48 protein-coding genes and 1 pseudogene (1 of these 49 cut by a window edge) are annotated in these 57671 nt (G+C 52.1%); 19 read left to right on the plus strand and 30 right to left on the minus strand.

The annotated features are described in order from the left end of the window. Nucleotides 1-200 precede the first annotated feature (200 nt). The 4 genes and pseudogenes from M0R47_RS00565 to mfd all read right to left on the minus strand — a co-directional run. Nucleotides 201-1187: pseudogene (locus M0R47_RS00565) on the minus strand (methyl-accepting chemotaxis protein); the annotation flags it as partial. A gap of 754 nt (nucleotides 1188-1941) precedes the next feature. Further along, a complete protein-coding gene (locus M0R47_RS00570) occupies nucleotides 1942-2472 on the minus strand; it encodes a PAS domain-containing protein (protein WP_292548917.1) in 531 nt (176 codons plus the stop codon). A 312-nt stretch (nucleotides 2473-2784) separates the two neighbouring features. Then, nucleotides 2785-3312 carry a CsiV family protein gene (locus tag M0R47_RS00575; RefSeq protein WP_292548919.1) on the minus strand — a complete coding sequence of 176 codons (528 nt, stop codon included), beginning with the start codon at nucleotides 3310-3312 and terminating at the stop codon, nucleotides 2785-2787. Then, nucleotides 3299-6781, minus strand: coding sequence for a transcription-repair coupling factor (gene mfd, locus M0R47_RS00580; protein WP_292548921.1), 3483 nt, complete (start codon nucleotides 6779-6781; stop codon nucleotides 3299-3301). The genes M0R47_RS00575 and mfd overlap by 14 nt, the downstream gene beginning before the upstream one ends. A 293-nt stretch (nucleotides 6782-7074) precedes the next feature. Between mfd and M0R47_RS00585 the strand changes: the two genes are divergently transcribed. The 3 genes from M0R47_RS00585 to M0R47_RS00595 all read left to right on the plus strand — a co-directional run bounded on the left by M0R47_RS00585 (nucleotide 7075) and on the right by M0R47_RS00595 (nucleotide 10584). Continuing rightward, the gene (locus M0R47_RS00585; RefSeq protein ID WP_292548923.1) at nucleotides 7075-7470 is read left to right on the plus strand and encodes a hypothetical protein; all 396 of its coding nucleotides are present in this window, start codon (nucleotides 7075-7077) and stop codon (nucleotides 7468-7470) included. A 289-nt stretch (nucleotides 7471-7759) separates the two neighbouring features. Beyond that, on the plus strand, nucleotides 7760-9118 hold the full coding sequence (locus M0R47_RS00590; RefSeq protein ID WP_292548925.1) for a POT family MFS transporter: 1359 nt from the start codon (nucleotides 7760-7762) through the stop codon (nucleotides 9116-9118). A gap of 131 nt (nucleotides 9119-9249) precedes the next feature. Further along, complete coding sequence (locus M0R47_RS00595) at nucleotides 9250-10584, plus strand: hemolysin family protein (protein ID WP_292548927.1); 1335 nt, start codon at nucleotides 9250-9252, stop codon at nucleotides 10582-10584. An 82-nt stretch (nucleotides 10585-10666) separates the two neighbouring features. Here the strand turns inward: M0R47_RS00595 and M0R47_RS00600 are convergent, their stop codons facing one another. Both M0R47_RS00600 and M0R47_RS00605 read right to left on the minus strand, forming a co-directional pair. Further along, nucleotides 10667-10978 (minus strand): hypothetical protein, encoded by a 312-nt coding sequence (locus M0R47_RS00600; protein ID WP_292548929.1) that lies wholly within the window; start codon nucleotides 10976-10978, stop codon nucleotides 10667-10669. Nucleotides 10979-11140: 162 nt separating this feature from the next. After that, nucleotides 11141-12277 carry a GNAT family N-acetyltransferase gene (locus M0R47_RS00605; protein ID WP_292548931.1) on the minus strand — a complete coding sequence of 379 codons (1137 nt, stop codon included), beginning with the start codon at nucleotides 12275-12277 and terminating at the stop codon, nucleotides 11141-11143. A gap of 52 nt (nucleotides 12278-12329) precedes the next feature. Between M0R47_RS00605 and M0R47_RS00610 the strand changes: the two genes are divergently transcribed. Next, on the plus strand, nucleotides 12330-12926 hold the full coding sequence (locus M0R47_RS00610; protein WP_292548932.1) for a DUF938 domain-containing protein: 597 nt from the start codon (nucleotides 12330-12332) through the stop codon (nucleotides 12924-12926). Nucleotides 12927-13013: 87 nt separating this feature from the next. Here M0R47_RS00610 and M0R47_RS00615 read toward each other — a convergent pair whose 3' ends face one another. The 16 genes from M0R47_RS00615 to M0R47_RS00690 form a co-directional block, all read right to left on the minus strand. Continuing rightward, nucleotides 13014-13313 carry a hypothetical protein gene (locus M0R47_RS00615; protein ID WP_292548934.1) on the minus strand — a complete coding sequence of 100 codons (300 nt, stop codon included), beginning with the start codon at nucleotides 13311-13313 and terminating at the stop codon, nucleotides 13014-13016. Nucleotides 13314-13403: 90 nt separating this feature from the next. Beyond that, nucleotides 13404-14246: a hypothetical protein gene (locus M0R47_RS00620; protein WP_292548936.1), complete on the minus strand. Its 843-nt coding sequence runs from the start codon at nucleotides 14244-14246 to the stop codon at nucleotides 13404-13406. 129 nt (nucleotides 14247-14375) lie between these two features. Next, nucleotides 14376-14906 (minus strand): GNAT family N-acetyltransferase, encoded by a 531-nt coding sequence (locus M0R47_RS00625; RefSeq protein ID WP_292549024.1) that lies wholly within the window; start codon nucleotides 14904-14906, stop codon nucleotides 14376-14378. Beyond that, nucleotides 14906-15754 (minus strand): aldo/keto reductase, encoded by an 849-nt coding sequence (locus tag M0R47_RS00630; RefSeq protein ID WP_292548939.1) that lies wholly within the window; start codon nucleotides 15752-15754, stop codon nucleotides 14906-14908. The genes M0R47_RS00625 and M0R47_RS00630 overlap by 1 nt, the downstream gene beginning before the upstream one ends. 512 nt (nucleotides 15755-16266) lie before the next feature. After that, nucleotides 16267-16425: a hypothetical protein gene (locus M0R47_RS00635; protein ID WP_292548941.1), complete on the minus strand. Its 159-nt coding sequence runs from the start codon at nucleotides 16423-16425 to the stop codon at nucleotides 16267-16269. Between the two features lie 113 nt (nucleotides 16426-16538). After that, nucleotides 16539-17531: a UDP-glucose 4-epimerase GalE gene (galE, locus tag M0R47_RS00640; RefSeq protein WP_292548943.1), complete on the minus strand. Its 993-nt coding sequence runs from the start codon at nucleotides 17529-17531 to the stop codon at nucleotides 16539-16541. Nucleotides 17532-17934: 403 nt separating this feature from the next. After that, nucleotides 17935-18858, minus strand: a complete 924-nt coding sequence (locus M0R47_RS00645; protein ID WP_292548945.1) for a glycosyltransferase — start codon at nucleotides 18856-18858, stop codon at nucleotides 17935-17937. Continuing rightward, nucleotides 18855-20054, minus strand: coding sequence for a glycosyltransferase family 4 protein (locus M0R47_RS00650; RefSeq protein WP_292548947.1), 1200 nt, complete (start codon nucleotides 20052-20054; stop codon nucleotides 18855-18857). The genes M0R47_RS00645 and M0R47_RS00650 overlap by 4 nt, the downstream gene beginning before the upstream one ends. Nucleotides 20055-20413: 359 nt before the next feature. Then, nucleotides 20414-21268, minus strand: coding sequence for a glycosyltransferase family A protein (locus tag M0R47_RS00655; protein WP_292548949.1), 855 nt, complete (start codon nucleotides 21266-21268; stop codon nucleotides 20414-20416). Nucleotides 21269-21273: 5 nt separating this feature from the next. Beyond that, the gene (locus M0R47_RS00660; protein WP_292548952.1) at nucleotides 21274-22056 is read right to left on the minus strand and encodes a glycosyltransferase family 2 protein; all 783 of its coding nucleotides are present in this window, start codon (nucleotides 22054-22056) and stop codon (nucleotides 21274-21276) included. Nucleotides 22057-22162: 106 nt separating this feature from the next. Continuing rightward, nucleotides 22163-23107 carry a class I SAM-dependent methyltransferase gene (locus tag M0R47_RS00665; protein WP_292548954.1) on the minus strand — a complete coding sequence of 315 codons (945 nt, stop codon included), beginning with the start codon at nucleotides 23105-23107 and terminating at the stop codon, nucleotides 22163-22165. Nucleotides 23108-23182: 75 nt separating this feature from the next. Further along, nucleotides 23183-24502 carry a lipopolysaccharide biosynthesis protein gene (locus M0R47_RS00670; RefSeq protein ID WP_292548956.1) on the minus strand — a complete coding sequence of 440 codons (1320 nt, stop codon included), beginning with the start codon at nucleotides 24500-24502 and terminating at the stop codon, nucleotides 23183-23185. Between the two features lie 57 nt (nucleotides 24503-24559). Next, nucleotides 24560-25798, minus strand: a complete 1239-nt coding sequence (locus M0R47_RS00675; RefSeq protein WP_292548958.1) for an O-antigen ligase family protein — start codon at nucleotides 25796-25798, stop codon at nucleotides 24560-24562. 1 nt (nucleotide 25799) lies between these two features. Continuing rightward, the gene (locus M0R47_RS00680; protein WP_292548960.1) at nucleotides 25800-28193 is read right to left on the minus strand and encodes a polysaccharide biosynthesis tyrosine autokinase; all 2394 of its coding nucleotides are present in this window, start codon (nucleotides 28191-28193) and stop codon (nucleotides 25800-25802) included. A gap of 52 nt (nucleotides 28194-28245) precedes the next feature. Next, on the minus strand, nucleotides 28246-29358 hold the full coding sequence (locus M0R47_RS00685) for a polysaccharide biosynthesis/export family protein (RefSeq protein WP_292548962.1): 1113 nt from the start codon (nucleotides 29356-29358) through the stop codon (nucleotides 28246-28248). Between the two features lie 121 nt (nucleotides 29359-29479). Next, a complete protein-coding gene (locus M0R47_RS00690; RefSeq protein WP_292548964.1) occupies nucleotides 29480-30901 on the minus strand; it encodes an undecaprenyl-phosphate glucose phosphotransferase in 1422 nt (473 codons plus the stop codon). Nucleotides 30902-31286: 385 nt separating this feature from the next. Here M0R47_RS00690 and M0R47_RS00695 point away from each other — a divergent pair, with 385 nt between their 5' ends. The 3 genes from M0R47_RS00695 (at nucleotide 31287) to M0R47_RS00705 (ending at nucleotide 33224) form a co-directional block, all read left to right on the plus strand. Further along, a complete protein-coding gene (locus M0R47_RS00695; RefSeq protein WP_292548966.1) occupies nucleotides 31287-31508 on the plus strand; it encodes a hypothetical protein in 222 nt (73 codons plus the stop codon). Between the two features lie 89 nt (nucleotides 31509-31597). Beyond that, nucleotides 31598-31999, plus strand: coding sequence for an ankyrin repeat domain-containing protein (locus tag M0R47_RS00700; protein WP_292548968.1), 402 nt, complete (start codon nucleotides 31598-31600; stop codon nucleotides 31997-31999). Nucleotides 32000-32342: 343 nt separating this feature from the next. Further along, nucleotides 32343-33224 (plus strand): Gfo/Idh/MocA family oxidoreductase, encoded by an 882-nt coding sequence (locus tag M0R47_RS00705; RefSeq protein ID WP_292548970.1) that lies wholly within the window; start codon nucleotides 32343-32345, stop codon nucleotides 33222-33224. Between the two features lie 470 nt (nucleotides 33225-33694). Here the strand turns inward: M0R47_RS00705 and M0R47_RS00710 are convergent, their stop codons facing one another. The 3 genes from M0R47_RS00710 to M0R47_RS00720 form a co-directional block, all read right to left on the minus strand. Continuing rightward, nucleotides 33695-33958, minus strand: coding sequence for a Rho-binding antiterminator (locus M0R47_RS00710; RefSeq protein WP_292548972.1), 264 nt, complete (start codon nucleotides 33956-33958; stop codon nucleotides 33695-33697). Nucleotides 33959-34184: 226 nt separating this feature from the next. Beyond that, nucleotides 34185-35288 (minus strand): AI-2E family transporter, encoded by a 1104-nt coding sequence (locus tag M0R47_RS00715; protein WP_292548974.1) that lies wholly within the window; start codon nucleotides 35286-35288, stop codon nucleotides 34185-34187. Between the two features lie 21 nt (nucleotides 35289-35309). Further along, a complete protein-coding gene (locus M0R47_RS00720; protein ID WP_292548976.1) occupies nucleotides 35310-35666 on the minus strand; it encodes a BON domain-containing protein in 357 nt (118 codons plus the stop codon). An 828-nt stretch (nucleotides 35667-36494) separates the two neighbouring features. On the opposite strand from M0R47_RS00720, the gene M0R47_RS00725 reads away from it, so the two are divergent. From M0R47_RS00725 to M0R47_RS00760, 8 genes are all read left to right on the plus strand, one after another. After that, nucleotides 36495-39140, plus strand: coding sequence for an FAD-dependent oxidoreductase (locus M0R47_RS00725; RefSeq protein WP_292548978.1), 2646 nt, complete (start codon nucleotides 36495-36497; stop codon nucleotides 39138-39140). Between the two features lie 5 nt (nucleotides 39141-39145). After that, on the plus strand, nucleotides 39146-40927 hold the full coding sequence (locus M0R47_RS00730) for a sugar-binding domain-containing protein (protein ID WP_292548980.1): 1782 nt from the start codon (nucleotides 39146-39148) through the stop codon (nucleotides 40925-40927). Further along, nucleotides 40914-41993: a galactose-1-phosphate uridylyltransferase gene (gene galT, locus M0R47_RS00735; protein ID WP_292548982.1), complete on the plus strand. Its 1080-nt coding sequence runs from the start codon at nucleotides 40914-40916 to the stop codon at nucleotides 41991-41993. The genes M0R47_RS00730 and galT overlap by 14 nt, the downstream gene beginning before the upstream one ends. Beyond that, a complete protein-coding gene (galK, locus tag M0R47_RS00740; protein ID WP_292548984.1) occupies nucleotides 41990-43108 on the plus strand; it encodes a galactokinase in 1119 nt (372 codons plus the stop codon). The genes galT and galK overlap by 4 nt, the downstream gene beginning before the upstream one ends. Further along, the gene (locus tag M0R47_RS00745; RefSeq protein WP_292548986.1) at nucleotides 43109-43579 is read left to right on the plus strand and encodes an SRPBCC family protein; all 471 of its coding nucleotides are present in this window, start codon (nucleotides 43109-43111) and stop codon (nucleotides 43577-43579) included. It abuts the gene before it with no gap. A gap of 24 nt (nucleotides 43580-43603) precedes the next feature. Next, entirely contained in the window at nucleotides 43604-44788 is a 1185-nt protein-coding gene (locus M0R47_RS00750; RefSeq protein ID WP_292548988.1) for a hypothetical protein, read from the plus strand. A 361-nt stretch (nucleotides 44789-45149) separates the two neighbouring features. Next, entirely contained in the window at nucleotides 45150-45581 is a 432-nt protein-coding gene (locus M0R47_RS00755; RefSeq protein ID WP_292548990.1) for a DUF4383 domain-containing protein, read from the plus strand. Nucleotides 45582-45789: 208 nt separating this feature from the next. Next, the gene (locus tag M0R47_RS00760) at nucleotides 45790-46815 is read left to right on the plus strand and encodes an aldose epimerase family protein (protein ID WP_292548992.1); all 1026 of its coding nucleotides are present in this window, start codon (nucleotides 45790-45792) and stop codon (nucleotides 46813-46815) included. A gap of 105 nt (nucleotides 46816-46920) precedes the next feature. Here the strand turns inward: M0R47_RS00760 and M0R47_RS00765 are convergent, their stop codons facing one another. Together M0R47_RS00765 and M0R47_RS00770 are read right to left on the minus strand one after the other, a co-directional pair. Then, on the minus strand, nucleotides 46921-47094 hold the full coding sequence (locus tag M0R47_RS00765) for a hypothetical protein (RefSeq protein ID WP_292548993.1): 174 nt from the start codon (nucleotides 47092-47094) through the stop codon (nucleotides 46921-46923). A gap of 123 nt (nucleotides 47095-47217) precedes the next feature. Then, the gene (locus M0R47_RS00770) at nucleotides 47218-50871 is read right to left on the minus strand and encodes a hypothetical protein (protein WP_292548995.1); all 3654 of its coding nucleotides are present in this window, start codon (nucleotides 50869-50871) and stop codon (nucleotides 47218-47220) included. Nucleotides 50872-51070: 199 nt separating this feature from the next. Between M0R47_RS00770 and M0R47_RS00775 the strand changes: the two genes are divergently transcribed. From M0R47_RS00775 to M0R47_RS00790, 4 genes are read left to right on the plus strand one after another with little or no spacing between them, the layout of a single operon-like run. Beyond that, a complete protein-coding gene (locus M0R47_RS00775) occupies nucleotides 51071-52663 on the plus strand; it encodes a HAMP domain-containing sensor histidine kinase (RefSeq protein ID WP_292548997.1) in 1593 nt (530 codons plus the stop codon). Nucleotides 52664-52683: 20 nt separating this feature from the next. Next, entirely contained in the window at nucleotides 52684-53274 is a 591-nt protein-coding gene (locus M0R47_RS00780; RefSeq protein WP_292548999.1) for a hypothetical protein, read from the plus strand. A gap of 5 nt (nucleotides 53275-53279) precedes the next feature. After that, a complete protein-coding gene (locus M0R47_RS00785; RefSeq protein ID WP_292549001.1) occupies nucleotides 53280-54896 on the plus strand; it encodes an ATP-binding protein in 1617 nt (538 codons plus the stop codon). Between the two features lie 18 nt (nucleotides 54897-54914). After that, on the plus strand, nucleotides 54915-55610 hold the full coding sequence (locus M0R47_RS00790) for a response regulator transcription factor (protein ID WP_292549003.1): 696 nt from the start codon (nucleotides 54915-54917) through the stop codon (nucleotides 55608-55610). Nucleotides 55611-55747: 137 nt separating this feature from the next. Here the strand turns inward: M0R47_RS00790 and M0R47_RS00795 are convergent, their stop codons facing one another. The 3 genes from M0R47_RS00795 to M0R47_RS00805 all read right to left on the minus strand — a co-directional run. Next, nucleotides 55748-56125: a hypothetical protein gene (locus M0R47_RS00795; protein WP_292549005.1), complete on the minus strand. Its 378-nt coding sequence runs from the start codon at nucleotides 56123-56125 to the stop codon at nucleotides 55748-55750. A gap of 378 nt (nucleotides 56126-56503) precedes the next feature. Beyond that, nucleotides 56504-57637: a DUF1207 domain-containing protein gene (locus M0R47_RS00800; protein ID WP_292549007.1), complete on the minus strand. Its 1134-nt coding sequence runs from the start codon at nucleotides 57635-57637 to the stop codon at nucleotides 56504-56506. A 3-nt stretch (nucleotides 57638-57640) separates the two neighbouring features. Then, nucleotides 57641-57671 carry part of the coding region annotated (locus M0R47_RS00805) for a BON domain-containing protein (protein WP_292549009.1) on the minus strand (this coding region is incomplete at its 5' end). 150 nt of the annotated region lie beyond the right edge of the window, so 31 of the 181 annotated nt are shown.

A 57671-nucleotide genomic window follows, 5' to 3' on the forward strand; every position in this document is an offset into this window, starting at 1 on the left:
CATACAGCAACGAAAAAAGCCCTGGACAATCGACCAAGGCTTAGTAAATTAATGGCTATTATAACCCGAAGAGTGTTTAAACAAAAAGTGTAGGCGCGGAACTGCGCTTGCAACTTGCTGCGCAGTGTACCGGAACCCCCTGTTTTCGACTGTGCGACAGCAACGTTGTTCCGACTGCCCATCAACCGCTGGCAGCTTACTTAAAACTCCTCCCATTCTTCGCTAACGGCTGGCTGTAACTGAGGTTTTGCCGGGGCCTGTCGTGGACTTTTGTTGATCGATGGCGTTACTTGACGAGTACTTGGAGAACTATATGCGCCAGTATCAACAGTAAAACGCCCGACTGTAACCGACAAATTTTGCGCCTGATCTTCCAGTGATTCGGCCGCTGCGGCAGCCTGCTCGACCAACGCGGCATTTTGCTGAGTCACTTCATCCATTTGTCCAATAGCCTGGTTGACCTGCTCGATACCGGACGTTTGTTCAACAGTGGCGGTTCTGATCTCGGACATAATGATCGTAACGCCGCGAATCGCGCTGACAATTTCTTCCATGGTTTTCCCGGCCTGGGCAACCAGCTTGGTGCCGTCTTCAACCTTTTCTACCGAATCGCCAATCAGGTTTTTTATTTCTCCGGCGGCAGCGGCAGCGCGCTGGGCAAGATTACGCACTTCTCCAGCCACCACGGCAAAACCTCGCCCTTGTTCGCCGGCGCGAGCCGCTTCCACGGCGGCGTTAAGGGCCAGAATATTGGTTTGAAAGGCAATACTGTCAATCACCGAGATAATGTCCACGATCTTGCGCGAGGATTCATTAATACCCTCCATCGTTTCCACAACCTGATCAACGACTGTAACCCCTTTGCCCGCAATATCCGATGCACCGACCGCAAGCTGATTAGCCTGCTGGGCATTTTTAGCATTATGTTGCACGGTGGACGTCAATTCTTCCATACTGGCGGCAGTTTGCTCCAAACTCGCGGCCTGTTCTTCGGTGCGATGCGATAGGTCATTATTGCCCGCGGCGATTTCTTTGGCTGCGGTGTTGATGTTTATAGTGGAGTCCTTGATTTCCCCTACCAGTCCCCTGAGGTTTTCCACAGTACCGTTCATGCTGGAAATCACTGCGCCAAAGGTGCCGGGATAGTGCTTGTCAATCGTTTTGGTCAGATCACCTTCGGACAATGCGCCCGCAATCAGTGATATGTCATCCAGGCTACTCAGGGCGTCGAGTGAAAGGTTAATATCGTCTTTTAATTTGCGCAGATCCCCGTGTCCTTCAGCTTGAACACGCTGGCTGATGTCGCCTTGAGCAACGCTGCCCATAACCTTGCCGACATCCCCCAACATAGTTTGCATGGTCTGCATGGCTTGCATGGCCTTGCCTACCGCAAGCCTGTATTCGCCCTCGACATTAACCTCAACTTTTTCGTTAAACCGGCCTTCAGCCATTGCGTTCATCAGCTTGGTAATGGCGGTTGTAGTGAGGGCCAGCGTTTTTGCGACCGCATTAAGCTGTTTCAGAGCCGTCGCGAAGCCGCCATGCAATCCTTGCGGATAGCTCTTTCGAGTAAAATCGCCATAGATAACATAGGCCATCGAATAGTGCATATCGATCTGCGCAGTTTCCACTTGGTCCATCAAATCATTCAGCGACCAGGCAAGCTGTTGAAGCTGCCGCTCTTTGCCACCAATATGGGTAAGCCGCACGTCTACCGACCCCTTCCTCCATTCCTGGCTTACACTAAGCAATTTTTCCAGCAGTTGTTGGTCGGCTGATTTTGATTTGCGCCACCAAGCGATGGATAAACCTGCCCCAGCCGTTAGCAAAGAGGGCGCAATAAATCCATCATTAACCCCGCTCAGAAAAGGCATCCACCCGAAAATCAGCGACCCCAGCCATGCAATAGCAATAGCCGCTAATGCGAATTTCTCATTATTCTTAAAGCGACTGTAATACATTGATAAGCTCCTCGTAAGTGACGCCTTTGTCTTTTAATACACTAGCCAATACTGCTCCTGAAGCCGCTATGGCATCTTTCGGCCCAGCGTTTTGCTCGGCTTCCAGCATCGCGCGATACACACCCGCCACAATCGGAATGGCCTTGGGATTAGGCATGCGCCGGACAGAAGTGTAGCCGACCTTTTGTTTGTTTTTGTCTTTCATGGGAGCTACATGAGTAAACACCCAATAGAATCCGCCATCCTTTGACATGTTTTTAACAAAGGCAAAGATTTCCTTGTCTTCCGCCAGATAATCCCACAGCAACTTAAACACCGCTCGCGGCATATCGGGATGACGGATGATATTGTGCTGGCTTCCCAGAAGCTCATGCTCTTCGTATCCGGAAAACTCGATAAATATCTCGTTTCCATAGGTAATCCGGCCGGTTAGGTCAGTCTTGGAAACGATAAAGTCATTTTCCCGCATCACCCGTTCCTTACTCGTCGGGACTATCTCTTTTCTTTTCATTATTCTTCCTCAGTTGATTATCCCAGCTAACAATGTATTTGCGATCCCTGTAGCAAACTTATTACCCCGTTTATTTTTACCAAACCCCAGATACATATTAAAAAGTCCTGATTGATATGGGCCGATATCAATCAGGACAAACCTGAGCCATGCCAATATTTGGACAGACCAGGCTGGACTAACGAAAGCCCCCTAATCCCGCTGCTATTTGTTAACGTCCAGGTTAATCTCTTTTAATAACATAAAAAATCGCTTAGCACTATTTTTAGCACGCGTCCCTGGATAAAAATGCCCGCGCTTGGGCTATAAATCTTATAGAGGGCTGACTTTGACGACAACGCCAAACTTTGGATGATCCAGATAATAGACGTCGTTCAGTTTAATGGCGCGCTTTTCATTTAACCGGTAAATTACCGAGCCATCACCCGAACTAGCGGTAAGTTCCAGATCAACGGCCAACTGTAATCCTTGGCCCTGTTGAATTTGGAGATAACCATTCAACTTTCCGTCGGGGTCCTGAATATGAACAGGAGCGCTCAGCTCCCCTGCCGCTTTCGGCTGAACCCAGGCAACATGCATGATAGGCCTGTAAGCCGAATCCTTGGCTATTGCCGCATAGCTGTTGTCCAATGTGGCGGCATCCGGTTTGTTATAAGCGGACAGTTCAGTCAAGCCAGACGGCCAGCTGATTTCGCTGGTTGTTTGCTCAAAAACTTCGGTAGTGGGCATGGCCTGCGAAAAGACCATAAGCTCTATCTGATAAGCGCTGTTTTCCGCTAAAGCAGGGCTGCAAAACAGCATAGCCGCCAGACTGTAAGCCATTATTTTAAGCATCGTCATTTTTTACCGCCGGTTTGATGGTTAATTTGTCCAGCAACTCGGTTATAAACTCAAGCTTCTGCTCGGTCGCTTCAAACGGCTTGATAAACCTTAACTTGTCCGCACCGTCGAATTTATAAACCTGCGCCTGGGTTTGTATCAGGGATATCAACTGATCGGTATTAATGTTCGGCGTCGCCGAAAAAATAATGCGCCCGCCGCCGGCGTTGGCCTCTATTTTCTTGACGCCCAGTTTTTCGGCCTGCTGCTTGAGTTCAGCGACGCTGAACAATGTTTTCACGGGCTCCGGAAATAAGCCGAAACGATCGATCATTTCGACCTGCAACTCGCGCAAATCATCCTTGGTTTCAGTATTGGATATGCGCTTGTACAGCACCAGGCGGCCATGAATATCCGGCAGATAATCTTCCGGAATCAATGCGGAAGTTTGCAGATCGACTTCCGGCCCACGGTCTATCGGCGTGTCGAGTTCCGGCTGCTTGCCGGATTTTAATGCATTGACCGCACGCTCCAGCAACTCGGTGTACAGCGTAAAGCCGATTTCCTGGATTTGCCCGCTTTGATCATCGCCGAGCAATTCGCCCGCACCGCGAATTTCCATGTCGTGCGACGACAGCATAAATCCCGCGCCCAGATCGCCGGAGGCCTCGACCGCTTCCAGTCGCTTGATAGCGTCTTTGCTCAACAAGGATTTTGGCGGCACGACAAAATACGCATAAGCCCGATGATGCGAACGCCCTACCCGGCCGCGCAATTGGTGCAATTGCGCCAAGCCCAGTTTATCGGCGCGATTGATGATAATGGTATTGGCGCTGGGAATATCGATGCCGCTTTCAATAATCGTGGAACACAACAACAGGTTAAAGCGTTGGTGGTAAAAATCCAACATAATGCGCTCCAGCTCGCGTTCCGGCATTTGCCCGTGCGCCATTTCAATTCGTGCTTCAGGCACCAGCGTTTCCAATTCCCTGGCCATTTTTTCCATCGATTTAACATCGTTATGTAAAAAAAACACCTGGCCGCCGCGCTTGATTTCACGCAAGCAGGCTTCCTTGATCTGCGCGTCTATCCATTCGCTGATAAAAGTTTTGATCGCATGCCGATTGGGCGGCGGGCTGGCGATAATGGAAATATCCCTCAAGCCCGACATCGCCATATTCAACGTACGAGGAATCGGCGTTGCGGTCAGGGTCAGCATGTCCAACTCGTTACGCAGTTTTTTGAAGTGTTCCTTTTGGGTCACGCCGAAACGGTGCTCTTCATCAATCACCACCAGCCCCAGCGCTTTGTACTTGATCTCTTTCGACAACAGCTTGTGCGTACCGATCACAATATCGACCTTGCCCTGCTCCAGATCATCGGTAATTTCTTTTTGCTGTTTTGGGGTAACGAAACGCGACAGCACTTCGACGCGCACCGGCCAATCGGCAAAACGGTCGCGGAAATTCTGGTAATGCTGCTGAGCCAGCAACGTGGTCGGCACCAAAACCGCCACCTGCTTGCCGTTTTGCACGGCGATAAAGGCCGCGCGCATCGACACTTCGGTTTTCCCGAAACCGACATCGCCGCAGATGACCCGGTCCATCGGATGAGGGCTGGCCATGTCGTCCAGTATCGCCTCGATGGCGGTTTGCTGATCCGGCGTTTCTTCAAACGGGAACGCATCGGCAAAAGCCGCGTATTCGACATTTTCAACCGCAAAAGCATGGCCTTGCTTGACCGCTCTTTTGGCATGAATCTCCAGTAATTCCGCGGCGACATCGCGGATGCGCTTAATGGCCTTTTGCTTGGCTTTGCTCCACTGGTCGCCGCCCAGCTTATGCAACGGCGCATTTTCCGGGCTCATACCGGTGTAGCGACCGATCACATGCAGGGACGAAACCGGCACATAAAGTTTGTCGTGGTTCGCGTATTCCAGGGTCAGAAATTCCGATGCAATACCGGCAATCTCCAAAGTCTGCAAGCCCACATAGCGGCCGACGCCGTGCTCCTGATGCACGACCGGCGAACCGATGGTCAGTTCATTCAGGTTATTGACGATATTTTCGAGTTCATGCGCGCCGGATTTGCGGCGTCTGCGCCGTTGCTGGGCCTTTTCGCCGGACAGCAGGCTTTCGGTGATAATGGCAAGCGCAGGATTCTCAAGCAGCAAGCCATGATCCATCGGTGCAACAGTAAGGCACGGCGATACTTCGGATTGCAGAAATTTATCCCAGTTTTCAATCTGTTTGACGGTAATTTTGTACTGCCTTAATTTGTCCATTAAGGCTTCGCGGCGACCCGCCGATTCCGAGACAAACAAAATCTTGCCGGCAAAGCCGCCAACAAACTGCTGCAATGCCTGGGCAGGCTGCTCCAGCTTGGCATCGATGGTGACATTGGGCAGTGGACGGCAGTTGAAAGCGATGCTGCCCTCGGCAATTACTGCTGCATCCATTCCGTCGAGAATAATCCGGGCAAAGGCCCCGGTTCGTTGCGCCAGCTCATCCGTGGACAGAAATAACAGTTCCGGCTTCAGCAGCGGCCTGTCCACATCGTATTTCCGCTGCTGGAACCTGTCCTCGGCTTCGGCATAAAAAGCGCGCGATGTTGCATCAAAAGTGTCCGACGTCACCAACACCGCCGATGCCGGCAGGTAATCGAATAAGGACGCCATGCGCTCTACAAACAACGGCAAATAATATTCGATGCCGCCGGGCGCGATGCCTTTACTGACATCCAGATAAAAATGATTCTTGGGCGAAGTTTCCGGAAAAGCCTCCCTGAAGGCCTGGCGAAAACACTTGATGGCCTCATCGGTAAACGGAAACTCCCGCGCAGGATATAACTGAATCCGGTCGATTTTTTCCAATGACCGTTGCGTTTCGGGATCGAAAGTGCGGATGGATTCGATTTCTTCATCGAATAATTCAATACGGTACGGCACCTTGCTGCCCATAGGGAACAAATCGACTATCGAGCCCCTGACCGCGAATTCGCCGTGTTGGTAAACCTGCGAAACGCAATGGTAACCCACGCTTTCCAGCTTGATGCGGTTCAGTTCCAGATTAAAATCATCGCCGACTTTAACGGCAAAACTATTGGCCAAAACATGTTCGCGGGGCGCCAAGCGGTGCATCAATGTCGTCACCGAAACCACCAGCGCGCCGCGTTTCACTTGCGGCAATAACGCCAGCGTCTTTAAGCGTTCCGAGATAATTTCCGGCAACGGCGAGAAAACATCGTAAGGCAAGGTTTCCCAATCGGGGAAATGCAAGATGGGGTGTTCATTTTGCAAGAAAAACGCTAGCTCATGCTCAAGCCGCAAAGCGGTCTGATTATCCGGCGTGACAATAACAAATAGGCGATCTTCATTTTTAATGGCCGAAGCCAGCGCCAGAGAGTCACCGCAGCCTGTCAAACCCGTCCAGGTGAGGGTTTGATTATTTTGATGCGGAATTTGCGGTGAGAAAATCAAATTGTTAGCCATTAAAAGCCTTATGTCTCATTTCCACGCACCGCGTGGAATATACAGTTAAGGCGCGTTGCGCCACAAAGTACAGCCTGTAAGGACTGGAGTTATTTCAATATTATAGCCGCATAAACAGGCTAATGTACGGGCTATCAATGCGTATGTAATTCATTGCGTCGCCTTTTAGTAACAGCTTGCAGTAAGGTACAATAATTGCCAGTTGTGCCAATACATCGAAGACGACATGAACAGCAACAAACCATTGCCTGCTACCATGTTGATCAAATTTTAATCAAACAAGGAGTAACACCATGAAAAAAAGTTTGTTTCTGACTATATCAATGCTGATCTCCGGTAACGTCTTTGCCGCTACCGATCATTATGTACTGCGCGACGGCGACACTGTCCGTCACCTTAAAGTTACCCAAATACCCAATGACGATTACGTTGTCAGCGCCGACGTCGACTTTGATTCTGCCGCCGAAAAAGCCCACTGCTCCGAGACTATTACCGGTAAAGCCAAAAGCACCGGCGAAAACGAGCTGGTCCTGAAAAAACATTCCGAAAGCGAAGCCAGCTTTTGCGAACTGAAAATAAAGCTCAGCCCGAACGGCGCAAAAATTGAAGAATCAAAAGATTGCGGCACCTTTACCGTAAAAAAATGTCACTTTTCCAGCGGCGACAAGGAACTGATTAAAGCTAAATAATGCATGCCTGTAGGATGCAGTGACGCATACCTGTCAACATTGCAGTGGCCGTCTTCATCTTTTATCCTGACGGCCACAACAGTATCAATCAAACAGGCGCTGATCGACATCGCCCCAAGTGCCTCTTCAATATTTAAGCCTCCATGCAGGCGCTTGACGCAAATATAAAGTTCGACCGCGCATAACGCTTTCCGGCGCAAGCCGGTTTGGATACCGCTCCCGCTCCCGTGTTATGGCGGGCATGGCAGTTTACGGAAATGGCATCAGAATCAATGAGGTGTATCATTTTATGAAAATCCCATATCTTACCGCCCCAGTTCCTTCCACTGAGATACCCGCCGGCATTCCTTTCATCATCGGCAACGAGCTTGCCGAACGCTTTAGTTACTACGGCATGCGGGCTGTTTTGGTGGTATTCATGACCCAATACCTGATGGATGCCGACGGCAGATTTGCGCCGATGACCTCAACCGAGGCTCAGGCGTATTTTCACTTATTTGTGTCCATTACCTATTTCACGCCGCTGCTAGGCGCGTTGCTGGCCGATGGCTTGTGGGGCAAGTACCGGACGATCATGTCATTATCCATCGTTTATTGCTTGGGTCTTTTCTGTCTGGCACTGGATAACACACGAACCGGCCTGCTAGTGGGACAGGCATTAATCGCATTGGGCGCCGGCGGCATCAAGCCCTGTGTGTCTGCGCATGTTGGCGACCAGTTTGGCAGCGGCAATCGGCATCTGCTTGGCAAGGTGTTCAGCTGGTTTTACCTGACGATTAACTTGGGAGCTTTTATTGCTATGTTGCTGGTGCCTTGGCTGCTCAAAACCCAGGGCGCGCCGGTTGCTTTTCTGGTGCCGGGCTTGTTAATGCTGTCGGCAACGCTGCTATTCTGGTCGGGACGGTACCGATTCGTACATATCCCGCCTACCGGCATGAACTTTGTACGTGAAGCCCTAAGTGGCGAAGGTCTGCGTATTCTGGGCCGGTTAAGCGGGATTTATTTGTTCATTGCGATGTTTTGGGCCTTATTCGACCAGAACAGTTCATCCTGGGTCTTGCAGGCACAACATATGGACAGACGGATATTCGGTATCGAGATATTGCCCTCGCAGATTCAAGCCGCCAATCCATTACTGATCGTCCTGCTCATCCCCCTGTTTCACCGGTATATCTATCCGGAATTGGGCAAGCATACTAGCTTGGGTTATCTGAACAAAATCACGATTGGCCTGTTTATCACATTCCTGTCGTTTGTGTTGATCGCTTTCATTCAGTTGCGTATAGATGCAGGGTTTCCGCCCAACATTGCCTGGCAGTTGCTGGCTTACCTGTTGCTGACCTCGGCTGAGGTGATGGTTTCGATCACCTGCCTTGAGTTTTCTTATACTCAAGCACCAAAATCGATGAAATCCCTGGTAATGTCGCTTTATATGGCGGCCGTTGCGCTTGGCAACCTGTTTACCAGCGCGGTGAATTTTTTCATTGGCAATCCCGACGGTTCCAGCGATCTTGCCGGAGCCGGCTACTTCTGGTTTTTCGCCGCCTTGATGCTGGCAACAGCCGTAGGGTTTGTTTGGTATAGCCGGCATTATCAGGAACAGACTTACCTGCAAGAAGAGGTCAAACCGGGCGGCAATGACTTCTAAATCGCGCGCTTAGAGAGTACAGTTAAACTTATATATGCCGCTTCGCTTTTTGCATACGGGCTTCAAATAGCCGCCATGCTATGCATGCTCGACGGCGTCAATGCTTTTTTCCATCAAAACATCAAGGTTCTATGAATCATTTTTTACCGCTCGTTGCCGCTTTATTGCTGGTTGTACTCAACGGCTTTTTTGTGGCCGCAGAGTTCGGCCTCGTCAAGCTGCGACAAACGCGCATTCGTTCGATTGTTAAAACACAGGGTTGGCGCGGGCGCATTTTAGGGCTGGTGCATGCAAAACTGGACGCCTATTTATCGGCGTGCCAGCTGGGCATTACGCTCGCCTCGCTTGGCCTGGGCTGGATCGGCGAACCGGCCTTCGCCGACCTGCTGGAACCGGTATTCGCCAGGATAAATATCACGTCGCCGGAAATGATCCACGGCATCTCATTCGCCTTCGCCTTTTCGATAATCTCGTTTCTGCATATTGTCGTCGGCGAGCTTGCGCCAAAATCGCTGGCGATCCGTAACCCTGAAAAGGTCGGCTTATGGAGCGCCGCGCCGCTCTACGGATTCTATTGGCTGATGTATCCTGCGATTTGGCTGCTGAATTCCAGTGCCAATTTAGTGTTGCGCCTATTCGGTTTAAACGGCGCTCATGGTCATGACGCCCACTATTCGGCAAACGAGCTTAAACTGATTTTACGCAGCAACCTTCCCGATGAGCGGTTTAGCCGCGACGAGTGGAATATTCTGGCGAAAACGCTCGATGTCAGCGAACTTGAGGTGTCCGACCTGATGCGCCCGATCCATGAGATCGTTTCATTGCACCGCAACGCGTCCTTGCAAAAAAACCTGCAAACCATGTCTCAAAAACGCTACAGCCGTTATCCCTATTTCGACGCCAACGATATTGATGTATTGGGAGTGATTCATTTAAAAGATTTATTTTTCGCTCAGCAAGAAGGCAAAACGATTGACGATTTGAGCAATTACTTGCGGCCTGTCCCGTACATTCAGCCGCACGCGCCTGCGCTGGAATTATTCCGTCAATTTCGTATGGGAACATCACACTTTGCCATTATTGGTCAAAAAGGGCAAAAGCCGCAGGGCTTCATCACCCTGGATAATTTGTTAAGCGCAATGGTCGGCGAGATACGCGACGAATTCCGCCCCAACAACAATGATTGGACGCGGCTCGATGACGGCACGCTGATCGGTAAAGGCAGTCTGCCGATATTTTCGCTGGAGCGAATTATGGGAATTGATATCGAGAACGAAGAACTTGAGCTGGAGGATGAAGTCTCAATCGGCGGGCTTATCATGGCCAAACTGCGCAACATTCCGATGGAAGGTCAAAGAATTGAGTTTAGGCAATTCGATGTCGTGGTCAGGAAAATGAATGAATCGCGTGTCGTCTTTGTCCAGATTTATCCCAATGAAACATCCGATTTAGAGATGATTCATTAAGCCGGCGGCATTGGGATACAAGTAACCTGCTATAAAAACCGCAACCCTATCGTTGCGGTTTTTATACGCGTCAAAATCCATTTTATTTTTTTATGCTCTTATAGCTCTCCTCGCTTTCGAGCTTCACTTTTTCACCCTCTGCAATCAGCCGGTTGCCTTCATCAATTTTATTTTGACCTTCCCGAACCAATATATTGCCGCGATCAACCATTTGCTTACCTTTTTTCCATCTATCGCCCAAGTTCGCGATACCCTGGCTTTCGCTCAGCATTTGTTCGCCGGAAAGAATTGGCTCAGACACAGGCACAGGATCGGACGCACAACCGCCAAGAAACAAAGCCAGGCAAGCGGCAGCTAGATTCAGATTCGGTCTGACAGTGAAACCATTTTGCATAATCAGTTACTCTTAAAGTTAGAATGGGTATAAAGCCGGGTAATTTTACAAAACGCCCTACAGGTTGCAATGATTTTCTCATTGCCATCGCGAAAGCAAGCGCCTTAAAAGTGAGCCTGAGAAGCGACTATTGATGCTCGCGCTGTCCCTACTCATATCTGCTTAGTTGGACTGTTTAAAGGGCAGATAAGTGGCTGCATCCTGTTTATAGAGGCGCATGGCTTCTTGCTCCCCGACTAAAAAGCGTCCGATCGCTTTTGCAAACCGGTTATCCTTGATCCAATGCGCGGAATAAGTGGTGATAGGCTCAAATCCACGGGCAATCTTGTGTTCGCCTTGAGCGCCTGAATCAAAGCGCTGTAAGCCATGTTCAATGCAATAGTCCAACCCCTGGTAATAACAGGTCTCAAAATGCAGGCTATGGTGTTCTTCATCGCAGCCCCAGTAGCGGCCATACAAGGTGTCTGCGCCAATAAAACTTAGCGCTGCGGCAATATACTTATCTTCTTTAACTGCCAGAACCAGCAATAATTGCTCGCCCATGGTTGCGGCTATTTGCTGAAAGAATGCCGGATTCAGGTACGGCTGCGAGCCTCTTTTTAAATAGGTCATCGTGTAAAAACGAAAAAACGCCCGCCATTGCGCTTCGCTGACGTCCGGCCCTGCAATACGCAGCAAACTGACGCCCTGCTCGCTAATCTTTCGGCGTTCGCGCTTGAGCATTTTGCGTTTACCGGCATTCAGGGTTTGCAGAAAATCGTTGAAGTCATGATAGCCCCGGTTGAACCAGTGGAACTGCACGCCCTCGCGAATACTCAAGCCCAATGACCGGAGTTGCTCTGCCTGGTGTTCGATAGGAAACAAGCAATGCCATGAAGAAATATCCCGCTGATCGGAAAGCTGTTTGATAAAGCCCAGTAATAACTGCACAACTTCGAGCGGGTCGGCAGCCGCTTTACTGACAATACGCGCTCCCTGGCAAGGCGTAAACGGGATGGCTGTCAACCATTTCGGGTAATAATCGAGTCCCTGCTGCCGGTAAGCCTGGGCCCAGGACTGGTCAAATACATATTCACCCCAGGAATGCCGTTTCAGATACAACGGCATAAAAGCAACCAGCTCCTCTTCATCCATAACCAGCAAATGCGCAGGCTCCCAACCCGTTTGCGCGGATACCGAACCGCTTTGTTCCAGCGCCGATAAAAACTCATGCCGTAAAAACGGATAGGCGTCGCCGGCAAGTCGATTCCAGGCCGTACAATCCACTTGTGTCATACTATCGATTTGTTTTACTTCCATTTTTAAAAACAGTACAGTTAAAACAACACAATCATATCAACCTATCCAGTACATGATCCACAAACCTTTTTCTCAGGCCTGTGAAAACAACAAAGACCCCATTTTACAGGTTATTAGAACGGTTTTTTGCCAGCCCACAACCGTTTGGGAAATCGGCAGCGGTACGGGTCAGCATGCTTGTTATTTTGCCAAACACCTGACGCATCTTGAATGGCAGCCTACCGACAGGAGTGAAAATATCCCCGGCATCGGTTTATGGCGGGAAGAAGCGAAACTAGCCAACTTGAAACCGCCATTAACGCTGGATGTTACGGATGCGCTGTGGCCATGCAGCTCTATTGACGCATTATTCACCGCCAATACGCTGCACATCATGAGCTGGGATGAAGTGCGAATACTGTTTGACCGCTTGGCCGAATATCTAAACGCAAAGGCGCTTATTTGTATTTACGGCCCGTTCAACTATAACGGCGCTTATACCAGCGACAGCAATGCTTATTTCGATCAATGGCTTAAAAGTCAAAATACCTTAAGCGGCATTAGAAACTTTGAAGACATCATGTCTTTATCGACATCCTGTGGCTTTAGCTTGTTAAACGATATTGCCATGCTCGCCAATAATCGTTTGCTGGTGCTGCAAAACAGCTGAAAGCATTGGCTGTCGGCGATACTCGTCAACACCAACCTGAGTATTGGGGCAGGCCTTCAGGCTACTATTGAAAGCAGCCTGAAGCTTCTAATTCGCCCCCTTTAACCCTGCCAAAGGTCGCCCCTGACCCAGCACCGTCAGCAGTTGCGACAGATCGTCAGAGCTTTGCGCTACCTGTGGCCTCGGCCCCTCTATTTTTTCCTGGGTCCAGTCCACCATCTCTCCTGATCCCCACGACACCACGGAAGCCAGTGAAAACACTACTATGCCGCGGGTCATGCCCTTGGGTATTCCCTGCACATCAAGATAGCGGTGGAAATATCTGGCTGCGATAAAAAACACAAGAGTGGATATAACCAGGTTCCATACGGAAGGTAATGTGAGCATTATTGAAGGTTCTCTTGGCTTGGAATGTCGTTCATCATGATTTTCATGCGCTTGTTTGCAATACGAGATTATCCGGCCGCAATCGACTTTTTAAGCGCCGTCGTTTTGTAATTCCTTGAGCTCAGCTTCAAGTCTTAAGAACTGCTCCTTCCAGTGTTTGGCAGCGTTAATCGCTTCATCTCTTTCATCCACCAACTCATCGATGCGCTCGTTTAAAAGCCTGTTTAATTCGGTTAATTTCTTAAGCTCTTCAATCGAAGGTACAGCACCATCGTCAGACTCAATCACTTTCAGCACGGCCTCGTTATCAACGTCAAAGGTTGTTACCGCACCTTGCTGATCGTCAGCCGCACCGCTCAACGGCTCTTCGCGGCTTTCCTCATGTTCCCGCTCGACAACCGGAGCGGGCTTTGGCGGCGTGATCTCTTTAATGGCTTTATTGAGGCTCTTTTTGCCGTCTATCACTTCCTTGACCAGCTCAGCCGGCGCTTCCTTGACCAGTTTATCCGCTAGCTGTTGAGTACGCTGCCCGACTCCGGACTGCTTGGCCCTGGCGGTGGCAGTATTTAATTGCACGGTATCGCGTAACTGGGAATTATCCGTTGCCTGGGCATTTACCCAACTTTGCGAAGCCGATACGATGGCCGCAGACTGGCCCTGCGTTAAATGCCTGCGATGTAAGTTCGACGACAGGATAAACTGCGTAGGATTCGAGCCGGTGTACTCAATCAATACCGGCGCGATGCCCAGCTCACATAATGCGCGATAGCGATTGCCGCCATCCAGAATCATGCCGTCAAGCGTATAAATAGGGTGGGTTTGTCCGTTAGCCAGAAGATTATCTTTAAGCGAGTCAAACTCAGCCTCGGACATCCGTGGAAAATAGGTGCAGAGCGGGTGCAGCTCCATTGTTTGATTAGTGTTTTTAGTCATTGGTCAACCTTAATTTAGGCCGGCCATTATATCATGGCTACGCTTAATGGTTTTTAGCGTACTGTAAGTGACGTGGGGCTTTGTTAGCGCAATAAAGTTGCGCTTTAAATCCGCCTGAGTTTAAAACGCTCAATCCGCCGGCAGGATTTTTTCCAATATCTCCAAGCGCAAATCAGCGAACTTTGGCGTCCAAAGATCAGGATTCAGCGGAAACGCCTTGCTGACTCCGGTGCGCCGGTAACCGTTCCGTTCGTAGAATGCGATCAGTTCGCTTCGACTTGATATGACCAACATAAGCGATTTATTAACGGCCCAGGTTTGCTGTGCGACTTGCTCCGCTGCCCGCAGCAATTGTCTGCCGATGCCCCTGCCCTGTAACGGCGGGCTTACTGCCAGCATGCCGAGATAAACCTGATCCGCCTGTTTCTGCAGATGCACCGATCCGATCAATTCCGTTTCAGCCTTGTACAACAAAAACATCGAATCGTCAGCTGTGATTAATCGTTCGATTTCATCCGTCCCGGTTCTAAGACCCATCACTAAATCGGCTTCCGTGGTCCAGCCTTGCTTGCTGAATTCGCCGCGATAAGCCGAGTTGACCAGAGCGGCAATCTGCCCGGCATCTTGTATTTCGGCCTTGGATATCGAGTAAGCCACCATCACCAAAGCAAGCGCTCCACCGCCTCGCACTCGTCGGAGGCCAGTTCAAAATCGAAAATCGCCAAGTCTTCATGCATGTGACGTTCCGAGGTGGTGCCGGTTAACGGAATGATGCCGATTTGGCTCAGGTAGCGGAGAAATATTTGCGCGGCGCTACGTTGGTACTTCATCGACAACATTTGCAGCGCCGGATGAGCCAAAACAGTGGGATTGGCGGTCAGCGTCCAGAAGCTTTGGTAAATAATCCGATGCTCCCGGCAAAAAGCGCGGATGGCCCGGTCGTACCCGGTCTCGGCATAGAAACGGTTCTGGATGACAGCGGGTTTAACCTCGGCCTCCTGATACAAAAGCTCAAACTGCCGGGGATCGTAACAATTGCTGATCCCCAGTTGCTTGGCCCCACCGCTGTGGAAGATCAGCTCCATCGCCTGCCACGCTTCCATTGTGCTCTGCCGGCTCGCCAGCGGCGAATGTAGCACCAGACAGTCCAGATAAGGAGTTTGCAGATTTTTCAGCGAGGTTTGGAATGATTGCGCCACTTGTGAGCCGAGTCCGGCGTTAGGATCATAAGGCACTTGCATCGGGTCCTGGCCGCTCAACGGCGAGAATTTGCTTTGCAGATAAAGCTCGCTGCGATCCATGCCGCGATGCAGGCAAGCGGCCACGCCGTCGCCGACTCCCGCTTCATTGTAATGTTTGGGTTGACCGGCGGTATCAATGCCGCGAAAACCCAGCCCGATAGCCTGTTCTACCAGTGCCGCGGTACGCTCTTTCTTCCAGGCCGTACCGTAAATAATCCGTGGCATCCGTACGCCATAAGAGGACGTTACAAAATCTTTAGGGTCCATAAGCACTCCAGAAAAAATGTCAGGCTTCGATTATCCTCGCATGCTAACCGACTTGAAGCTACCGGCTAAGAGACATCGAACCGGTAATTCAGGCCGAAAACAAGGAGTACGATCTATGAATACGGAATGTAATTAAAACCGGCTTAACTTGATATCCCGAAGGTTTTTGAAAAGTCCGCTTAGCTACGGTGACAGTTAAGACTTTAGAATAAAGCGTGGGTGAACCATGAGCAGATAAATTCAAAATGCTTGCTTTACTCATCCGCACGAAAGCGCACCTGCCGCCGCATATATCTTTTATGGGCTCGAATTGCAAGTCGACAGAGGCGCTCCTTAAAGTTCATGCAAACATAGAGTTTATTGCCCTCTTCCATAATCTTGTCGTTAAGCTGGTCATATAGCTTGCAAGCTTCCTTAATCAATCTTCTGCCATTCCTGCGCTCGCATGAATGTTTGTTTGTATATGCGCTCCTGCCGCCCGAGGCTGCTACCAATGAATATCCGCTCATCGCTTATTCGGCTTTCAGGCGGCGCTTATATCGATAGAAGGCTTTGCGTCCCAAAAAATATAAACGCACCTTATCCTCTGTACAGTCTGAAGTTTTATTGCTTTGCGCCCTAATGCTGTCGTAAAGATTGAAAGCTTGTTTGGTCAGCTCTCTTGCTGTCATAGCAGCTCTCCTGTCTTGCAAAGAATCTCGAATTAGAACTTATCTATAAATTAGATACTCTAAGTCAGATGATACAAAACAGGTATATCGTTAAATACTTAGCAAAGCCCTGATCAACTCGCTTTCCGGCTGCATTCCCATTGCCAGGCATGCGCCACGATGGTATCCAAATCCGCATAGGCCGGTTGCCAGCCCAGCCTCAGCTTTATTTCATCGGCATTGGCCACTAACTGGGCTGGGTCGCCTTCCCGGCGCTGGCCTTCCAGCACAGGGATAGCCTTGCCGGTAACGCGCCTGGCCGCCTGGATGACGCTCTCGACGGAATAACCGTTGCCGTTGCCCAGGTTAAACGCGGTAGTTTGCCCGTCCGCTTGCAAGTATTGCAAGGCCAGCCAATGCGCTTCGGCCAGGTCGAGGATATGGATGTAATCGCGAATGCAGGTGCCGTCGGGCGTTTTGTAATCACGACCGAACACAGTAATGTTCTGCCGGTGGCCTGAGGCGGCTTGCAATATCAGCGGGATGAGATGCGTTTCGGGATCGTGCCGTTCGCCGAGCAGGCTGTCAGGATGCGCTCCGGCGGCATTGAAATAGCGCAGGCAAACCGATTTGAGGCCGTAAGCGCGGTCATAATCGGCCAAGGCCTGTTCCACCATCAGCTTGCTCCAGCCGTAAGGATTAATCGGCCGCTTGGGATGGGCTTCATCGATAGAGCTGTATTCCGGCTCGCCGAAAATCGCCGCGGTGGAAGAGAAAATGAACCTGCCGACATTGTGAGTCCGCATCGCATTGAGCAGATTAAGGGTGTTGGTGAAGTTGTTCTGATAATACTTGGCGGGGTCCTGCACCGATTCGCCGACCTGGATAAACGAAGCAAAATGCATGACCGCATCGAACTTGTGCTCGCTAAACACCTTGTCAAGTACCAGCCGGTCGGCAATGTCGCCATGAACGAATTTGCCGTGCAGCACCGCATCCCGATGTCCGCTGGAAAGATTGTCGAGTGTGACGACATCGACGCCTTTCTGGCCGAGCAGCCAGACCATATGGGAGCCGATGTAACCGGCACCGCCGACTACGAGTACAGTTTTAAGTGGTGTCGTCATAGGTTCACCCCATTGCATAATTAATTTATTTTCAAAGGATTATAAATCCAACTCGATGCGATCACATCGTTTTTTTGCCGGATAAATTTATGGCAAAGCGGTAGGTACGCATCGCGTACGAGACTGTGAAAGTATTATCAAAAATCATTTTAAAAACTTATTCACCACGAAGGCACGAAGGACACGAAGTTTTCAATACATTGAGTTTAAACAATTATTTTTCCTTCGTGATCTTCGTGCCTTCGTGGTGAATGCTTTTGCTTTGGTTCTAAATCGAATACTTTCACAGTCTCGTATCTTTTTGGGACTTGATCCAGAAAATGGTACTACGGTGCTTTCACAGTCTCGTATGCTCGGCGCGGCATATGGGAAAAATTTCCGTGAATAACATCAGTCGATTAGTTTACGGCAGAGCGCGAAGCCAGTAAGTCTTATGCAGGCTAACGCGTCTGAGAATAGCTGGCGGCAAACCATGATGCAACGCGCCCAGCTTGAACCCGAGCCATTTCAGCCCTGTCCGCAGCACTGCGGAAGGAATCAGCAACGGAGCGTGCTTCATCAGGTAGCGCATTTCCGAAATGACAAAGCGCAAACCTTCGCCGGATGCGCCGCCGAATGTCTGTTGCAGCCAAGCACTATGGGTATGGAAAACGCCGATATCGAAATAACGCTTAAATTCGTCCGCAAAACCGTAATCATGGGAATGGAACACGTGGGCATCGGCGCAATAAGCGATTTTCCAGCCGGATACCAGCATTTTTCCGGCCACATAAGTGTCTTCGTTCATGATGGTGTCGACAGGGAAGCCGCTGACCTGCATCAGCGCGCTCCGCCGATAGGCGGCAAAGGAATTGGATATGAACGCGGTTTTGATGCCAAAGCGCGTCTTATCGTCCAGGCTGCGCAACTGACTTTCGGCCGGATAATTGAACAGACGGGCATGGGCGGCAATCGGCCCTGCGTCCCGGTGCGGAAGCTGGCGTCCATAAGCCGCACCGACCTGCTCATCATTGAACGCCGCCAACAGCCGCTCGACCGCATCGGGAGCGGCCAATAAGGCATCCTGGGTCAGGAACACGATAATATCCGCTTCAGGCAGCATCTCGACACCCCACTGGCGGGTGCCGCCGTGGTTAAATGCCGACTTGGGAATAACCCGCACCTCAAAGTCGTAGACGCGCGCTAAAACGACAGTGTCATCGCTGGACGAAGAATCGATCACCAACAAAAAATCCGGCTTCCGGGTCTGCTGATCGACGACTTTAAGCCAGGAATTCCATAAACTACCCGCATTCAGCGTAGGCACGATCAAGCCGACCTTACTCATAACGAAGCCCTTTTGGCCTGTGGTTGCGGCAAATCAGTCCGACCGAATTTTTTCAACACCTGCCAGACCCGTTCGCCAAGCTTGACCGGATCGAGCTGCTGTTCAACATACTGCCGGCCATTGAACGACATCCGTGCCCACTCCCAGCGCCCCAGAGATTGCGCCTTGCGTAGCGCTTCACAGACCGAAGCCTCGGTTCTGTCGAAAACAAAACCGGCCCCAAACGATTCCAGATGGTCCCATGCCAGACCTTTGGCGACCAGTACAGGGCGTCCTGAGGCCATGGCTTCGGCCACCACATTACCGAAGTTTTCGCGCATGCCGCCGGCTTCCTCCAAACCCGAAGGCAACACCAGAAAATGGCTGGACGCCAGCAAGTCCATCACTTCGCCGCGCTCCAGGTAGCCGCTATAACTGATAGCGCCTTGGGCCTGTTCGACCAGCGCCTGAAACTCTTCAAAATAATCGCCGTCTACGCTTCTACCGGCGATAACCAGACGATCCTCGGGATTCCTCACTTTCAGCCAGGCCCGAATAAAGGCATTGATGCCTTTTTCCTGTTGAATATGTCCCAGAAAGCAAAGCTTCATGCCTGCCCCGGCAGGATATGGGGCTACCTTAAATTCGCGGCTGTCGATGCCGTTCGGAACCAGCAGTATGCGGGCATTTTTGCCGAGTACGCTGTACACGCCTTCGGCCTCGGTCTCGCTGGTGCAATGCACGGCAATGGCGCGCCGCAAGGTCGGAAAGGTCAACCACTTATAGAACAGCCATTTATGCGGCTTCTGCCGCCGTATTAAATCGACATGCTCCGGCATCAGACCGCCGTGCACAGCGACCATGAACGGGCGGCGCAACAGGCTGCAAAAAACCGCCGCCAGCGTAGACGGCCAGGTTGCGATGCCGTGGATATAGATCACCGGCGCATCGCGGCATAGTTTGAACAGTTCCGGAATAGCGCCCAGGCCAAAGCCCCAGCGCCTGAATCCATAACACCGGTACAGCCTGACATCCACCTGTTCGCCAAGGCACACCTGTTCGGGGCGCAAGCGGCCGTCAATCGACTCGTCGGATGCGACCAAGGCCATTTTATGGCCGCCCTCAACCCAAGCCTTGGTCAAAACGCTGGCTGTCACGGACACCCCGCCGTAACCCTTAGCCGGGGGTATATGCGTGGTAACAATACCTGCATTCATAGTATTTCTCCTGAAAAACATGCTTTGAATAAATTGGTGAGAAAAGGCGAAAGGCAAAGGGCAAAAGACGAAAAAGTCCGCCAACCGATTTGTACCCCGCCCTTAGCCCTCAATGCTATTGACTTAAGCGTGCGGGCTCCTTCTCCCTCAGGGAGAAGGTTGGGATGAGGGGGATTAAATAAGCCTTCTTCCTTATTTTGATTTCCCCTCACCCAACCCTCTCGGCAATTGCTCCTGCATTGCTCTACTACCTACATCCATGTAGGCATCCCTCTGGAGAGGGCTTTGTACTGCTTAAGTCAACAGCATTGCCCTTAGCCCTTAGCCCTCCGCCTTTAGCCTTTAGCCTTTAGCCTTTCTCACCTTCCATACGCCAAAAATCCGCGCCAAATGCCGACGAGGTTGTAAAAAGAGTAAGCCAGTCTTTTCGGGTTTAATAAAACCAGCGCCAGCGCTATTTTTAGGGCGGGCGCGACAAACATCTTGCGAACGATGTAGTACAGAATGTATGCGTCCTTCTGATTGGCGAATTTCCTGATATAAGCCCCGACCCCGGTGGAATACATCAGCATTCTTCCGGTACCCAGCTTGTAATGGTCTTTGTCCGGATGATAAATTTTTATTTCCGGGGTATAAAAGGCGACGCAGCCTGCCCGAAGCAAGCGATATAAAAGCTCAAAGCCCTCGCCTCCCGAATACTTGGAACCGAGCCCGAAATCATGGTCCAGGTGGAAGAGCTTGCCATCGATCTTTTTCCGATCGAAAAACTGCGTGAACTCTACCCCCATCATATGAAAGCGTGAAAAATACCCGGCTTTGTTACTGTTAACGCCGATACTAAAGCGGCTGGTTGAAGCATCGTAAGAACCGGCCACCAGGATGGAAAGGTTCGGCCGCCTTTTAAACTCGTCGACCACTTTTTTCAGGACATCCTTATCGTAGGCGCAATCGTCATCCGGAAACGCGACGATCCTGCCCTGAGCCAAGCCTATGCCGTAGTCCCTGGCCCTGGCGTTACCTGTAAAACCCACTTTCACATGCCTCACATCAAGGCAGCTCTTGATCTGCTCGACGATGGCGTCGATCTTGCCGTCCTTGTTTTGGTCGATGATAATCAACTCGAAGTCTTTATAGCTTTGGTTGGCCAGGGACTTCAAAAAATCCGCCAACTCCCAGTCTCTTCCCAGCGTTGCTAAAACCAGTGAGATTTTCATAGTAATCACCTCGCTTGAGCGCCGGCTTTTGCCTGTAAATAGATCGTTGCCTCATACCAGGTAAACATTAATGCAAACTCCAGTCCGGCAGCTCCGTCCAAAAAACCGCCCCGAAATACGAAGTGGTATAAAAAACGGGCAATAATCCTGATCCAGGATCGCCCCAATAACACGCTTAACCGCCCTCTTGTGGTCATTACCGCACCGGTTGTCGGCTGTAGCTGCACCTCTTGCGCGGCTTTATCAACGTGTTTATGCATCCATTCGATAATCTCGCCATGATAGAAATAGTGTTCATACGGAATATCGGAATAGCCGATCCGGCAAGTATTGAGGACGGCTTCCCCATGCCCGGTATGGTTGCGGACAAAGCTTGTCGTTTCCCTGCGCACCAGTCTCGGGTGATAAATCGGATAGCCGGGAGCGTAATTCAGGCGCTTGCCGCGCAGATACAGTATCGACGGCACCATCAGCACATCAATGGAATCGGTACCCGCCATCCCGGATTCAAACCAGTCGTAAAAAGCTTGCGGGTAGATTTCGTCGGCATCGACGAACAAGATCCAGGGCGTGTTGATATCGCATTGCTTGATCGCAAAGTTGCGCTGCTCGGCAAAGCCGGGCCACGGATTGGTATAAATTCTGCAACCCCGGCTAATGGCGGTGACAATCGTATCATCGGTGCTTCCCGAATCCACAATCACAATCGGATAGCGCTCAGGGATAGCCGCCAGGCAGCCCGGCAGATTGGCCTGCTCGTTTTTGGTTAGAATGACAATGGTTAGCATAGATTTATCTGAATTTATGATTGGTTATTCACCACGAAGACACGAAGAACACGAAGAAAACATAAAACTTCGTGTTCTTCGTGTCCTCTGTGGTGAAAAACGCGTTTTATTTCTTGACCGCATATAAATTGATATAGATGCCCAGCCCGAAGCGATGCATCAACCGGATAAACGGGGCTTGCAAAGACTTGACCCAACCGTCAACAACGGCAGCCGATTGTCCTTTCAGGCGCAGCCGCTTGGATAACGCGTTGAATGGGATCCGGGTTATTTGCTCGACTTTAACGACCTTAAAGCCGTTTCGTTCCACCAAGGCTTTCAACCCGCTCTCGGTAAAGTAATTGACATGCTCCGGCACCCACAAACAAGCGTTGTCCCTGGTGCCCAGCAGCTTGACTAAAAACGAGTCGTAATTAGGCACAGCGCAAGCCAAGACGCCGCCCGGCGCCAACAAGTCCGCGACCTTGCCGATCGCGTTATCCGGATTGAGCAGATGTTCCAATACCTGCGACATCATCACTACGCCAAACGGCTCAGAAGGTTCGTATTGTTCAAACATCACGTCAATAGGTTCATCGCCGTTCAGATTCCTGAACACTTCGTTTTCGTATTGGCCGGGATTGATGCTGACCGTCCGGTAGCCCACTTTTCTAAGCGCCTGCGTGTAAAAACCAAAACCCGAGCCGATATCAAGAGCCCGGCCATTGCCCGAATTATTGATCAGGTGGGCCTGCCGGCTCATACGCTCGGCGTCCACCGTACAATTTGGAAAGGCTTCCTCTCTAGCCAGCACGTCCTCCAGCGTTATCGACTGGGTCAACGCCTGGCCTGAATATTGATAAATGGATTGCAGCAATTTCACATGCGGCGGCCGGTTTAAAAAGCCGGTTCCACAATTCTCGCAACGGTAGATATGGAACTCCTTGTTGCTGGCGTTCTCGGTATAGTGGAAGTTTTTCTGCCGCCAGTATCTTATTTTCTCGGCTCTACAGGCCACGCATTCGCGCAAAATCTCGCCATAGATTCCTGAAGCTGTTGAGGCATGCGTCATAGTATTCTCCTTATATTTCTCTTTTTATAACCCGTTAACCCATTGCCACTTAATGACAAGCGCATCTTGCGAAGCTCAAACCGTAGCTTCGCAGCCTGAATTTTCCTGTTCCAACTGTCCGCCATGAACTGTGCCGACGCTCCGCCAGGGCTTGGCCAACATCGCCAAAACCAACGCCTCGACGCCGAAATAGATAGGGTTAGCCATGGCGGCGCCGAGCAAGCCGTAATTTTTTACCATCAGCGGAATACTGATAGCCGCCGCCACGGCCCCGCATATGCGTCCCAACAACATCAGCCGTGTGCGTTTATTAGCCAGCAAGGGCTGAGCCACTACCGTTCCCAAGGCATGCAGCGCGCAACCGATAGCAATGGCAGGCATCAACTCCACCGCCGAATGATAGGATTTTGCAAGCACCATCGCTGCCACCCAGTCCTTGGTAACCAGCAATAGCGATACGCCGATAAGCCCTAAAGCAACAACGCATCCTATCCATATCCATAAAATCCTGAACCCTTCGCCGGCCCGGTTTTCGGAATAAGACTGAAAGTAAACCGGCTGGAAAGTACGCAATAAAACCATAGCGCTGCGGTTAAACGCCTCGTTGATTATCGTGTAAGTCGCTGCATATAAACCCACCTCCGCAGCCGTCATCAAATAGCCGATCACATAGCGGTCGCCCAGACCGTTAACCCAAAATATCAGTTCCATCGGGATGAGCGGCAAGGCATAGGCCCACACATCGGTTTTGAAATTACGGGTGCTAACAAAAGGCCTGTTTTTGTCAGCCCTGGCGCCCAGCGCTAACGACCAGACCGTATTCGAGACCGCGCTGGCCGCGATATAGCCCAGCAATACCCACTCGGCCTTTTGCCCTCCCCACACCACCAACGAAATCGCCAGCACTGGCCGCAAAATACTGTCGCTGGTTTGCCACAAACTTGCGCCGCGCTGCTTGCGCTCGCCGATCAGCAACTGGATACCCAGTTCGCGCCGGACTGTGACGATCAGAAGAACGCCTGTCAGCATAAACAGCCAGACATCGCTGTGCGTAAAATAACTGTAGGCAGCGCCGCCCAGCACCAATAAAGCTGTCGCCACCGCCGTTGCCCGGGCAGTCAGTCCTGACACAACCCGGTATAAAACCGCACGCTCCCCTTTATTCAGGCACTCGGGCAATATCCTCATGCCGGCGCAAATAAACGGATAGGAAAACAGCGTAACGCCCAGTGCCGCAAAACCATTCAACAAAGCGACTTGTCCGTAGATATCGGGCGTTACCAGTTCGGTCAGGACGCGAGTGCCCGCCAGCAAAGCGCACGCGGACATGGCTTGCCCAAACAGCGCCCAGAATGCGTCACCGAATAATCGTCTTTCTTTCAATAGTCCGAACATAGGTCTCTTAATCAGTCATTACTTAGTCTGCATCGCTACGTAAGACCTTCCAGGTTTTTAAAACCTGGAAGACCTGAATATTCTTTCAGCCTGCACCGGGGCAGAAACCGGCTGGCCTCCGGTACCTAATACCATTCCCCAGAGATACATCAGCATCGCGTTTTGCGGAAAATACTCCCACATATTGAATGTCAGCCCGGCAATCAGAATAAACATCACCACCATCCCTTTGTTAGGGTGGACGGACGTCCTTGCCGTTGTCCATAAAAAGAGTAAATACGCCAGCAAGCCGATCAGCCCGTAACCGTTCAGCAGGAATAAATAAAGGCTGTCGGAATCGAATTGACCCTTAAAATGTTCGGCGCCATACAGAACATTGATGGTATTGGAACTCAGCCCCAGTCCCCAGCCGAACAGCAAATCCGCAGGTCCATGCATTTGTTCCGAGAACACCCGCTGCCACAGGTCTATGCGGCCGTCCTGGGTTGGGTCGGCGTCGTCCCGTCCGCTAAGCAACGGACTGGACGCCAGCACCAGCGCACCCACCGCAAGGATCGGCGCAGGCATGACCAACGCCCAGCGATCGCGGGGGCGGAGCACTGCATAAACCTGAAAATAAACCACCAGCAACGAGCTGATGAACGCAGTCCGCGAACCGCTCAACAGTGCTAAAAATACGCTGACCGCCACCCACTTGCCCATCCCTGGAACCAGCGCGAACAGCAGCGCGCAAGTCGCCATGGTCGCGCCGAACAGGTTCGGACTGACAAAGGTGCCGAACGGCCGTCCGCCGCCGAAGAACGACACCCCGAACAACGGCGGCGCCCACAATGCCTGGGCTATCGCCAGCACCGCCTGCAGCGCAATGTAATAGCGCAGAAAATGCGCGAAGCGATTGATGATATAGCTGCCTGCGCCCAAGCGGCTGGTCACGAAACCGATCAAGGCCAGCGGCAGGTATTCGAAAACGCGCAGCCCCGCCATCGGCACCACCAACGGCAAATCCAGGTACAGCGCATAGCCAATCTCAAACAACACATAGCTGGCGACAACGGCCAGAAAAGCCAATACCGTGCTGGACAATGCCCCGTTCCGCAAGCGCGGCTCGAAAAACGCATAAGCCACCAGCACCAGCAACATCAACTCGCGAAGAATACGCAACCCGAAATCCTGCTCGCCGTAAACCTCTTTGACGCCTGTCCAGGCCGACTCGACCTGAGGCAAGGCAGCCACTGTCGACGCGCTGACCAGCGCGAACAACAGAAACGGCAAGTCTTTTTCGAAGCGGATTTTCATGTTACGCCTTCGCCTTACCGTCCGCGTCGTCGTCGTGATACGAATCTATAAGAAAATCAGGGTCCTGACGTTCTAAATCATGCTCCTGACGTTTTCCCAGCCAATCGCCAATCGCCTGATACCCGGCCGTAAATAACGACGGATTATTGTCATCCATGTCGCTGCGGTGATAGGCATAGCCGTAATATGGGTAATACGACGAACCCTCTTTCATATCGTTGATAATGAAGCCGTTCGGTTTAATGCCGACCTGCTGGAAGCGCCTGAAGCTGACTTCCAACTCCTGAGCCGTGTAGCGGCCTTCCTTGACAACCAAAAACGTGGCGTCGGCGTACTTGCCCATAATGGCCGCGTCGGTGGCGCCTAAAATCGGCGGCGAATCGATCACGATATGGTTATAAAAACTCTTCAATTGCTCAAGCGTTTCTTCCAGATTGCCGAGTACCAGCAATTCCGCAGGATTCAGCACCATGCTTCCGCGCGGTATCAAGTCCACGCCGACATCCGGCAGGCTGACGATCACCTCGCCCAGCGTGGCCGTGCCTGCCAACAGGTCGGAAAGTCCCGGCCCCTTGTCGACGGAAAACGTTTCGTGCAGCCGGCCGTTGCGCATGTCCGCATCGATGATCAGCACGCGTTTTTTAATACTCGCCAGCAATGCCGAAAGATTGGTGCTGACAAAGGATTTGCCCATGCTCGGCGCAGGACTGCTGACCATGATGACCTTGCTCGCGTCGCTGGCCAGCGTCGCTTCCAGCGTGGTACGCAGCCCCCGCAACGATTCCACGGAGATATCGAGCGGGTCCTGACTGACCAGGATGCCCGGTTCACGGTCCTTGCCCTGATCGATCAGGCGGGCCAACTTACGTTGTTTTTTGCTATGCGGGATGGCCGCAAAAAGCGGCAAGCCTACCTGATATTCCAGCATGGCCGGGTAGTTATCGTGACGCTGCAAGGAGTGCCTTAGAAACACGATGGCAGACCCAGCAGTCAAGCCCAGCAGTGCGGCAATGGCTAACAACAGGCCGGGCTTCGGCCAATACGGTTTTTCCGGGGTTACCGCAAAATCGACAATGCGGGAGTTACCCAGCGAACCTGCCGCGGCAATGCGCTGTTCCTGGGCGCTGTTCAGCAGCGAAGTATAAAGCTCGGTGTTGACCTGAACATCCCGCGACAGGCTCACGACACTCTGCTGAGTGCGCGGCAAATCTTTAATCCGTTTGTCCAAATTCGCCAGCTTTTGATCGATACGCCTGATCTGCGCCTTGGTGGCGACCATATCGGGATGAGCGGCCTCCAGGTGCTGGTTCTGTTCTTCATACTTTTGCTTGAGCTGAATACCCAATGTCTCCATTTCGGAGGCCTGTTTGAGCAGTATCTCGGCCTCGGCGGATATGTCGACCGCGCCATGCTGTTGCCTGTAGACGCTCAAGCCCTGCTCCGCCTTTTCCAGGCGTTCCTTGACCACCGGCAGCTGGCTTTCCAAAAAGCTCAACTTTTGCGAGGCTTCCGCAGATTCCCAATTGACGGTCGCGTTGACATAAATGGTGGCGATGTCGTTGACGGATTTGGCGAGTTGCTCAGGATTACGGCCCTTAAGTTCGACGCTCAGAATATCCGTGTCTTTGGAAACTTCCTTGACGGAAAAAGCCTTTTGCAAGGTTTCGATGGCCGCCAGCGAGGTTTTCCGGGTCATCTCGAAATGCGTGCCGGGATGGGCCTCGAATTCGGTGATCTTGATAACGACAGGCGCAGCTTCACCCATGTCGGCGGTCAGCGTATCGCCTATCTGCCCTTCGGCCAGGGTTTCACCCTTGGGACCGAGCAGGCGGAAACGGCCTTGTTCCTGCGCAATCAGCGTAAACGGCTTGCCCAGATAACGATCCGGCACATTGAAAGTGGCGACCTTCAGTTTTTCGCCGCCCCAGGCCCAGCGGTTGAATCCCCACCAAGCGTCTGCAACCCCGTCATGGGCATCATGCCGTCGCGCCAACGCTTCTCCGATAATGGGGAAATAATACGGCGTATATTCCACCATCAGGTTCAAATCCTCGACCACCTTGCCGAGCACCGAACGGGAGCGCAGAATTTCCACCTCACGCTGCGCCCGTGGGCTATCGGCTTCAGTCGAGGCATTGTTCGCCTCGCTACGCAGCGGAGCGGCAAGCAGCGCCTTGTTCTTATCGATGCGCAGCAATGCGTCAGCCTTGTAAGTGCTAGGAGCAAACACCAGGTAGACCACAGCTATCAGCAGCACCGACAGCAACGTCATCAGGATTATCTTTTTGCCTTCGATCAGCAGATCGACATAATCGCGGATACTGACGCCCTGCTCTTCAATCCGCGACGGATTCAGCGGCGGCAGCTGTAAAGTAGCTTCATTTTGCGAATACATAGTCTTTAATATCCCAGTCATGAAAAAAGTAAACCCGTGTCTTGAAACATCATTAAATTCCCATCATAGCGGCTTGCCCCATCATGGATGTAAAGGAGCCCGGCAAGATTTGATTCATGACGCGGGACCATTGGGTCACGCCTGCGGTGCCCACGAACACGGTATCGTGCGCTTGCAACGCAAACTGGTCGGCAAGAATCAGCGCGTCCGGCGACTCCGCATTCAACTGGAAAATCTCCGGCTGCATCTCGCCCGTCCGGATTACATAAATCTCTTCCGGCCGCGAAGTATTGAAATCAACGCCATAAGCTTCCGCCAGCGCCTGCGCGAGCGTCAGTTTGCCCTTGTTGATTTGCAGAGCCTGCTGCCTGCCCACTTCGCCCATGACGAATACCTTGTTGTCCTTGCGATCGGAGACATTCAGCACGTCGCCGTCTTTCAGCAACAGGTTTTGGTCAACGCCGCCCTTTTCGTACAATCTCATCACATCAATCTTATAAAGCTTGCCGTCGCGGGCCAGCGTCACGTTGCTGGTGTCCGCGTCCTCAGTCACGCCTCCGGCGCGGCTGATGGCTTCGGTAATCGTTAATGGCGTTTCCGTCATGGCCTGGATTCCCGGCATTTTGACCTGGCCGACCACGGCCGCCCGATGGCTCTGGAATGACAGCACGCGGACATCGAGTTTGACTTTCTTGAAGTATTTGGAAAGCCCATGGGTCAATATCTCCCTAACCTCGCTGGCGGTTTTTCCTTGCACCGGCACGCTGCCCACGTAGGGGTAATAAAGCGTGCCGTCATCCTGAACCGTCTTGCCCGCCAATTCGGGATCGATTTTTTCGCCTCCGGGATCGTTCAGTTCGGGATGCTCCCAGACTGTGATTTGCAGCCTGTCGTGCGGGCCGATCTTGTATTCGCCGGCGGAGACATTCTGGGTTGGAAGACTATTGACGGCGCGCTGTCTCGAATTTTCCCGGTCGATGATCAGGTCCGCGGTAATCTGGGAAATCTTCGCCTTTTCCTTGACCAGCTTGCCGTCTTTCATCATCGGCACTTCGATATGCGATAACGGACTATTGGTCTCCATCTCCATGCCGGGCGTTAAAGCGCAGGCTTGCAGCAGCAAGACCGGTATTAGGGGCATTGATTTAAAAGTTAATCTAAACATGGCAAATGTGATCCTGTAATTATTTTAAAAGCAGGCAAAGGGCAAAGGGCGCAAGGCGAAGGGCAAAAGCCCAATCTCCAAATTACGCTGCCCTTTAGCCTTTTGCCCTTCGCCTTGCGCCTTAATACGCATTTTTATTGATAAAACCGGTCAGCACCGTGCGAAACGCGATCTCCAAATCGAACCAGATCGACCAATGCTGGATGTAGTACAAATCGTGTTCGATACGGCGGTTCAGGTCGGTATCTCCGCGCCAGCCGTTGACTTGCGCCCAGCCGGTGATACCGGCCTTGACCATGTGTTTTTTCATGTAATTCGGCACCTGGTCCTTGAACACTTCGACAAAGTCCGGACGCTCAGGACGCGGCCCGACCAGGGACATGTCGCCTTTCAGCACATTGATCAGTTGCGGCAGTTCGTCCAGGCTGGTTTTGCGCAGGAAACCGCCAAACCGGGTCGCCCGTTGTTCGCCGGGTTTTGCCCACACCGCGCCGGTTTTGGCTTCCGCGTCCACCGGCATCGAGCGGAACTTCAGCATCGTAAACGAGCGATTGTTCCAGCCGACCCGTTCCTGCCGGTAAAACACCGGGCCTTTCGAACTCAGCTTGACGCCGATTGCGATCACTAACAGTATCGGACTGATCAGAAGCAGCAGGATCAGCGCAAAGAATCTATCCATGATCTCCTTGATATAGCGGTTGACGCCATGCAATGGCGAAACTGAGAAATCCAAAGTCGGAATGCCGGCCACCGTGTTCAGGCTCAGGAACTTGCTTTGCTTGAACGCGAAACAGTCGATAACCAGACGGATGCTGACCGGCAAATGACGCAGTTCATGTTGCGCGCGTTCAGCCAGCGATTCGCCGGGAAATGCAATCCACACTTCGTCTATGGATTCTTTGGTGACGATGGTCGCGAGATCTTTCAAGCCACCGAGGCGCGGCAGCGGAAAATCATTCACCACTTGCCGGTTTTCGGTCCGGTCATCGACATAACCGACAACTTGTAAACCGGCCCAGGAGGAATCATTCAGCTGCCGGCTAACCGCAACGGCCATCTGGTTCAATCCGACCAGAACGATACGGCCTTGAGACCAGCCGCGAGCGCGCAGCCATTTCAATGCATACGAAAGCAGGCTTCGGGCGGCAAGGACGAACAACAAGCCCAGCACCCACCAGGTCACGATCCAGCGATAACTGGAGCCGAACCAAAAATGCAAACGAATTAACGCAACAATGGATATCACCGACACGATCGCGGAGACCCAGGCCCTGACGATACGCGGAATTTCCCCGCGCATCGCGTCATTCCGCCACGGACGGTAGACCTGGCCGATTTCAAAGAAGATGATGGCCGCCAAAATGCCCAGAGACACCACTATGCGGTAGTCCTGATCGATGACGAACTGGCCTAGCCAGAAATAATGAGAAACCCAGGCGGCTCCGATCAGCATGGTTATATCGATGAACCGCAGCAACAGGATCACCGTGTGTCCATATTGCTTGAAGAGCCCGTTGAAAATATTACCTAGTCCGAGTGGCATATGCGAAACTCCTATTTTGTCTGCTCAATGATGAACGGCGAAAGCCATTCATCCCCAAAGTTATCGCGACCGGCATTGAACCCAGATCGCTACGTTTAGGTAAAGAGTACAGAATCAAGATGAGAGCAAACCTAGAGGTTTGATTAGGATTAGATGAAGATTGGGTTAGTCTTGGATGAAACGTCGCGCGAGGCTATGTAAACAATGTTGAAAAGGCGGCTAGTGTCCGGCTTCGGTCAAATCTGCCGATCAAAGATGCCAGTGGGTAGGGTACGCACCGCGTACCATTTTTCAGACCGTTCCGCTATTAAAATACCCAAAAGGTACGCGGTGCGTACCCTACCCGGCTATTATTGATGCTGCTACTGTTGCAGTCGGCGGATCAATGATTGCTGATTCATTTCCAAAAGGATCAGCAGCAGAACAAGCGGCAATGAATGCTGAACATAAGTCAGCCAAAGCTTTTTGTGATAATCCGCCGCCACCGACAGGGGATAAATATACCGATCTACTAAATACGATAAATTATCATAAGCAATGTGCTGACATGAAAGAGCAATGGGATAAAAATTGGCCGCATCCAAATTCCAGAGGGAAGACATGCTAAAGATATTGCTGATCGTCGTGCAAGAGCAGAAAGGTTACATAAATTGTATAACAAAGAATGTGGGAATAAATGTCCTTAAGGTTTAGATTATGGATGCTAAGAGCAAATTGAAAGAATTGTTAAAAAAATATCAGCAGCAAGTTCAATTTGAGGATTTAGAACTGATTTCTCCCAATCAATTAGGAATTGATCAGGATAGTCCTTTTCACATGGCTTGTTTTCGAGGTGATATAGATGATGTGAATATAATGATTGCTGCGGGGGCGGATTTGAATCTGTACGGGGATATTGGCGATACCCCGCTTCATTATGCAGTAAGAATGCAAAGAGAAGTGGTTGTAGAGGCGTTATTGGCCGCAGGAGCTGTACCCGATCTGAAAAATGATTATGGGGACACACCATTAGATATTGCAAAAATTGAAGGAAATCAAAAAATTATCTCGTTGTTGAGTGCTAAGAAATACGGGACCAGCCCGCGTAGCTCCGGTTAGCGATAGCGTAATCGGAGGAATGTTGGCTTCGAAATGTGCGATTACGCAAGCTAATCGCACCTACATTTTAAAAGCCCGGCAAGTGTTAGCTGCGCACAAATTTTTAGCCCTTTGAGAAACCGGAGCAGCCTTGGTTCTCCTCAGGGCATGTGTTCTATAAACGATTTTTAGTGCTATTTAAGCCCGTCAAAATTGACAAGCTGCCGGTTTTTTCATACCTTCCACTTAACTCAAAAGGCAATTGGTGTTTCTGACGGGAGCGGAATTACTCCCTTTCCAGCGTCATTCGTGACGCCTTAGGCAAAATCTCATGTGAGTGCCGCTTCATTGTTGAGGACCCTCTATGAACCAACAAACTTCCACACGTCGAACATTCATCAAGCAAGTGATTTTAGGCGCCAGTGCCTTGTCGCTGCCACGACTCAATGTCTTGGCCCGGCCTGCCAAGGATCGTCTGGGCGTCGCCCTGGTGGGGCTGGGCCTGTACAGCACTAACCTTCTGGCCCCGGCCTTGCAGCGCACGAAGCACTGTTATCTTGCCGGAATCGTCACCGGGACACCGGCCAAAGCCGAGCAGTGGAAACGGCGCTATGGCATTCCGGACCGGAATATTTATAACTATCAATCGATGGATAAGATCGCCAACAACCCGGACATCGATGTTGTCTATATCGTGCTGCCAAACTCCATGCATATGGAGTACGCCATCCGCGCGGCCAACGCTGGCAAGCACGTCTGGTGCGAAAAGCCCATGGCCCTGACAGCCCATGAGTGCGAGGCTATAATCAAGGCCTGCCGGGATAACAAGGTCAAGCTGGCGATCGGCTATCGCATGCAGCATGAGCCCAATACCCAGGCAGTGATCCGCTTCGGCAAAGAGAGAGTCTATGGTCCGGTAAAATCGATATCGGCCGCCGCCGGCTTCCACTACAACCGAACCGATCACTGGCGGCAGAAAAAGAGCATGGGTGGAGGTGCGATGTATGACATGGGGGTTTATTCGCTACAGGCCGCGCGCTATTGCAGTGGCGAAGAGCCGATTGCAGTGACCGCCCAACAGTCGACGGCCCGCCCGGAAGTTTTTAAGGATGTGGATGAAACGATGACCTTCGATCTTGAGTTTCCCAGCGGCATCAGGGCGCATTGCCAGACAAGCTTCGCTAGGAATATTAATTCCCTGCGCGTGAACTGCGAAAAAGGCTGGTATCAGTTGGAACCCTTTTAGGCGTATAACGGTATCCGCGGTTCCACCAGCGATGGCAAGATATTAGACGCTTTTCTGAACAGCCAGCAAGCCAAGCAGATGGATGACGATGCCTTCGCTATTTTACACAATCAACCTCTGCTGGTGCCTGGCGAGGAAGGGCTACGCGATATTCGGGTCGTGGAGGCGATATTCTCATCGGCGAATACCGGCCGGAGAATAGTGATTTAAATACGAGAAACCTACTGGCACTCCGCCACAGTCTCGTTGGGTACGCATTGCGTACCTTTATTGAGATTATGACGTAATTTAAAAATGGTACGCGATGCGTACCCTACCAAGCGCGGAGGTTGTGCTGAATGCAATGAAGCCCAACACATCGATGCGTAATTGTTGGGCTTCATTGCACTCAGCACCAACCTACAGACTAAAGAAAAATGACAATCTTCTGTCGGATGACCGCCTACACAAAAGTTCTTTCCCTCATTCCATCAAAAAACAACTTCTGAAAATTTGGCGTTTGGCGTTAGGACTTGCAGTTTTCTGATTTGATTAAGCTCGATCTGCTCTTTTTGGCCATGACCATGATCGTTATCAATAACCAGAAATTCACGCTTGTCAGCAGTCGTTAAAGTATCGATGGCCTTACCTTCGATAATTCGTTGGTCATTGAGCGTCAGTTGGATCTGATAGCCATACAGGCAGGCGATTTCAAGGTAATCATGTAAATCGCAGGATATTATTGAGTTGTTCATAACGGCCTCCACAAGTTTTCGTCGGCAGGCCACCTTACCTTTAAAAAAGCGCCGCGTCGATGCATTAGGTTGCGTACCTCAGCCCGGCCTTCTTCTAATGCGGGCTTCGGCCAAGACCTGCCGATCAAAGATGCCAGATGAATGGCTGGTTAATTTCGATAAACAGACATTCCTAACCTTTGAGTTAAACCGTAAGGATGCGCGGTGTAGGCTTGGTTTGGCCGCATCAAGGCAACTTCACCTGTTCATTCAGTACGTCGCGCATATACAGCATTTGCACCAGCACCATGATCACAACCAGCAGCGGCGATGCCAGCAAAAGCCCCAGAATGCCGAAACCGGCCCCCAACACCAGCTGCGCGATTAACAGCAGTGCCGGCGGCGTGGAATCTGTGCGTTGCTGGATATAGGGCGTGATCAAATAGCCCTCCAAGCTCTGAATCACCAGATAAAGCAAGACGATATACAACACTGTCGTGCCGTCCTGGGAAAACCCGACCATTACCGCCGGCACACCGGCAATGAGCGGCCCGACGTTAGGTATAAAATTTAAAATGGCGGCTATCAGGCCCAGGATGAAGGCGAACGGTACGCCCAGTATTGCCAGCCCGCCGCCGGTCAGTATGCCGACGATGAACATGGTGATAATCCGGCCAAGCAACCACCAACGAAGCGCATGCTCCAGCCTGTCGAAGACTTCGCCGACACGATCCCTGTATTTCTTGGCAAACAGGCGCTTCGTGCCGGTGAGATAGGTTTTCGGATCGGACGCAAAATAAAGGCTCAACACCACCACAACCACCAAACTACCCAACGCCCCGAACGCCGTCGAAAAAATCCCGGCAATTTTCGCCATTTGCTTGGGATTAGTCAGCGCGTTTCCTGCACTGGACAATTTATCCATAACGGCAGGCCCCCACTCGTAGCGTTCGAGGAAGCCCCGTAGCCGGTCCTGCGCCGACGGCAATTGCCGGAATAATTTGTAGAAACCATCGGCGATATCCGGGCCGTAAACCGACAGGATCAATAACAGAATCCCGACCAGTAGCAAAACCACCAATGCCAGCGACCAAGCCACAGACAACGGCATATGACGGCTGATGAAGTTCGCCAGAATCCGCAGAAAATGAGCCAATAACAAGCTCAGGAAAACCAGCAGTAAAATCTGGGCCGCCTGCCAAACCATCAGCAGCAGCGCAATAACCGCAGAACCGGCAGTTACCACAAGTAGGGTACGTTTGGTCAGCAGTCCGCTTTCATCACAAATCGCGTCAGCTTGCGCATCCGTTGCCTTGGCCTCGGATGTGCCGTCTTCGCCCGAAGAACTCATGTCCTTGCTTTCATGCTGAGCTTATTTTGATTTTTCTTCTTTAAGTTGGATAGTGGTTGTTACTGATTTAACGCCTTCAACTTTCTGGGCAACCTCTGCTGCTCTGGTAATTTCATCATGCGTGTCTACGAAGCCGCTTAATTGCACAACGCCTTTAAGTGTCTCAACATTGATTTGGAAGGCACTCAGTTTGTCATCGGCAGCGATAGCCGCTTTTACCTTGGTCGTTATCATGGCATCGTCAATATAATCGCCGGCGCTTTGGCCGCCTCCGGCAGCCACGTCAATCCTTTCACCGGATATCGCAGTTCCGTGACCTGCTATTAATGTTAATGCCAGAACGAGAAAAAATGCTGAACAAGATTTGATTGTTTTCATGATTAATTCTCCAGGTGAACAATAAAATAATGATGGTCAATTCGGTCACAATGTATAACCGGACATTAAATGGCCGATGTCTTTGAAATTTTAGGTCCAGGATCGGCTACGTTCAGTTCGGCACCCAACATACAGCACTCTTTCTCTTGTTATTTATCGAGTTGTTTTTTAAATAATGGAGAATGGCCCTTAGCTAAGGCCGGGATAAGAAAATAGCGGAAGATTGCTGCCATACAGGTATTGGCAGCGTTTTCAGATGTGGTTAATTACTAATTGACTGCTAATGTACGCCGCGGCTCCAGGAAATACGCGGCCGCTTCACGGAGTCTGCCCCAATAATATCGTTATAACTTCCTCGCCGCGCGATGCAGCCGAGCGAGAAGTTACCCTCAACCGAAACTTGTTCCCTTCATTCGTCAAGACCCTTCGACGCTAACAACAGTCGAATATTATCTACCGGCTCTGTTCTTGTTTTAGTAGCCGGCGTCCGGCAAACGACCCTCGTTGACTCAATCCAAACGCATAAAAAAATGTACGCCAGCGTACAGACCGTTATGGCCGGCATCCCTACTATTTAATTGCGATTGGATGAATAGCTTGGCGCTGGCGGTGAAAACGAAATTCTGCTGAATACAGTGGATATCTCGGCCAAGGCGGGAATGGTCTGTCTGCAAGGCGGGCCGATACTACGCACAGATTGGTGCTGCCGCCGGCCAGCACCACGATGGCAGCACTTTAAATAGTGCTGTTCCGAGGAACCGATCAGCCAACTTGCAATGGGCTGAAGGTAAAAGCCAATTCAAGCATACCCCATCCTAAGGAGGGATTATGGATAAGATACCTACGATCATCGTCTTTTCACATTTGCGTTGGAACTGGGTATGGCAGCGCCCTCAACATTTGTTGTCACGCCTTGCAAAGCGTTTTCCTGTCATTTTCATCGAAGAGCCGTTGCCCTGTGAAGCCGGACAGGCCCCACACTGGGGCATTGAGCAGCCGGTTTCCTCCGTGCTGGTCTGCACTCCCTTCACGACGGCTGATAGCCCTGGCTTCAACGGCAGCCAACTGAATGAACTCGGTATTCTTCTTGATCAGCTGGTTACTCAGCTAGCTCTGCGCGATATTCTGGTTTGGCTCTATACGCCTATGGCCCTGCCTCTCGCTCGCAAGCTCAAACCTTTGGCAATGATCTACGATGTCATGGACGAACTATCGGCTTTCAAAGGCGCGCCGCCGGAACTTTTGGAATTGGAAGCGGAAGCCTATCGTTGTGTGGACCTGGTGTTCACCGGCGGCCCCAGCCTATACAAGGCCAAGTGCGACCGCCATCCCAATGTGCATTGTTTCCCAAGCAGTGTTGACGCCGCCCATTTCGGAAAAGCCCGCAATAACGCGCTTGACCATGCCGAACAATCGAACCTGCCTCGGCCCCGGTTAGGTTTTTTCGGCGTCATCGACGAACGCATCGACTTGGCGCTGCTGGATCAAATGGCTCGTGAACGACCCGAGTGGCAATTGCTCATGGTAGGCCCGGTCACCAAAATCGATCCGGCGGATCTGCCCCGGCATCCGAATATTTATTATTTAGGCCAACAAACTTACGACCAGCTACCGGCTTTTCTGGCTGGCTGGGATGTTTGCCTGCTGCCTTTCGCCCTTAATGAATCGACCCGTTTCATCAGCCCCACTAAAACCCTGGAATACATGGCGGCGGAAAAGCCGATTGTTAGTACGCCGATTACCGACGTGGTCGAACCTTATGGCGATCTTGTCCATATCGGCGATAGCGCCGATGCTTTCATCGCCGCCTGCGACCAGGCACTGAATCAAACCGCAGAGCAGCTTAACCGGCAACTGGCCGGGATGCGTAAAATATTGTTGAATACGTCCTGGGACATGACTGCCCGCGCCATGGCAAAAGAAATCGTCAAGATTCAGCAAGGCCAGGGCCCGGTGGCGCTTGCCCGAACCAGAGCCAGGAAAGAACGCGCTGAAGTGGCCATTATCGGAGCCGGTCCGACCGGATTATCGGCGGCTTTCCACGCTCCGGACTCAGTGCTGTTGGAAGCCAACGATACGGTCGGCGGATGGTGCCGCTCTATCGAAGAGAATGGTTTTACCTTCGATTTTGCCGGCCACATCATGTTTTCCAACGAGCCTTATGTTCACGAGATGTACAACAAGCTACTCGGCGATAACGTCCACTGGCAAGACCGGGAAGCCTGGATTTACAGCAAAGGCGTGCACACCCGCTATCCGTTCCAGGGCGCGCTTTACGGCTTACCGCACGAGGTGATCAAGGAATGTATTGTCGGAGCGATTGAGGCTCGTTTCGGCGGACTCAATACCGATAACAAGAGTCTGGAGAAAGCACCGGCTGACAATAGAGATCCGGCTTGCCGCGTCGGCGATGTCAAGGATTGCTGTGGCGATGGCGTCCTTGAAAGCACCGTTCGACTGGTTAAGCCCAAAACGACTCCCAAAAATAGCGCCGAGCCTTATGCCAACTTCGAAGAGTTCATCTACAAAGTCTGGGGCGCAGGTGTCGCCAGGCATTTCGCGATTCCCTACAACCGCAAACTGTGGGCTGTCGACCTTAAGGAGATGGAAACCTCCTGGCTGGGCGGGCGGGTGCCATTGCCCGATCTCGAAGAAATGATCGAAGGCGCTTTGCGGCCGGTAGCAAAGCCGATGGGGCCGAATGCACGATTCGGTTATCCGTTGCAAGGCGGCTTCCAGTCCTTGATGAACGGCTTTCTTCCTTATATTAAAGGACGACTGCGCCTGAATTCCCAAGTCGTGTCAATTTCGCCCAGCCAGCACCGCGTGACTCTGGCCGACGGCGCGACACTGGAATACGGCCACTTAATCAGCACCATGCCGTTGCCGGTTCTGCTTCGAAGCATTCGCGGCGAGGTTCCTTTCCGTATCCGCCAGGCTGCGGAAAGTCTGCGTCATATTTCGGTACGCTGTGTGAATCTTGGCATCGGCCGCCCCAACCTGACCGAAAAGCACTGGATTTACTATCCGGAAGATACCGTCTTTCACCGTATCTTCGTGCAAGGCAATGCCAGCCCGCACTGTAACCCGCCGGGCGGTTTCGGCCTGACTTGCGAAATAACCCATGCGCCGGGAAAACCGTTGCCCTGCGATAGCGATGCGCTGATTGAGCAATGTATTCAGGATTGCCGCAAAGTCGGCATCATTTCTGCCGAAGACCCGATCTGGGCCGCCAACCAAGTCGATATGCCTCATGCCTATGTGATTTACGATCATGCCCGCGCCGGCAACGTCAAGCTGATCCGGGACTGGCTGGCTGAGCGCGACATCATTCTTGCGGGCCGCTACAGTGAATGGGAATATTATAATTCCGACCATGCTTTCCTGGCCGGCAAGCGCGCCGTCGATACTGTTCGGGAACTCCAGACCAAGCAGGTTGCTGCTGCGGCTTCGGACGAGCTCGGGCAAGGTTGAACGTTATGATAGACAGTAATTATCCAAGACCTCAATTACGCAGATCCAGCTGGATGTCGCTTGATGGCCCGTGGCGTTTCCGGTTCGATAACGACATGAAGTTCAGGACGCCCCAGGATGTTCCCGACTGGCCGTTGAACATCAATGTACCGTTTGCGCCGGAAAGCGCTCTGAGCGGAGTCGGCGATACCGGATTTCACCAGGCCTGTTGGTACGAGCGCGAATTCGACCTGCCCGACGATCGGCGCGGGTCCAGGGTTCTGGTGAATTTCGGCGCAGTCGATTGGCAGGCACGAGTCTGGGTTAACGGCCAAAAAGTGGTAGAACATCAGGGCGGTCATACGCCCTTCAACGCCGACATCACTTTTGCACTGGTTCCGGGCACTCGACAACGCATTACCGTGTGGGCTGAAGACGATCCGCATGACTTGGAAAAGCCGCGCGGCAAGCAGGATTGGCGGCTGGATCCGCACAGCATCTGGTATCCCCGCACCACCGGCATTTGGCAAACCGTGTGGCTGGAATTTGTCAGTGATACTTACATCAGAAATATCCGCTGGACGCCAAACCTGGAACGCTGGGACATCGCTTTCGAAGCTTCCGTCGTCGGCAGCGAGCCGGAAGGAACCTTGATGGTCGTTCGCCTCCATTGCGGAAATCGGTTGATGGCCGAGGATACCTACCAAGTCATCGGCGGCGAAGTGCATCGGCGCGTTGGTTTGTCCGATCCCGGAATTGACGATTTCAGGAATGAAATGCTGTGGTCGCCGGAGCGTCCCACACTGATCGATGCCGAAATCAAACTGCTTCGCGATGGCAAGATCATTGATGAAGTCATTTCCTATACGGCATTGCGCTCGATTGGCGTCCAGTCCGAACGCCTGACATTGAACGGTCGACCCTATAACTTGCGCCTGGTGCTGGATCAAGGTTATTGGCCGGAGTCGCTGATGACTGCGCCTAATCCTGAGGCATTGCGACGGGATGTCGAATTGGCCAAGGCCATGGGCTTCAACGGTGTGCGCAAGCATCAAAAAATAGAGGACCAGCGCTACCTGTATTGGGCCGACGTATTGGGTTTGGTGGTTTTCAGCGAAATGCCCAGCGCTTACCGGTTCACCCAAAAAGCGATTAGCCGTTTGCTACAGGAATGGGTGGAAGTCATCGCTCGGGACATCAGCCATCCTTGTGTCGTGATTTGGGTGCCGTTCAACGAATCCTGGGGGGTGCCCGATCTACCGACGCTGTCGGCGCCTCGGGATGCGGTACAGGCTTTTTATCATCTGACCCGTTCGTTGGACCAGACACGCCTGGTGATTGGCAATGACGGTTGGGAAAGTTCCGCGACCGACATCATCGGCATCCATGACTACGATTCCGATCCCCATCACATCCGCGTCCGCTATGGGCCGGAGGTAAGATTGCAGGAATTCTTCGATCGGCGCTGGAGCGGAGGGCGCATTCTGACTCTTGACGGGCATCCCCACCGAGGGCAGCCGGTGCTGCTATCGGAGTTTGGCGGGGTGGCTTACATCCGGCCCGATGACGAGCGCTTCGAACAAGGTTGGGGTTATGAGCGGATTGATGATCCGGAAGAGTTTCGTAGACGTGTCCATGTCATCATCGAAGCGGTACGCTGTACAGCCATGTTTAGCGGCTTTTGTTATACCCAGTTTGCCGATACCTTTCAGGAGGCCAACGGTTTATTGTTTGCCGACCGCACGCCAAAAATCCCCTTGGAAGAAATCGCTAACGCGGTACGTGGAGAACCTCATGTACAGCCTTGAACGGCAAAAAGCCGACGGCCGTAAGCTCAGCTTATATAGCCGTCGGCCCATTGACGAGGCGATCCCGCTTTCGCTGCTGGAAGCTCCGGAGGGCGTCAACCCGCATCTACGCTGGCATCCGTTGCGCGGCGAATGGGTGACGTATGCCGCTTTCCGTCAGAGCCGAACCTTCCATCCCCCGCCGGAATATAATCCCTTTTTGCCTTCTGATAATCCGGCTAACCCGACCGAATTACCGGTCGGCGATTATGATATTGCCGTATTCGACAACCGTTTTCCGGCCCTGACCGGTCAGGCCCACGATCCGCCAGAGTGCTTGGTCGACACGTTGCCGGCACGAGGGCAGTGTGAAGTCGTGGTGTTTACCGAGGACCCGGGGGCTGCGTTAGGACGATTGCCACTGGACCATATTGAATTGCTTCTTCAGGTCTGGGCGCGCCGCACTGAGGTATTAGCCCAGCGTGATGACGTGCTCTACGTTTTGCCGTTCGAAAACCGGGGCGCTGAGGTTGGCGTGACTTTACATCACCCCCATGGGCAAATCTATGCCTACCCTTTTGTCCCTCCGGTTCCTAAATCGATGCAGAACAGTGAGGAAGCCTATTTCAAACTGGTCGGATCGCCGCTGCTTCAGGATCTGATCGAAATGGAAATCGACAGCCGGGAACGACTGATCTACCTTGGCTCCCATGCCGTGGCTTTCGTACCGGCCTGGGCGCGCTATCCCTATGAGGTTTGGGTGGCCCCGATTGAGGCGGTGACATCATTCTCTGCGTTGTCCGAAAAACAGCGTACGGATTTGGCCCGAGCCTTAAAAACGGTACTGCTCAAGTATGACGGACTCTGGCAACGTCCGTTTCCTTATTTGATGGCTTGGTATCAGTCAGCTTTGGACGGCGAGCAGCATCCTGAAACGCATCTGCATGCGGAGTTTTATCCGCCTTATCGCACCACCGACCGGCTGAAATATTTGGCCGGTACCGAACTTGCCGCGGGAATGTTCGCCAATGATGCGTTGCCGGAGGAAAAAGCGAAGGAGTTACAAGCGGTAGAGGTGGTTTTATGAATTATCCGAAAGCACAACTGTCAGACTTTATCGATTTTTTCGGCAGCCAGCCGGAGGTGATCAGCAGTGCGCCCGGCCGGGTCAACCTGTTGGGAGAACATACCGATTACAACGACGGCTTTGTGCTGCCTATCGCCATACCGCAAAGTACCTGGGTTGCGTTGTCGCGGAGCGAGGACGAGTGGAGCCGGTTCCGTTCAGAAAACATGAATGGGCTTGTTCATTATCAAGCGGGTGGCGCTATTCCGTCAGGGTTTGCCGCTTATTTGGTGGGTTGCTTTGAAGTATTGCGGGAAGAGTTCGATGCCATCGCTCCCGTGAATCTTCTGGTCAGTTCCGACGTGCCGATGGGCGCGGGTTTGTCCAGCAGTGCCGCGTTGGAGGTGGCGACGTTGCGGGGCTTGCGGGAGCTGTTCGATCTTGCCATAGACGACATCGATATTGCCCTTTTGGCTCAGCAGGCGGAAGTTCGTTTTGCAGGCGTGCGTTGCGGCATTATGGACCAGATGGCGGCCAGTCTGGCCGATGAGCGGCATATGCTGTTCCTGGATACGCGCACGCTGGAACGCAGGTTGCTGCCGCTGCCGGAACAAAGCGAGCTTGTTGTACTGGACAGCGGCGTGCCGCGCAGTCTCGCCGGCAGCGCTTACAACCAGCGGCGTGCGGAATGCGAGGAAGCGGCCAACAGACTGGGTATTTCGATGCTTCGCGACCTCGACGATCCGGATTTGACGGACGTTTTGCCGGAACCGCTGAACCGCCGGGCTCGCCATGTTGTCAGTGAAAATCAGCGGGTGCTCAATGCGGTTTCCGGCGTTTCTGCGGACGAGTTCGGCACGTTGATGAATGCTTCTCACCAAAGTTTGCGCGATGATTTCGAGGTTTCGGTTCCTGCGCTCGATTGTCTGGTCGAACTCCTGCAAGACCATGCGGATATCTATGGCGCCCGCCTGACCGGAGCCGGGTTTGGTGGCGCTTGTGTTGCGCTGGCGCGGGCCGGACGAGGTGCGAAAGTTGGGGAAGAGATACTGGCCGCCTACGGTAGCAAGGGCTATCAAGGCCGTGTTTTGGTGTCGGGATCGATGCCAACTGATTTTGATCCTGGAGGTAGCTAGATGGCACATTTTCTTAAAGCCATGGAAATCAATGTGCTGGCACCGATTGCGTATGAGCAATGGATGCGGTTTGAACAATTGCCTCAATTTATAGAGTCCGTTAATGAAGTCCGGCAGTTGGATGATAGCCATCTGCACTGGCGCGGTACGCTGAGCGGTAAGCCTGTCGAGTCGGACATTGAACTTAACCTGCGGGTAGAGGATTACCTGATCGTCTGGAGGAATCCGACCGCACCGGCCAACCACGGAACTCTGCGCTTCGAGGCAATGGGTGATGGCCGTACTCTACTGACGGTGGAGGTCGAGTATGAAGTTGAGAGCCCTGAAGTCAAAGCGGCCGAGGCGCTTGGCATGGTAAAGACTCAAATCGAGGACAGTCTGGAAAGCTTCAAGGCGTTTGTCGAGTCCCGTACCAAATCCCATACCGAAGACAGACAAAAACCGGATCCCGATGCAGTTAGCCCTGGTTAAACCGTTTCAATGGAGGATAACCCAATGACTAGCACACATACTTCGCCGGCATTTCTAAAATCTTTCTGGATAGCAGGGTTCGAAGGAGCCAGCCATATTAATTCTTCAGGCAAACGCTTGGATATGGTCCACTCCACTCAGCACGATATTTTGGTGGACAGCGATTATGCTATGTTGCGCGATGTCGGGATACAGGTGGTACGGGAAAGCGTGCGCTGGCATTTGATCGAACGCTACGGCCAGTTCGATTTTTCTTCCCTTGATCCCATGTTGCGCGCGGCTAACGAGCATGGTGTTCAGGTGATCTGGACCCTATGCCATTACGGGTGTCCGGACGATCTGGATCTGTTGTCACCCAACTTCGTGCGCCGCTTCGTCCGTTTCGTCAGCGAAGTGTCACAATATATCGCCGACCATAGCAACGCCGAACCCCTCTATTCGCCGATCAATGAAATATCCTTTATCTGTTGGGCAGTCTGCCATAGCGACCTGATGTACCCTTACGCGGTCCACGGAAAGGGACGGGATTACGAACTAAAACGGCAACTGGTGCGCGCATCCATCGAGGCTATTGAAGCTTTATGGGTCGTGGACCCTCGGACACGCATCATCCATGTCGACCCCATCATTCATGTTATTGCCCCCCCCGACCGTCCCGACCTGAAAGATGCGGCATTGGCGATGCGCAATTCCATGTATGAAGCGTGGGATATGCTTCGCGGTTCCCAAGATCCCGAATTGGGCGGCGACCCCAAGTATCTCGACATCATCGGCGTCAATTATTACCACTCTAACCAATGGGAGTACCTGAGCAACGACAGGCTGCATTGGCACCTTGGCGACCCTCGGCGCATAGCGCTGAGTGATTTGCTTAAGGAAGTTTACGATCGCTATCAAATACCGCTTTTAATCGGCGAAACCAGCCATGTCGGCCAGGGACGCGGGCAGTGGATTCGGGAGCTGGCCGACGAGGTGTATAAGGCGCAACAAATGGGTGTGCCGCTGGAAGGCATCTGCCTATACCCTATCGTCGACCGTACCGACTGGGAGAATGACCACCATTGGCACAATAGCGGCTTATGGGATATGGAAGCTGATGAACTCGGTATTTTGCGGCGCGTCATTTCTCAACCTTATCTCGAAGAGCTTTTGAAAGCGCAACGTCATCTTGCTCGTCAAGAACCGGGTTTTACTATCCGCAAGGAATAAGAAACGGATAGTCTGCGATCGAGCCGCTCATCTTCATAAAGTTCATCTGCTAACAAAGCCAAATGATCTGTCAGTTATGAACGTTAACGTACAGACGTTAACGCCTTCTGGTCGTATGCTTTAGTCACTGCTGGCTATTGCGGCGAAAAAATCCACAAATTCGTCAAAATGGTCAAGCATCAGATTAACAAGATCGGCATGGAGTCGGACGTATCAGGCAAAAGGATCAGCATAAGGATGACCTTACTACTGAGTTGGAAAGGGATAAGGAAATAACAACGGCGAAAAGCCATAAATCGAAAACAGGTTGAATGGCTTTTTCAATATCTCGATATGTAGCTTTAATTATTTGGAGGCAATGATGAATATACGTACTTTCACACTAGCGATGGGTGTTATTTATGTTGTTGTCGGAGTGCTGGGATTTATCCCCGCCTTAATGTCAGCCCCACCGCCAGATGCTCCGACCCTGTCAACGCCGTATGGTTATCTGTTGGGAATGTTTCCGGTCAATTCCCTGCACAATATCGTGCATCTGGTTATTGGCGCATGGGGTCTGATGGTCTATAAAGATTTTGAGGGTTCTCGTACTTATTGCCGGAGCCTTGCAGTTTTATATGGCGTTCTGGCAGTGTTTGGGCTAATTCCTGCGCTGAATACAACCTTCGGTTTTATTCCGCTTTTCGGCCATGACATCTGGCTGCACCTGCTGACAGCGTTAGCGGCGGCTTATTTTGGATTTGTCGCGCCGGTAACGATGGAAACCGGTCACGCAAGACAGCCTCATCACTAGCTACGCGGATAAATCGAGCCGGCCCTGATCGTAAAATATTTTTCAGTTTCAGCGTCTGCTTTACCAGCTTAAATGAAAAAATATACTGTTTTGCTCTATTAGCTGGTAAATACTCGGCGCTGACTGACAGGCCGCATGCCTCTAAATCCGGCACTTCCGTGATGATGAGAAGCTATGCCCGTTTATTAACGATCAAAACAAGTCGGCAATGAAAGGCAAGCAGGCTGATATGTATGAGCTAATCAATAAGCAAAATGTGCGGGCTGCCTTTACAAATTACGGCGCAAGGCTGACCGGCTTATGGGTACCCGACAAAAACGGCAAGATGACGGATGTGGTCGTTGGGTTTAGCCGCGTTGAAGACTACTTAACTGCTACTGAGCGGTATTTTGGCGCGACTATCGGCCGGTTTGCTAACCGGATAGCTAACGGAAAATTTACGATTGACGGTAAACAATACTCGTCATCGCTGAATAATGCTCCGAATACTTTGCATGGTGGTAAAGAGGGGTTTTCTGAGGTTGTCTGGGATGCCGCGATGCCTGATGATCATACTATCCGGTTCACCCGGCTATCAAAAGATAGGGAAGAAGGATTTCCCGGCAACTTCCATGTCAAGGTGACCTACACGTTAACCGACGACAACGAGCTGCAGGTGGAGTATGTGGCAAGCACGGATAAAAAAACTATCGTAAACCTAACCAACCATGCTTTTTTCAACCTGAATGGCGAAGGCAGCGGCACGATTCTCAATCATCGTCTACAGATCAATGCCGACCGTTATACGCCTGTCGATTCGACCTTAATCCCTACCGGGAAGATTGAATCCGTAGCAGGAACGCCTTTCGATTTCAGGCAACCGCAAACGATTGGTTCAAGAATCGATCAAGCTGATGAACAATTAAAAAACGGCAAAGGTTACGACCATAACTGGGTGCTGAATACCCACAAGCCCGGCGAGATGTTTACTGCGGCGATTGTCGTTGGCGACCAAAGCGGCATTGTGCTGGAAGTGCTTACGCAAGAGCCTGGAGTGCAGTTCTATAGCGGCAATTTCATGCAAGGCAAAAACACCTTCAAGAGTGGCGCCAAAGACGATTACAGGACGGCTTTTTGTTTAGAAACACAGCATTTTCCCGATTCGCCTAACCAGCCATCGTTCCCTTCAACTATTTTGGAGCCGGGCCAGGAGTACCTTACAAAATCTACCTATAAGTTTTTAGTGGTGAAATAAAAGGTACGCACTGCGTACGGACTGTAAAAGTATGATCCGAATCAGGCTGAAAGGATTATTTACCACAGAGAACACGAAGGACACGGAGAAAATAATCCAGTTAATTCAATCTATTAAAAACTCCGTGTTCTCGGCAATAGCTCCTGCATCGCCTAGAGCGCCTACTGTTGGTGCTCTTGATTGCTGTTCCCGACGCAATTCTACCTCCCCCGTCCTTGGGGTCGTACCTCCTGCATGACCCACAGGGATGTGGGGAATGCAGAGAAATGACTTGGTCATTTCCTGTCCTTGCAGTCGTCCTGCGTCCGTGCAGTCCTTCGTGCCCTTCGTGGCTTCGTGGTGAATTCTTTAATTTTTTCTAAAAAAGAATACTTTCCCTGCCTCTACCCTACTTTGCTGACTTTACTTCCTGGTCAACCGCTCGTAATCGGCGCGTGCCAGTACATAAACCGGGCTGGCGGAAATCGGGATATCGGCGTTGCCGGAAGCATCGACCGGCAGTTCCCTGACCTGCCCCACCACATCCACCCACACCCAGGCTTTTTTGGCATTGAGCGATACCGGCCAATTACCGCTGGCCTCATCGGTGCGCCAGACCATCAGGGTTTCGCCGAAATAAGCGGCTTGGATATTGCCGTCCTTAGTATCAACGGCTTTATACGGCAAGCCGTCGATCAGGGCGCTTGCGGTATAGAGCGCTGCCTCGCCGGGCTTGTGGCCCATCGAGTAGTCCCAGATCCGGCCGTAAGCCAGATCGTATTCATGGCCTATACAGAACGCTATTCCTAAATAGTCGGCACGACTGTTGACCCAGGCGATCATTTTCGCTGCCTGCTCGGCCTGCCAGCGGCGACCGGTCAAGCCGTGCATGGCCTTGGCGCCGGTCTCGCCCAGCCAGAACGGCAGGCTGTTTTTTCTGCCCAAACTCGCATAAGTCGCCAACACGCCGCGTTCATCCTCGTTTTCGCCGTTGCCGATTGGACCGCCGAAATGCGGCTCTTTCTGGGGATAGGCGTGCACGTCCCAAGCGTCTTGATAACGGTCCAGCCCCAGTTCCAACACCTGTTTGAACCACTGATCTTCGCCCGGCCGCACCAGGCTGCCGCCGACGTAATGGGCATCGCTGCGCTGCTTGTGCGCCTGCTCGTATTCCCATTTGGCGCGCTCTACCCAATGCGCGGGCTCGCGCAGCTTTTGCCATTCGGCTTCGTGGCGAATGTCGATCTCGTTGGTCGCCTTAAAATAGCGGGTAAAAGCCGAAGCGGCATTGGTAAAGTTTTGGCCGTCTGCCGGATTGTCATTCAGCCAAGAACTGTCGCCGGAGGAATCGGCAAACAAAACCAGTCCGAGTTGCTTGGCTTTCTCCCATTTTGCCCGGTACTGCGGATCGAAGCCCGGATAGCTGCCATAGCTTTGGTAAATCCCCATCCGCTCCAGCCAGGAGAAATACCCGCCTTCCTGCTTGAAGCTCTTATCGCCGTCGGCCAAGGCGTAGTAGTCGTTGTTCCATAACTTTTTCTTGTCCAACCGCTGCTTTTGCTCAGCGGCTCCCGCTACGACTGAAAAGCCGTCGGCGGGATAGTTCATGATCAACTTGCCGTCAAGCGTATATAAAGAAGTATAAACAGCATAATAACCAGGTTCGCTGATCTTGCCGAGGTCGGCCTCGACCTGGCTGGGGAACACGCCATCTATGTCTTTCTCCGCGACCTCTTTGCCGCCGTAATCGACGACGCGCAACCGCAGTTTTGCCGGAAACTGCGGCAATGGCGCAGGCAAAGCGGTTTCTTCCAAAACAGGATGCCAACGCATATCCACTCGCAGCTTAAACAAATCACCTGGATGCGGCAGGTTGGCAGGCGCATCGACAAAGACCAAAGGCCTTAGCTTGGCGGCGACCCGGTTAAGCGCCAGATCGGCATCGGGGTCGGCCGCTTGCGTCTTAATCGACTTCAGCGCTTTACCGGCCGGATCGGTGAATAAGCCTGCGAAGTAAAACCGTTGGTTTTGATCATGCTGCATCACCAGCTTCACCAGCAGGCTATGCCATCCCGGCGACAGTTCCAGCGCCGCGAACTGCGGCGCTTCGGTCTTGGTCGATAATGCGGTAGCGACCAAGCCTTCGGTGGTCAGCCCCTTTAGCAACTTTTTCACCTGCTCGCCGGCCGATGTCGAGAATCCGGACGGCGGCTTCGGGTCATCGGCCAATTTTAAGGCTTGCCCATCCAGCCAGCCGAAAGTCCTAATGCCGGATTGTTTCAGGTACAGCAGCGCCTGTGTGGGCTGATCGACATGCAGATAGAGCTGGGCATAGCCGCTGCCGCGCGACCAGCCGTAGGAATGTTGAGTCTTTGCCTCAATGTCTGCGACACCATCGGCTTGCGTCGATGCGACACGCCAAGTCCGCATTTCCCCGCCCATCATTTGCAGGCTGAGATAAGGCTGGTCGGGATTCGGGCGCAACACGGTTTCGCTATCCAGCCCGAAAACCGAAACGCCGGATAAGCCGTCCTGCAAACCGCCCACCAGCCAGGCCTCAGGGATGCCCTTCTTAAGCGGCTTGGGCGCATCCGATGAAGTTACAAGCGGCGCAGGCATCTTGCCGATTTTGCCGGGGTCGGCGAGAAATCCGGCTACGTTCTGTTCACTATTAGTCTGGGCTAATACACCTAATAAAGTGTAATGATCGTCAGTCATTAACGCGGCAGGCATTTCGGAAATATTCAAGCTGCGGGCCAACGCTTCGGCTTCCGGCCCTATCAGATAGGAGACCGACAACTTGTCATAATTCGGCCGTGCGGCATCCGAGGCCAGGCCGCGAAACAGGGCTTCACCTTTGTCGCCTTTGCCGTCGAGCACAATAAGACGCCTGTTTGCCTCAGGCATTGTTTTGGTCAGTGCCATAAAGCGATTTCTGGCTTGGGCCTGGTCGGCATTCATCCAGTCGCCCAGCGGCTTCTCCATTTGCAGCAGGAAGGCATCGAAAACTTTGGCACCGTCCGCTTTGCCGGTGTTGTTGATTTCCAGCCAGCGGTCGCCCGGCAACACGGTGACGGTCGAATCGGCTTGCAGCCATTGATATTCCCAAGGCGTGGTGTTGGTCAGATCAAAATTGCCTCGCGTCGCCAGTTCATCCGGCTTTGCCCCGGCCTTGACCGTGAAATTCTGGCTGACCTGCGAGACTTCCCCGCCGCTTTTGTAGCGGGCGTAAAAACGGTACTGTCCGGGTGCCAGCTCTGGGTTGAGTTCAAAACGGAAATTTGCGCCCCAATTTCCAAAACCGGGGTGAAAAACCTGAACTTCGTCTTTTTCGATCAACACAGACGCGGCATCCGGGCCGGCGGCGGCTGTACCGGGCAGGAATTGCAGGGCGGGATCTTTGTCGGCTGCGGCAAGTGCGGGCGCATTACCCAAGTCCAGCAGCACCAGCGGTTTGTCCTTCGTGCCACCGACCGGCAGGGCCGACAACGGCGAGGCGAGCAGAAAGGCATCGAAAACTTTGGCGTCATGACCGGCGCCGTTATTGCGCACTTCAATAATAGTATCGTCGTCTTTAAGATTTACCGGCTGCTCACCGGCTACCCAGGCATACTCCCAACCTTTGGGCTTCATGGACAGCGTGGCGCGTTGCGACAATCTGGACGGATCAGGTCCGGCCCAGACTTCAAAAGATTGTACGCACACATTGGGGTCCCCGCCCTGCCGCCAGCGCGCCCAGAAAGTATAGGGTTTGGCCGGAAGGCCGGATTTGATCTTGAAACGAAAACTGACTTTCCAACTGCCGAAGCCGGGATGCAAGGAACTGATTTCATCCTTATCGGTCTGAATCGATGCATCGCCTTCATGGCCGGATACATCCCCGATAAACACCCGCGTGGACTTATCGCCTTTGCCAATCGACGGCGGCGCGCTGCCCAGATCAAGCAGCAACGCAGGCCGCTCGGCTGTGCTTTGTACGGGTAATCCGGAAAGGTTCTCGGCATTGGCAACGGTCGTCCCAGTCAGCGCAACCAGCACTGTCTGTAATGCAAGAAGAAATAGGGTCAATGGCTTCATAGCTGTAAAAGTTTGGGTTGGAATAAAATGATGAGCTTGCGACATGGTGTATAATAGCGAGAATTAAGCCGGGCTAGCCGACAAATGTATCCGATATATTTAGGTGTTTCGATGCCGGAAAACGGCTCTCCTTGCGGCCCGGCATCATGGATGGATTATTGAAGAAAGGATCACTTTTAACAATTGCACCCGGAGATCCATGAAGGAGCCCATTCCCAACTTTGTTCTGGATATTTTCAGAAAACCCGATTTGTCGAAACTTTGGTCTAGACTTTCGCCGAAACCTGGCTTGAACAAAGGCGAAGGTCGATTCGCGTCTCTTTTCGAGCGGATAAAATTCAACAACATTTTATCGTTAAAATCCCTGATTGTTCTCGGCTTCGTCATTGCCGTTATCCCGCTTTTTCTGGCCGTGATGTATGCCGCGTTCGGCATGCGCGAAACTTCGGCGTTGGGCAGGACTATCAATTCGCAGGTCTTCGAACAGACCAAAGCCATCCGCCTGGTTTTGCAAAAGACCGCCGATATTGAGCGAAAAGCCAGATTATTCGTGCTGCTGTCCGATCCGGCGGTACGCCAGCCTTATGAACAACAATCCTACGAAAGCACCCGGGCGTCATTCAAGCAAGCCCTGGGCTCGCTGCTAAAACTGCATCTGGAAAATAAAATCGCACTGTTGGTTAATGAATTATCGGAAAAGGAAGACCTGATTTATCAACAGATCATCGGCTCGGCAAATGAAGATAATCTTAAATTACCGGTCGATGAAGCGTTCCAGGGACTGCGCGAATCCTCCGCCGGCCTTTCGCGCGAATTCGAGAGTTATGTTGATCATGAATTCAACGAATTACGCAGCCAATCGGAATCCCTTGAACAGGGACTATTAGTCAAGGGCGCGGTTCTGTTGGCCATCTCGTTTATCTTTATCGGGATACTGCTGGCCATACTCTCGCGTTCAATGCGGCAATTAGATGTCTCCATACGCCGTCTCGGCTCGGGGGAACTTGATCAGCCGATTGAGGTTACCGGCCCTTCCGACCTGCGCTATCTGGGTGACCGTCTGGAATGGTTGCGCACGCATTTGATGGAGCTGGAAGCTTCAAAACAGCAGTTCATGCACAATGTGGCCCGCGAGATCGACCTGCCGTTGGAGACTATCCGCGAAGCGGCGGAACGGCTTGTGAATGCCGCGAACGAGGAACCGGACAGTGCACGGCAAGAGGTCGCGCAACTACTCTGCAGCAATATCGACAAACTAAAAACGGTGTCCGGGGAATTGGTTCGTTACAGCCAGATCAACGCGAAGCCGGAAACGAACCGCAAGCAAGCCGTCGATATGAAATACTTGCTTGAGTCGGTCATCGGGGAGTTTCAAGCCCGTCTACAGACCAAGTCGATTAGCCTGAAAAAGCTGGTTAGGCCGGTCGAAATATCCGGGAACCACGATCAGTTGCGAAGCATTATCGAGCAGTTAATGCTGAACGCTGTGAAATATTCGCCAACAGGCGGTGAAATACGCATCATGCTTCGCGATTCCGGTTCGCAGCTGGAGCTGGAAGTCGAAGATGAAGGACCGGGCATTGACCCCAATGAGCGTTCGCATGTTTTCGAACCCTTTTTTCGCGGCAAGGCCGCCCAAGGCGAGGATGCTGTCGAAGGCCCGGGCTTGGGGCTTGCCATTGTTAGAGAATATGTCACCAACCATCAGGGCAAAGTCGATATTATCGACTCAAGACAAGACCAACATGGGGCTCGCATCCGCGTTCAAATACCGCTAACCGGAAAAGCCTAAAACAGGAAATAAAACTATCTATGTTACTTTCTATTCGAAATACAAGTTTGGCGCTAGGCCTTGTGCTGCTGGCGGGCTGCGCCGATTTCAACGCCGGCTGGAACGGCTATCAGGACCCTTATTACGGCAATTCCTATGCACAGTCCGACTTTGACGAACTGCTGGCTTTCGGGGCCAACATGGCCAGAATATCGCCTTCAGCGCGCGCCGATGTCTGCCATACCTTATTAAAGCCCCAGAAAAATCCTCCAGGCCCCGGCATATACCTGCACATGATGGTGGGCCGCTCGCTTTCCGATGCCTGCGGCGATATTCACAAAATCCTGAGCGGAGTCAACGCCATCCCGCCCGGAAGCATGTCCGACGTGCGGCTGCAACGGTTCGTCGCTATTCATACGGAAACCTTAAAAAGATTACAGAGCGTATCAAAAAAGGTCGGCACACTGGAGCGTAAGCAAAAATCGGTGCAGTCGGTGCTGGATTCCAAGGATACTAGCGATCCAAAAGATAGCAACGGATCGAAAAAAGACGAAGCTCGCCTGCTGCGCGAAAAACTGGAAGCCATCAGATCCATGGAAAAACACCTGGACGAGAACAGCGACGCTAATTAGCATTTATGTTTCGCTTTCGCTTGGCTGTTGTCATTGTTGTTTCGTTCTGTTTTGTGCTGTTTTTAGGAATCGCGCTCTATTGGAGCTCAAGCCAGGTTGGCCAGTATTTTCAGCGCAGCCAGATGGCCTATGAGGCTTTCGATCATTATGAGCGCTTGTCCCAGGAGGCTTACCGCCATTTCAAGCAGCGTATGGATAGACTGATAATAGTCAGCCCGACTGCGGAAGCCGGCGTGGAATCCTCCAAACATCGCCTCTACGAAGCGATGCAGAATCTTAGAAACACTGCCGTAAAGGCACCGGCCGCAGAGGATCCTGCTAAAGATTGGCAGGACAAACCCGCCGAACTGGAAAGAGTCGCCCATTTCACCGCCTTCCTGGATGCCAGCGAATACCGCTTCGATGAAGTGGAACGCTTGCGTCAACAAGGCAAGAATGAAATGGCGGTGCAGGCGCTATCGAAATTTTCCAAAGAAGAAATCGACGGAAAATTCCAGCCGCTGATCGACGCCGCCATCAACGCCGAACGGAAAAAAGCCGGAAAAGCCAAGCAAGAACTGGAGGATCTGGTCGCCCAATCGCGTTGGATCGCCATTAGCGCATCACTGGCAGCGGCGATATTCAGCCTCGCGTCCGGCGCATTACTGCTTCGCGGCGTCAGAAAGCCTATCGAAGCGCTGATGAAAGGCACCGACGAAATAGCCTCCGGCAATTTGGACTACCGCATTTCCCTGGATACCCGCGATGAGTTCGGTTACCTCGCCAGCCATTTCAACCAAATGGCACAGGAACTGGAGCTTCAGCAAAATAAACTGCGCGAAGGCCGCGCCGTGCTGGAGAAAAGAGTGGCCGAACGCACTTTTGAGCTTCATCATTTAAATGAAGAATTAAAGCGCATGGACAACGAACGCCGAGAGTTTTTGGCCGACATCAGCCACGAGCTGCGCACTCCGATCACTGTTATCCGCGGGGAAGCGGAGGTCACTCTGCGGGGCCAGGATCGCGAAGCCGAAGAGTATAAGGATGCCTTGCATCGCATCGTCGAATTATCGATGCAATTGGGAAAATACGTTCAGGATCTACTATTTATAACCCGCGCGGAAACCACCGCTAATCTGCAATTCGAATGGGATAGTCTGGACTTGGCCGAACTGGTGACCGGAGCCGTCGAGAACTTTCAAGTGATGGCCGAAGAAAATTCGATGGCAGTGTCCCTGGATGCACCGGCCGAACCGGTCTGGGTGCGCGGCGATAAGCAGCGGCTTCGGCAACTGCTGTTCATCCTTGGCGACAACGCCTGCCGCTACTCAAGCCCTGGAAGCCACCTTGCGGTTTCCTTATGGGTGGACGGGGACATGGCAATCTTCAGCCTTAGCGATCAAGGCATAGGCATACCGGCACAGGATTTGGAGCGTATTTTCGACCGCCATTTCCGCAGCCAGAATGCGCTGGCTTCACGGGATGACGGAAAGGGCCTGGGCTTGCCGATGGCCAGATCGATCGCGAAAGCGCACGGAGGAAGCATCAGCGTGACCAGCATTGAAAATTCAGGTTCGACATTCACAGTAATGCTTCCGCTGATTGCCGCGCAACAGGATGACGACCTGATAAATGAACGATAACTTAAATAGAAGAATCTAATGGATACCGGTTACATGCGAGTTCTGCTAGTAGAAGACGATGAACGGATTGTCGATTTTGTTCAACGGGGATTAAAAGCCGAAGGCTATTCCGTGGAAGTCGCGCGCAGCGGCAAGGAAGCTGTCGCGCTAGGCAGCGAAGGCCAGTTTCAAGCCATTATTCTGGACTTGGGCCTGCCTGATTTCAACGGTCGGCAGGTTTGCGAGCGCTTGCGCGGCAATGGCGTCGCCACGCCGATTCTCATGCTGACGGCCAGAGACACCGTACAGGATAAGGTGACCGGCTTGCGCTCGGGAGCCGATGACTACATGACCAAGCCGTTCGCGTTTGAGGAACTGCTTGCCCGAATCGAAGCGCTGATGCGTCGCCGCAGCGGCGAGATCAAACTGGACACCAAGGAGCTACGGATAGCGGACCTGTTATTGAATGGCGAAACCCATGAAGTCAGGCGCGGAGAAACGCTGATCGATTTAACGCCGAAGGAGTTTGCGTTACTCGAATGCTTTATGCGTATGCCCGGCAAAGTGTTGAGCCGTACCCGAATCCTGGAGCAAGTATGGGGCTACAGCGCAGACCCATTGACTAACGTTGTCGATGTGTATATTCGCCAATTGAGGCGAAAAATAGATGACGATTACGAGCTAAAGCTCTTAAAAACCGTCCGTGGTTTCGGCTACAAAATGGATATATCCTAGTAGCCGCATCAACTATCGAGCGACGAATTCAGACCTTTCGAGACCGCTCAAAGCAGCCTGAACAACTCACCGGAAACTATAAAGAATACGCTATCATGTTGGCTTGCGTTGAAGCACTGGGAGTTGGTAGCTATTTTTTACAGTCTCGACATCACATAAAAAACATGGTCGCCAATTTGCCTGACGATTGAACCAGCATACTTAGGCTTGGTGCCGGTGTTCCAGCTATCGGAATTCTGCACGATAGAATCCTTGCCGTGTATCACTGATTTAGCCAATGCCTTGTAATGAGACCTTAGATTGCGTGGCGGGGTTAGCCGGGACACACCGGTTAGCTTGCATATTGTCTTGCCGGTACGCTTGGCTCGATTAACCGCAGCCTGCCCTACAGCAATAGCGCCTTCGATAGACTCACCTCTCGATTCTGCGAACATGATCTTGGCCAAACAACCCTCCTCGCTTGGCGTCGTCGATACAGGCAATAGCAATGCTATTGTTAAAAGGAAATTGGTCATAGTGCAATCCTCTGGGTCAGCTTTATTAATCACATGCCAAATCGGGCAATGTCCGGCTTGTTCAAGTATTCTTCGGCTGGCTCAGATGCTAGACTTTTTACACTAAAAGAAAATAGGTGCGATTGCTTAGAATGCGCATGAGAGCAGGAGTAGCGCCAGCGTTATCTAATGAGGACCGGCCCAAACCCAGCCCGATAACGTTCCGGCGCAGTTACGGCTTCAGCGAATTGATGAGCGGCAATATGTTCTCTTTGCAGGCGGATGATCGTTAGCGAATTGCCATTAGGGCAATCGCCTCTAATTTGCTTCCCGGAACTGGAAATCCGCTTTTCCAGCAGCCGGCCAGTCTATCGTTGAAGGCCGCCGATCTCTATTCCGCTAAAAGAAATAATGCGCACCCAAGCCGAAATATTCCACTTTTTCCCTGTAAAACTGGCCGCTTGGAGAGAAACCGTTATAGTATTCCCCCATAATCTGAAGCTTTCGGCCTAATACCTGCAAGTTATCAAATTCAACGCCCGCCCTGGCCGATACATCATAATTCCAGTCATTTTCTTCGTGATTTTTGACATCAGCTGCAATGATAGGTCGCATTGATGCAAACTCCAGGCGCCAAGGGCTCCGAAATTCCATACCGTATTGCACCGACCATATCTTAAGCTCCGAAGGTTCTCTATGGAATAGACCGGCTCCGCCACCATATAGGCGTATACCGTAGGGAAACTCATAAGAGAGTTTCAGATCCACGCCTTCGTAACTGAGGTTCACTCGCTCGAATTTAGAGGTAAGCTGGCGCAACAGGAACTCATCGCCAAGATGTGAGCTCTGGTGGAAAAGGCGGCCAAAGGCTGAAAACTGGCCGGCACGCACGCTTGAATAGGCTGATACGATAAAATCGGTATTGACCAGGTCACTTGATGACGCATTCAGGTTGAAGTCGCTAAAGACACCGGCCTGAAGACCGGCTTCCCACTGAGCGGAACTGCGGCCGAAGTTACTGCGATAAAACGGTATGGTTTCACCGAAACTAACAGAACCTATATCCCTGCCATCAAAATTGTTGCTTTGGAAATTGCGGTAAGCGGCCGAGAAATGGGCCCAGCGCGGGTCTGCCAGTAAAGGCTTGAATAAATGGCCTGTAGGCAGGAGTCCCGTTGGCAACACAATCGACTCATTGACCGAAGTTGCCTCATCAGCAGGCATCCGGGCGGACTTGGTGGCATCTGCTGTCAGCTGCGGGCTAGTAGCTTCCGACGTTCTTACCGCGTTAACGCCGGGGATTTCAGATAATAGCTGTACCGCCTTGTCTCTATCATCGGCCTTCAGATCGCCTGTCGGCAATGTAACTACGCCATCCCGTACCACTAACGACCGCATATCAAGATTTAAGCTTTGCTTTAACACCCCCGCAGCGTAGCCGGCTATGTAAGTGTCATCCGCAGCGGTCGCATGGGCAACGGGCGCCGGCAGCAGCATGACGCCCAGAGCGGCCATAAAGCATAAATAACGCACTGTTTATTTAACCGTTTGTACAATCAGCTCACTT

The organism is Methylobacter sp. (genome assembly GCF_023227905.1).
Taxonomy (GTDB): domain Bacteria; phylum Pseudomonadota; class Gammaproteobacteria; order Methylococcales; family Methylomonadaceae; genus Methylobacter_A.

Excerpts from the sequence above, each read along its gene's own strand:
- M0R47_RS00765 (WP_292548993.1), bottom strand. The coding sequence starts at position 47,094 with ATGACCAAGTCATTTCTCTGCATTCCCCACATCCCTGTGGGTCATGCA.
- M0R47_RS00745 (WP_292548986.1), top strand. The coding sequence starts at position 43,109 with ATGGCACATTTTCTTAAAGCCATGGAAATCAATGTGCTGGCACCGATT.
- M0R47_RS00755 (WP_292548990.1), top strand. The coding sequence starts at position 45,150 with ATGAATATACGTACTTTCACACTAGCGATGGGTGTTATTTATGTTGTT.
- M0R47_RS00710 (WP_292548972.1), bottom strand. The coding sequence starts at position 33,958 with ATGAACAACTCAATAATATCCTGCGATTTACATGATTACCTTGAAATC.
- M0R47_RS00770 (WP_292548995.1), bottom strand. The coding sequence starts at position 50,871 with ATGAAGCCATTGACCCTATTTCTTCTTGCATTACAGACAGTGCTGGTT.
- M0R47_RS00605 (WP_292548931.1), bottom strand. The coding sequence starts at position 12,277 with ATGGAAGTAAAACAAATCGATAGTATGACACAAGTGGATTGTACGGCC.
- M0R47_RS00585 (WP_292548923.1), top strand. The coding sequence starts at position 7,075 with ATGAAAAAAAGTTTGTTTCTGACTATATCAATGCTGATCTCCGGTAAC.
- M0R47_RS00705 (WP_292548970.1), top strand. The coding sequence starts at position 32,343 with ATGAACCAACAAACTTCCACACGTCGAACATTCATCAAGCAAGTGATT.
- M0R47_RS00635 (WP_292548941.1), bottom strand. The coding sequence starts at position 16,425 with ATGACAGCAAGAGAGCTGACCAAACAAGCTTTCAATCTTTACGACAGC.
- M0R47_RS00655 (WP_292548949.1), bottom strand. The coding sequence starts at position 21,268 with ATGAAAATCTCACTGGTTTTAGCAACGCTGGGAAGAGACTGGGAGTTG.
- M0R47_RS00620 (WP_292548936.1), bottom strand. The coding sequence starts at position 14,246 with ATGACTAAAAACACTAATCAAACAATGGAGCTGCACCCGCTCTGCACC.
- galT (WP_292548982.1), top strand. The coding sequence starts at position 40,914 with ATGTACAGCCTTGAACGGCAAAAAGCCGACGGCCGTAAGCTCAGCTTA.
- M0R47_RS00610 (WP_292548932.1), top strand. The coding sequence starts at position 12,330 with ATGATCCACAAACCTTTTTCTCAGGCCTGTGAAAACAACAAAGACCCC.
- galE (WP_292548943.1), bottom strand. The coding sequence starts at position 17,531 with ATGACGACACCACTTAAAACTGTACTCGTAGTCGGCGGTGCCGGTTAC.
- M0R47_RS00680 (WP_292548960.1), bottom strand. The coding sequence starts at position 28,193 with ATGTATTCGCAAAATGAAGCTACTTTACAGCTGCCGCCGCTGAATCCG.
- M0R47_RS00785 (WP_292549001.1), top strand. The coding sequence starts at position 53,280 with ATGTTTCGCTTTCGCTTGGCTGTTGTCATTGTTGTTTCGTTCTGTTTT.
- M0R47_RS00715 (WP_292548974.1), bottom strand. The coding sequence starts at position 35,288 with ATGAGTTCTTCGGGCGAAGACGGCACATCCGAGGCCAAGGCAACGGAT.
- M0R47_RS00650 (WP_292548947.1), bottom strand. The coding sequence starts at position 20,054 with ATGAATGCAGGTATTGTTACCACGCATATACCCCCGGCTAAGGGTTAC.
- M0R47_RS00725 (WP_292548978.1), top strand. The coding sequence starts at position 36,495 with ATGGATAAGATACCTACGATCATCGTCTTTTCACATTTGCGTTGGAAC.
- M0R47_RS00690 (WP_292548964.1), bottom strand. The coding sequence starts at position 30,901 with ATGCCACTCGGACTAGGTAATATTTTCAACGGGCTCTTCAAGCAATAT.
- M0R47_RS00645 (WP_292548945.1), bottom strand. The coding sequence starts at position 18,858 with ATGAGTAAGGTCGGCTTGATCGTGCCTACGCTGAATGCGGGTAGTTTA.
- M0R47_RS00570 (WP_292548917.1), bottom strand. The coding sequence starts at position 2,472 with ATGAAAAGAAAAGAGATAGTCCCGACGAGTAAGGAACGGGTGATGCGG.
- M0R47_RS00750 (WP_292548988.1), top strand. The coding sequence starts at position 43,604 with ATGACTAGCACACATACTTCGCCGGCATTTCTAAAATCTTTCTGGATA.
- M0R47_RS00660 (WP_292548952.1), bottom strand. The coding sequence starts at position 22,056 with ATGCTAACCATTGTCATTCTAACCAAAAACGAGCAGGCCAATCTGCCG.
- M0R47_RS00595 (WP_292548927.1), top strand. The coding sequence starts at position 9,250 with ATGAATCATTTTTTACCGCTCGTTGCCGCTTTATTGCTGGTTGTACTC.
- galK (WP_292548984.1), top strand. The coding sequence starts at position 41,990 with ATGAATTATCCGAAAGCACAACTGTCAGACTTTATCGATTTTTTCGGC.
- M0R47_RS00695 (WP_292548966.1), top strand. The coding sequence starts at position 31,287 with ATGATTGCTGATTCATTTCCAAAAGGATCAGCAGCAGAACAAGCGGCA.
- M0R47_RS00615 (WP_292548934.1), bottom strand. The coding sequence starts at position 13,313 with ATGCTCACATTACCTTCCGTATGGAACCTGGTTATATCCACTCTTGTG.
- M0R47_RS00630 (WP_292548939.1), bottom strand. The coding sequence starts at position 15,754 with ATGGACCCTAAAGATTTTGTAACGTCCTCTTATGGCGTACGGATGCCA.
- M0R47_RS00720 (WP_292548976.1), bottom strand. The coding sequence starts at position 35,666 with ATGAAAACAATCAAATCTTGTTCAGCATTTTTTCTCGTTCTGGCATTA.
- M0R47_RS00590 (WP_292548925.1), top strand. The coding sequence starts at position 7,760 with ATGAAAATCCCATATCTTACCGCCCCAGTTCCTTCCACTGAGATACCC.
- M0R47_RS00700 (WP_292548968.1), top strand. The coding sequence starts at position 31,598 with ATGGATGCTAAGAGCAAATTGAAAGAATTGTTAAAAAAATATCAGCAG.
- M0R47_RS00575 (WP_292548919.1), bottom strand. The coding sequence starts at position 3,312 with ATGACGATGCTTAAAATAATGGCTTACAGTCTGGCGGCTATGCTGTTT.
- M0R47_RS00670 (WP_292548956.1), bottom strand. The coding sequence starts at position 24,502 with ATGTTCGGACTATTGAAAGAAAGACGATTATTCGGTGACGCATTCTGG.
- M0R47_RS00600 (WP_292548929.1), bottom strand. The coding sequence starts at position 10,978 with ATGCAAAATGGTTTCACTGTCAGACCGAATCTGAATCTAGCTGCCGCT.
- M0R47_RS00675 (WP_292548958.1), bottom strand. The coding sequence starts at position 25,798 with ATGAAAATCCGCTTCGAAAAAGACTTGCCGTTTCTGTTGTTCGCGCTG.
- M0R47_RS00795 (WP_292549005.1), bottom strand. The coding sequence starts at position 56,125 with ATGACCAATTTCCTTTTAACAATAGCATTGCTATTGCCTGTATCGACG.
- M0R47_RS00665 (WP_292548954.1), bottom strand. The coding sequence starts at position 23,107 with ATGACGCATGCCTCAACAGCTTCAGGAATCTATGGCGAGATTTTGCGC.
- M0R47_RS00780 (WP_292548999.1), top strand. The coding sequence starts at position 52,684 with ATGTTACTTTCTATTCGAAATACAAGTTTGGCGCTAGGCCTTGTGCTG.
- M0R47_RS00790 (WP_292549003.1), top strand. The coding sequence starts at position 54,915 with ATGGATACCGGTTACATGCGAGTTCTGCTAGTAGAAGACGATGAACGG.
- M0R47_RS00730 (WP_292548980.1), top strand. The coding sequence starts at position 39,146 with ATGATAGACAGTAATTATCCAAGACCTCAATTACGCAGATCCAGCTGG.
- mfd (WP_292548921.1), bottom strand. The coding sequence starts at position 6,781 with ATGGCTAACAATTTGATTTTCTCACCGCAAATTCCGCATCAAAATAAT.
- M0R47_RS00775 (WP_292548997.1), top strand. The coding sequence starts at position 51,071 with ATGAAGGAGCCCATTCCCAACTTTGTTCTGGATATTTTCAGAAAACCC.
- M0R47_RS00625 (WP_292549024.1), bottom strand. The coding sequence starts at position 14,906 with ATGGTGGCTTACTCGATATCCAAGGCCGAAATACAAGATGCCGGGCAG.
- M0R47_RS00760 (WP_292548992.1), top strand. The coding sequence starts at position 45,790 with ATGAAAGGCAAGCAGGCTGATATGTATGAGCTAATCAATAAGCAAAAT.
- M0R47_RS00685 (WP_292548962.1), bottom strand. The coding sequence starts at position 29,358 with ATGTTTAGATTAACTTTTAAATCAATGCCCCTAATACCGGTCTTGCTG.